Origin of the sequence: Corallococcus sp. AB038B (assembly GCF_003668955.1) — a bacterium.
GTDB classification, from domain to species: Bacteria; Myxococcota; Myxococcia; order Myxococcales; family Myxococcaceae; genus Corallococcus; species Corallococcus exiguus.
This window is the reverse complement of sequence record NZ_RAWO01000007.1, coordinates 336,641-392,745: the sequence shown is the minus strand read 5'-3', so window position 1 is coordinate 392,745 and position 56,105 is coordinate 336,641. Positions and strand designations below refer to the sequence as shown.

General features: G+C 69.6%; 51 protein-coding genes (2 of these 51 running past the window's edge). 32 read left to right on the top strand and 19 right to left on the bottom strand.

Annotation, left to right across the window (positions count from 1 at the left end; translation table 11 throughout):
* A protein-coding gene (locus tag D7Y04_RS27100; protein ID WP_121761138.1) for a molybdopterin-dependent oxidoreductase crosses the window boundary here: on the bottom strand, positions 1-149 show its start. It extends 547 nt beyond the left edge of the window; 149 of the gene's 696 nt are visible here — the first part of the coding sequence; the start codon lies at positions 147-149; its stop codon lies beyond the left edge, outside the window.
* Positions 142-801 (bottom strand): cytochrome b/b6 domain-containing protein, encoded by a 660-nt coding sequence (locus D7Y04_RS27095; protein ID WP_121761137.1) that lies wholly within the window; start codon positions 799-801, stop codon positions 142-144. The genes D7Y04_RS27100 and D7Y04_RS27095 overlap by 8 nt, the downstream gene beginning before the upstream one ends.
* Before the next feature lie 103 nt (positions 802-904).
* Between D7Y04_RS27095 and D7Y04_RS27090 the strand changes: the two genes are divergently transcribed.
* The 5 genes from D7Y04_RS27090 (at position 905) to D7Y04_RS27070 (ending at position 8,236) form a co-directional block, all read left to right on the top strand.
* Positions 905-1,246 (top strand): hypothetical protein, encoded by a 342-nt coding sequence (locus tag D7Y04_RS27090; protein WP_121761136.1) that lies wholly within the window; start codon positions 905-907, stop codon positions 1,244-1,246.
* Positions 1,247-1,384: 138 nt separating this feature from the next.
* Positions 1,385-4,036: a right-handed parallel beta-helix repeat-containing protein gene (locus D7Y04_RS27085; RefSeq protein WP_121761135.1), complete on the top strand. Its 2,652-nt coding sequence runs from the start codon at positions 1,385-1,387 to the stop codon at positions 4,034-4,036.
* 102 nt (positions 4,037-4,138) lie between these two features.
* Positions 4,139-6,067: a penicillin-binding transpeptidase domain-containing protein gene (locus D7Y04_RS27080; protein ID WP_121761134.1), complete on the top strand. Its 1,929-nt coding sequence runs from the start codon at positions 4,139-4,141 to the stop codon at positions 6,065-6,067.
* 21 nt (positions 6,068-6,088) lie between these two features.
* Positions 6,089-7,576 carry a serine hydrolase gene (locus D7Y04_RS27075; RefSeq protein ID WP_121761133.1) on the top strand — a complete coding sequence of 496 codons (1,488 nt, stop codon included), beginning with the start codon at positions 6,089-6,091 and terminating at the stop codon, positions 7,574-7,576.
* Between the two features lie 87 nt (positions 7,577-7,663).
* On the top strand, positions 7,664-8,236 hold the full coding sequence (locus tag D7Y04_RS27070) for a glutathione S-transferase family protein (protein ID WP_120579405.1): 573 nt from the start codon (positions 7,664-7,666) through the stop codon (positions 8,234-8,236).
* Between the two features lie 12 nt (positions 8,237-8,248).
* On the opposite strand, the gene D7Y04_RS27065 is transcribed toward D7Y04_RS27070, so the two are convergent.
* Positions 8,249-9,139, bottom strand: a complete 891-nt coding sequence (locus tag D7Y04_RS27065) for a LysR family transcriptional regulator (RefSeq protein WP_121761132.1) — start codon at positions 9,137-9,139, stop codon at positions 8,249-8,251.
* 122 nt (positions 9,140-9,261) lie between these two features.
* On the opposite strand from D7Y04_RS27065, the gene D7Y04_RS27060 reads away from it, so the two are divergent.
* The 9 genes from D7Y04_RS27060 (at position 9,262) to D7Y04_RS27020 (ending at position 20,113) form a co-directional block, all read left to right on the top strand.
* Positions 9,262-10,005, top strand: coding sequence for an SDR family oxidoreductase (locus D7Y04_RS27060; protein ID WP_121761131.1), 744 nt, complete (start codon positions 9,262-9,264; stop codon positions 10,003-10,005).
* Positions 10,006-10,114: 109 nt separating this feature from the next.
* Positions 10,115-11,356, top strand: coding sequence for a GAF domain-containing sensor histidine kinase (locus D7Y04_RS27055; protein WP_121761130.1), 1,242 nt, complete (start codon positions 10,115-10,117; stop codon positions 11,354-11,356).
* A gap of 120 nt (positions 11,357-11,476) precedes the next feature.
* Complete coding sequence (locus D7Y04_RS27050) at positions 11,477-13,399, top strand: M23 family metallopeptidase (RefSeq protein ID WP_121761129.1); 1,923 nt, start codon at positions 11,477-11,479, stop codon at positions 13,397-13,399.
* A gap of 125 nt (positions 13,400-13,524) precedes the next feature.
* Complete coding sequence (locus tag D7Y04_RS27045) at positions 13,525-14,070, top strand: RNA polymerase sigma factor (protein WP_121761128.1); 546 nt, start codon at positions 13,525-13,527, stop codon at positions 14,068-14,070.
* Positions 14,067-14,798, top strand: coding sequence for a hypothetical protein (locus tag D7Y04_RS27040; RefSeq protein ID WP_121761127.1), 732 nt, complete (start codon positions 14,067-14,069; stop codon positions 14,796-14,798). The genes D7Y04_RS27045 and D7Y04_RS27040 overlap by 4 nt, the downstream gene beginning before the upstream one ends.
* Positions 14,799-14,882: 84 nt before the next feature.
* On the top strand, positions 14,883-15,365 hold the full coding sequence (locus D7Y04_RS27035; protein ID WP_121761126.1) for a hypothetical protein: 483 nt from the start codon (positions 14,883-14,885) through the stop codon (positions 15,363-15,365).
* 4 nt (positions 15,366-15,369) lie between these two features.
* Positions 15,370-18,240 carry a CHAT domain-containing protein gene (locus D7Y04_RS27030; RefSeq protein WP_233601595.1) on the top strand — a complete coding sequence of 957 codons (2,871 nt, stop codon included), beginning with the start codon at positions 15,370-15,372 and terminating at the stop codon, positions 18,238-18,240.
* A 44-nt stretch (positions 18,241-18,284) separates the two neighbouring features.
* A complete protein-coding gene (locus D7Y04_RS27025; protein ID WP_120581540.1) occupies positions 18,285-19,082 on the top strand; it encodes an ABC transporter ATP-binding protein in 798 nt (265 codons plus the stop codon).
* Between the two features lie 65 nt (positions 19,083-19,147).
* The gene (locus D7Y04_RS27020; RefSeq protein ID WP_121761125.1) at positions 19,148-20,113 is read left to right on the top strand and encodes a hypothetical protein; all 966 of its coding nucleotides are present in this window, start codon (positions 19,148-19,150) and stop codon (positions 20,111-20,113) included.
* Between the two features lie 27 nt (positions 20,114-20,140).
* On the opposite strand, the gene D7Y04_RS27015 is transcribed toward D7Y04_RS27020, so the two are convergent.
* The 3 genes from D7Y04_RS27015 to D7Y04_RS27005 form a co-directional block, all read right to left on the bottom strand.
* On the bottom strand, positions 20,141-21,055 hold the full coding sequence (locus tag D7Y04_RS27015; RefSeq protein WP_233601594.1) for a CPBP family intramembrane glutamic endopeptidase: 915 nt from the start codon (positions 21,053-21,055) through the stop codon (positions 20,141-20,143).
* Between the two features lie 155 nt (positions 21,056-21,210).
* Positions 21,211-21,855 carry a M23 family metallopeptidase gene (locus tag D7Y04_RS27010; RefSeq protein ID WP_120580842.1) on the bottom strand — a complete coding sequence of 215 codons (645 nt, stop codon included), beginning with the start codon at positions 21,853-21,855 and terminating at the stop codon, positions 21,211-21,213.
* Positions 21,855-22,721 carry a PD40 domain-containing protein gene (locus tag D7Y04_RS27005; RefSeq protein WP_120599282.1) on the bottom strand — a complete coding sequence of 289 codons (867 nt, stop codon included), beginning with the start codon at positions 22,719-22,721 and terminating at the stop codon, positions 21,855-21,857. Before D7Y04_RS27005 ends, D7Y04_RS27010 begins: the two co-directional genes overlap by 1 nt.
* Before the next feature lie 161 nt (positions 22,722-22,882).
* Between D7Y04_RS27005 and hflX the strand changes: the two genes are divergently transcribed.
* On the top strand, positions 22,883-24,352 hold the full coding sequence (gene hflX / locus D7Y04_RS27000) for a GTPase HflX (RefSeq protein WP_121761124.1): 1,470 nt from the start codon (positions 22,883-22,885) through the stop codon (positions 24,350-24,352).
* A gap of 3 nt (positions 24,353-24,355) precedes the next feature.
* On the opposite strand, the gene D7Y04_RS26995 is transcribed toward hflX, so the two are convergent.
* Both D7Y04_RS26995 and D7Y04_RS26990 read right to left on the bottom strand, forming a co-directional pair.
* Entirely contained in the window at positions 24,356-25,171 is an 816-nt protein-coding gene (locus tag D7Y04_RS26995; RefSeq protein WP_233601593.1) for a hypothetical protein, read from the bottom strand.
* Between the two features lie 540 nt (positions 25,172-25,711).
* Positions 25,712-27,415, bottom strand: coding sequence for a R3H domain-containing nucleic acid-binding protein (locus D7Y04_RS26990; RefSeq protein ID WP_121761122.1), 1,704 nt, complete (start codon positions 27,413-27,415; stop codon positions 25,712-25,714).
* A 344-nt stretch (positions 27,416-27,759) separates the two neighbouring features.
* Here D7Y04_RS26990 and D7Y04_RS26985 point away from each other — a divergent pair, with 344 nt between their 5' ends.
* On the top strand, positions 27,760-28,242 hold the full coding sequence (locus D7Y04_RS26985; RefSeq protein ID WP_120599279.1) for a response regulator: 483 nt from the start codon (positions 27,760-27,762) through the stop codon (positions 28,240-28,242).
* On the opposite strand, the gene D7Y04_RS26980 is transcribed toward D7Y04_RS26985, so the two are convergent.
* From D7Y04_RS26980 to D7Y04_RS26965, 4 genes are all read right to left on the bottom strand, one after another.
* Positions 28,176-28,754 (bottom strand): GNAT family N-acetyltransferase, encoded by a 579-nt coding sequence (locus D7Y04_RS26980; RefSeq protein WP_121761121.1) that lies wholly within the window; start codon positions 28,752-28,754, stop codon positions 28,176-28,178. The two genes, D7Y04_RS26985 and D7Y04_RS26980, sit on opposite strands and share 67 nt — an antisense overlap.
* Positions 28,755-28,791: 37 nt before the next feature.
* Positions 28,792-28,983, bottom strand: coding sequence for a hypothetical protein (locus D7Y04_RS26975; RefSeq protein WP_120599277.1), 192 nt, complete (start codon positions 28,981-28,983; stop codon positions 28,792-28,794).
* Between the two features lie 106 nt (positions 28,984-29,089).
* Positions 29,090-32,098 carry a CHAT domain-containing protein gene (locus D7Y04_RS26970; RefSeq protein ID WP_121761120.1) on the bottom strand — a complete coding sequence of 1,003 codons (3,009 nt, stop codon included), beginning with the start codon at positions 32,096-32,098 and terminating at the stop codon, positions 29,090-29,092.
* Complete coding sequence (locus D7Y04_RS26965; RefSeq protein WP_211487125.1) at positions 32,098-32,625, bottom strand: RNA polymerase sigma factor; 528 nt, start codon at positions 32,623-32,625, stop codon at positions 32,098-32,100. Before D7Y04_RS26965 ends, D7Y04_RS26970 begins: the two co-directional genes overlap by 1 nt.
* 239 nt (positions 32,626-32,864) lie before the next feature.
* On the opposite strand from D7Y04_RS26965, the gene D7Y04_RS26960 reads away from it, so the two are divergent.
* Positions 32,865-34,172 carry a DUF2185 domain-containing protein gene (locus tag D7Y04_RS26960; protein ID WP_121761119.1) on the top strand — a complete coding sequence of 436 codons (1,308 nt, stop codon included), beginning with the start codon at positions 32,865-32,867 and terminating at the stop codon, positions 34,170-34,172.
* 3 nt (positions 34,173-34,175) lie between these two features.
* On the opposite strand, the gene D7Y04_RS26955 is transcribed toward D7Y04_RS26960, so the two are convergent.
* Positions 34,176-35,519: a sigma 54-interacting transcriptional regulator gene (locus D7Y04_RS26955; RefSeq protein ID WP_233601592.1), complete on the bottom strand. Its 1,344-nt coding sequence runs from the start codon at positions 35,517-35,519 to the stop codon at positions 34,176-34,178.
* A 385-nt stretch (positions 35,520-35,904) separates the two neighbouring features.
* Between D7Y04_RS26955 and D7Y04_RS44575 the strand changes: the two genes are divergently transcribed.
* The 6 genes from D7Y04_RS44575 to D7Y04_RS26930 all read left to right on the top strand — a co-directional run bounded on the left by D7Y04_RS44575 (position 35,905) and on the right by D7Y04_RS26930 (position 40,280).
* Positions 35,905-36,072 (top strand): hypothetical protein, encoded by a 168-nt coding sequence (locus D7Y04_RS44575; RefSeq protein ID WP_158627591.1) that lies wholly within the window; start codon positions 35,905-35,907, stop codon positions 36,070-36,072.
* 102 nt (positions 36,073-36,174) lie between these two features.
* Positions 36,175-36,747 (top strand): FHA domain-containing protein, encoded by a 573-nt coding sequence (locus D7Y04_RS26950; protein WP_368666427.1) that lies wholly within the window; start codon positions 36,175-36,177, stop codon positions 36,745-36,747.
* Between the two features lie 852 nt (positions 36,748-37,599).
* Positions 37,600-38,310 (top strand): methyltransferase, encoded by a 711-nt coding sequence (locus D7Y04_RS26945; RefSeq protein ID WP_121761117.1) that lies wholly within the window; start codon positions 37,600-37,602, stop codon positions 38,308-38,310.
* Between the two features lie 45 nt (positions 38,311-38,355).
* A complete protein-coding gene (locus D7Y04_RS26940; RefSeq protein ID WP_121761116.1) occupies positions 38,356-39,279 on the top strand; it encodes a DUF2381 family protein in 924 nt (307 codons plus the stop codon).
* A 10-nt stretch (positions 39,280-39,289) separates the two neighbouring features.
* Complete coding sequence (locus D7Y04_RS26935; protein ID WP_121761115.1) at positions 39,290-39,787, top strand: hypothetical protein; 498 nt, start codon at positions 39,290-39,292, stop codon at positions 39,785-39,787.
* Positions 39,788-39,926: 139 nt separating this feature from the next.
* Complete coding sequence (locus tag D7Y04_RS26930; RefSeq protein WP_120594985.1) at positions 39,927-40,280, top strand: hypothetical protein; 354 nt, start codon at positions 39,927-39,929, stop codon at positions 40,278-40,280.
* A gap of 12 nt (positions 40,281-40,292) precedes the next feature.
* On the opposite strand, the gene D7Y04_RS26925 is transcribed toward D7Y04_RS26930, so the two are convergent.
* Positions 40,293-41,132 (bottom strand): Fic family protein, encoded by an 840-nt coding sequence (locus D7Y04_RS26925; protein ID WP_120594986.1) that lies wholly within the window; start codon positions 41,130-41,132, stop codon positions 40,293-40,295.
* Between the two features lie 178 nt (positions 41,133-41,310).
* Between D7Y04_RS26925 and kdpF the strand changes: the two genes are divergently transcribed.
* From kdpF to D7Y04_RS26895, 6 genes are read left to right on the top strand one after another with little or no spacing between them, the layout of a single operon-like run.
* A complete protein-coding gene (gene kdpF, locus D7Y04_RS26920; protein WP_120576322.1) occupies positions 41,311-41,400 on the top strand; it encodes a K(+)-transporting ATPase subunit F in 90 nt (29 codons plus the stop codon).
* Between the two features lie 9 nt (positions 41,401-41,409).
* On the top strand, positions 41,410-43,128 hold the full coding sequence (kdpA, locus tag D7Y04_RS26915) for a potassium-transporting ATPase subunit KdpA (RefSeq protein WP_121761114.1): 1,719 nt from the start codon (positions 41,410-41,412) through the stop codon (positions 43,126-43,128).
* Between the two features lie 2 nt (positions 43,129-43,130).
* The gene (gene kdpB, locus D7Y04_RS26910; protein WP_120594988.1) at positions 43,131-45,191 is read left to right on the top strand and encodes a potassium-transporting ATPase subunit KdpB; all 2,061 of its coding nucleotides are present in this window, start codon (positions 43,131-43,133) and stop codon (positions 45,189-45,191) included.
* A 21-nt stretch (positions 45,192-45,212) separates the two neighbouring features.
* Positions 45,213-45,812, top strand: coding sequence for a potassium-transporting ATPase subunit KdpC (gene kdpC / locus D7Y04_RS26905; protein WP_120594989.1), 600 nt, complete (start codon positions 45,213-45,215; stop codon positions 45,810-45,812).
* 13 nt (positions 45,813-45,825) lie between these two features.
* A complete protein-coding gene (locus D7Y04_RS26900) occupies positions 45,826-46,989 on the top strand; it encodes a sensor protein KdpD (RefSeq protein WP_120594990.1) in 1,164 nt (387 codons plus the stop codon).
* Positions 46,986-48,821, top strand: coding sequence for an ATP-binding protein (locus D7Y04_RS26895; protein WP_121761113.1), 1,836 nt, complete (start codon positions 46,986-46,988; stop codon positions 48,819-48,821). Before D7Y04_RS26900 ends, D7Y04_RS26895 begins: the two co-directional genes overlap by 4 nt.
* A gap of 9 nt (positions 48,822-48,830) precedes the next feature.
* Here D7Y04_RS26895 and D7Y04_RS26890 read toward each other — a convergent pair whose 3' ends face one another.
* Positions 48,831-49,292 (bottom strand): hemerythrin domain-containing protein, encoded by a 462-nt coding sequence (locus tag D7Y04_RS26890; RefSeq protein ID WP_121761112.1) that lies wholly within the window; start codon positions 49,290-49,292, stop codon positions 48,831-48,833.
* Between the two features lie 118 nt (positions 49,293-49,410).
* The gene (locus D7Y04_RS26885) at positions 49,411-50,748 is read right to left on the bottom strand and encodes a sigma-54 dependent transcriptional regulator (protein WP_121761111.1); all 1,338 of its coding nucleotides are present in this window, start codon (positions 50,746-50,748) and stop codon (positions 49,411-49,413) included.
* 228 nt (positions 50,749-50,976) lie between these two features.
* Here D7Y04_RS26885 and D7Y04_RS26880 point away from each other — a divergent pair, with 228 nt between their 5' ends.
* The gene (locus D7Y04_RS26880) at positions 50,977-51,351 is read left to right on the top strand and encodes a hypothetical protein (protein WP_120595014.1); all 375 of its coding nucleotides are present in this window, start codon (positions 50,977-50,979) and stop codon (positions 51,349-51,351) included.
* A gap of 409 nt (positions 51,352-51,760) precedes the next feature.
* Positions 51,761-53,353: a methyl-accepting chemotaxis protein gene (locus tag D7Y04_RS26875; RefSeq protein ID WP_121761110.1), complete on the top strand. Its 1,593-nt coding sequence runs from the start codon at positions 51,761-51,763 to the stop codon at positions 53,351-53,353.
* Positions 53,354-53,420: 67 nt separating this feature from the next.
* On the opposite strand, the gene D7Y04_RS26870 is transcribed toward D7Y04_RS26875, so the two are convergent.
* The 3 genes from D7Y04_RS26870 to D7Y04_RS26860 form a co-directional block, all read right to left on the bottom strand.
* Positions 53,421-53,726 (bottom strand): helix-turn-helix domain-containing protein, encoded by a 306-nt coding sequence (locus D7Y04_RS26870; protein WP_233601591.1) that lies wholly within the window; start codon positions 53,724-53,726, stop codon positions 53,421-53,423.
* Positions 53,723-54,106, bottom strand: a complete 384-nt coding sequence (locus tag D7Y04_RS26865; protein ID WP_199749736.1) for a type II toxin-antitoxin system RelE/ParE family toxin — start codon at positions 54,104-54,106, stop codon at positions 53,723-53,725. The genes D7Y04_RS26870 and D7Y04_RS26865 overlap by 4 nt, the downstream gene beginning before the upstream one ends.
* Before the next feature lie 135 nt (positions 54,107-54,241).
* The gene (locus tag D7Y04_RS26860) at positions 54,242-55,894 is read right to left on the bottom strand and encodes a formate--tetrahydrofolate ligase (RefSeq protein WP_121761108.1); all 1,653 of its coding nucleotides are present in this window, start codon (positions 55,892-55,894) and stop codon (positions 54,242-54,244) included.
* A gap of 177 nt (positions 55,895-56,071) precedes the next feature.
* Here D7Y04_RS26860 and D7Y04_RS26855 point away from each other — a divergent pair, with 177 nt between their 5' ends.
* Positions 56,072-56,105: the start of a hypothetical protein gene (locus D7Y04_RS26855; RefSeq protein WP_147454488.1), read on the top strand. 746 nt of this gene lie beyond the right edge of the window; 34 of the gene's 780 nt are visible here — the first part of the coding sequence; the start codon lies at positions 56,072-56,074; its stop codon lies beyond the right edge, outside the window.

The window sequence follows — 56,105 nt, the reverse complement described above, 5'->3', positions numbered from 1 at the left end:
GGGTGGAAGAGGGCGGATTGGGCGCGCTCGTTGAAGCGGTCCATCACGCCGAGGAAGCCCGCGCGCGGACGTTGGGAGTCGCACGCGCTGGTGGCGAGCGCGGCGGCGCCCAGGAGGACGCGGCGGCGGGTGAGGACGCGCTCAGGCATCGGGCTTCCTCCCGCCGGTGATCATCTCCCCGAAGGTGCGCGGGTGCAGGGCGACGAGGACGACGTGGCCCACGGTGAAGAACGCGAACAGCGCGAGCAGCAGCAGGTGCACGAAGCGCGCGGGGTCGTAGCCCCCGAAGAGGGCCGTGAGCCACCGGAGTTGCACGGGCTTGTAGATGGCGAGTCCGGACAGGACGGACAGCGCGCCCATGAGCAGCGTGGCGGTGTACGCCAGCCGCTGGAGCCCGTTGTAGAGGCCTGTCTGCGCGGGGGCGGGGCGGAGCCGCAGGTAGTACGCGAGCGTGGCCACGGCATCGCGCGTGTCGCGGCGCGGGAGGAACAGGCGGCGGCGCCACTCGCCGCTGATGGCGAGGTAGAGCACGTACACGAAGCCGTTGAGGGCCAGGAACCAACCGAACGCGAAGTGCCAGCTGCGCGCCCCCGCGAGCCAGTCCCCCAGGCGCAGCCACGATGGCGGCACGGCATCCTGGAAGGGGTAGAGCGCGATGGGCCGCCCGCGAGTTCCCATGCGCGGATACGCGGCGAGGATCTGCAACCCGCTGGCCGCGAGGATGGCGAGCAGCGGCACGTTGGCCCAGTGTGCGAGCCGGATGGGCCAGGGCTGGGGACGGCGGGGCTCGGGCGGGTGCACGCGGCGGAACCCAACACCGCGACACTGCGCGAGACCATGCGGCGGGAGGGTGGCGTGAACGCTCGGGAGAGGACTTCATCGTCGAGGGGATTAGACTTCCCGGATGGGTTCCATCCCTCGTCCCACGCACCTGCTGGCCTGGATGCGTCTCTGGTGTGAGCGGCCCCGCATGTTCCTGGTGGGAGCGCCCGACTACCAGTCGATCAACGTGTCGTATCTGCGCATGTGCATCTTCGCCTACGACTGGGCGCGAGAGGACCTGGGCCATCCGCCGGAGCATTCGGCCTTCCGGGAGTGGGTCTTCGCGCAGCGTCCGGACCTGCGGAATCACCCGCTCTGGTACGGCGAGGCCCTCCTGCCGGAGCTGGACCATGACCACGAGCGGGTGATTGCGCGGATCGCGCAATGGGTCGATCAGTACAGCGCCGAGCAAGGATTGCCGTAGCACCGGCCCTCGGGTCGCGGGGGACTGGCAGGCATTGGACGGCGGGCCGGGCGCACACGGCCCGTGCTCCCCGTGGATTGGACGTGTGGGAATCACCCGGTATCGTTCTCACTCCCGTCCGCCTTCCCCGAGGATGCCGTGACCCTGAAGCCCGCCCGTGCGTTGCACCTCGTGGGGTTGTTGCTGCTGACCACGTTCGGTTGCGTGGAGGAGGAGCCCGCCGTCACGGCGCCGCTGGCCGGTGGTGCGCGGCTCGTGGTCGCGCCGCCCCGGTCATCCGCGGTCGCCGCGGTGACGGCCTCGGTGACGCACGCGTCGGGCGCCACGGAGTCGAAGGCGCTGACGTCCGCGACGGATCCGGATGGCGGCATCGCGTGGACGGCCGTCGTGAAGCCGGAGTCCCCCGAGGAGCAGATCCAGCTGTCCGTGGCCGCCGAGGACTCCGCGAAGGAGGTGGTGGCCTCCGTGAAATCGGACGCCGGGGTGAAGCTGCCGCTGTATGGGGAGTCGCTCGTGGTCCTGGTTCCCCTGCCGGAGTCTGTCGCGCCAGGACTGGCCAACCACGCACCGCGCATCCACGAGGTGCGGGCGCAAAGCGCCATCGTGGCGCCAGGCGAATCCGTCACGTTGAGCGCGCAGGCGAGTGACGAGGAAGAGGGTGAGCTGGACTACGAATGGACCGCCTCCGGCGGGCTGCTCGGCTGTGCGAAAGCGACCTGTGAATGGACAGCCGCACGCACGCCGGTCCCCGATGCTGGCACCGAGGGCGATGCTGGCACCGACTACGACCCGACCCTCAAGGATGACGTGTTGATCAGCCTGCGTGTCACGGACGCACAGGGCGCGGTGTCCACGCTCCAGTTCCACATGGGCGTGGGCACCGTGCGCGGGCCCGCGTCGTTGAGGAAGACGTGGTTCAACCGAGCGCCCGTGGCGTCCGTGGCCGGAGAGCAACAGCAGGTGATGTTGGGCAGTACCTTCCAGGTCCCGACGACGGCGGCGGTGACGGACGAGGACGGAGACGTGCTGACGTACTCCTGGAGCGCGATGTGCCAGGGCGACTTCGATAACGCCACCCTGGCCAGGCCCGTCTTCACTCCGAAGGAGGCGCCCACGGGCTGTGGCTGCGAGCTGAAGGGCGCCGTGAAGGACGGCTTCGGTGGAAGCACGGAGCAGGTCGTGAACCTGTGCGTGCGCGCGGAGGCGCCGCCGGTCCTGGAGACCACGTCACAGTCCGCCACGAGCGCGCTCGCGGGTGAACGCGTGACGTTCACGGTGGACGTGACGGATCCCCGCGGCGAGGCGATGACGTTCGCCTGGACGTCGAACGTGGGCGCGCTCGGTACGCCGGTGGGCAATGGCGCGACGAGCACGGTGGACTGGACGGAGCTCTCCTGCCTGTCGGCGGACGTGACGCCCACCGTGGACCTGGTGGTGACGAACGCCTCGGGTGCGAGCACGCGGCACTCCTTCTCCGTGACGTGGACGGGCCGGCGCTGCGGCCCGGGTGAGACCGCCTGCGCCATCACCCTGTCGCCGGGGCAGGTGACGTTGCGTGAGGACTGCGTGGTGCAGAGCGCGGTGTTCATCCCGGACGGTTTCACGTTCGACGGGGCCGGGCACACGGTGACCGCGTCCGAGGACGGCGCGGGGGACCACTACAAGGGCGCGGTGCTGCGCAACCGGGGCACGGTGGCGAACGTGCGGTTCGTCACGGTGACGGCGCGCAATCTGTCGGACGTGTGTGACGCGGGCGTGGACCGGCTGCGCGGCATCCTGCTGGAGGACGCGAGCGGCACCATCGAGAACACGGTCGTGGAGGACTTGAACCAGGGCACCATCAGCGGCTGCCAGGAGGGCTTCGCCATCGACGTGCGCAGCAGCGCGGTGGGAGGCGCGCCGGTGCCGGTGGTCATCCGGGGCAACCGGCTGACGGGCTACCAGAAGGTGGGCGTGGTGGTGCAGGGGCGGGTGGCGGTGACGCTGGAGGACAACACCCTCGACGGCTTGGGGCCTACCAGCCGCATCTCGCGCACTGGAATCCAGCTCGCGTATGGCGCTTCCGGGCAGGTGGTGGGCAACGAGGTGCAGGGCAACGCGTTCCTGTTCGAGGACCTGCGGTCCGCGGACTACGGCTCCGGCATCCTGGTGGTGGGTGGCTCGTCCTACGGCGTGGGGCGGGAGCTGTGCCACGACCTGCTCATCCAGGACAACGAACTGGTGGGGAACGACGTCGGCGTCAACCTGATCCAGGCGGAAGGAAGCGACTATGACCCGCCCGCCGCGCCCCAGAACATCCAGGTGCTCGGCAACGAGCTGAGCAAGGAGGACCTGACGAACCAGGTCTACCAGGCCGCCATCTCGGACAACGGAACCGCGAACCTCATCAGCCGCAACCGGATCAGCGGTGACGGGTACAACGGCGAGCTGTACGAGACCGCCATCGGCGTGGACGTGGTGACGCAGGGCGAGGACCGCCAGGTGGGCTTCGCCACTCCGGCGCGGACGGTGGACGTGGACACGTGCTCGGATGCGCTGGTGGTGCAGGGCTGGGACCTGGTCGGCAATCTGGCCTCATTGTCCGTGCCGGAGGTGGCTCTGGCCGCGTCGGATCCGGGCGCGACCTTCCACCTGCTGCCGGACTGCTCGGATGCGCCCGTGGCGGTGGTGAGCCTGAAGAACCCGCAGCGCGAAGGCATCTTCTACCTCCGCGCCGCGGCCGCCGGTCCGCTGACCCTCACGGCGACGGGCGACGGCGCGAGCAAGACCCAGGAGCAGACGGTCCGCTGATCCACGCCGTGCGTGCGCGCGGTGGACCGACAGCCGGTCCAGGTGGAGACGACGACCGCCGGATGTTCGCTTCGGCGAAGAGGGCGCGGTAGAGGGGGGCGCGTGTACGGACGGGCGTTCATTTCCTGGGCGGGGCTCTGCCTCCTGTTGCTGCTTCCCGCGTGCGCGCCGCGAGCCACGAAGCCCGCCGCGCCCGCCACGCCCGCCGTGGTGCGCGGAGGCGCCGAGGACCTGGCCTTGCGGTACCTGGACGCCTGGGCGCGCAACGACGCGGCCGCGCAGCGCCAGGGGCTCGTGGACGCGCCCCAGGACTTCGACGCGCAGCACGCGCGCTGGAGGCAGGACCTGGGCGTCATCGCCTCGCGCTTCGACCAGGTGGTGCTCGAGTCCCAGGACGCCACCACGGCGGTGGTGAGGTTCCACGGCGTGCACACGCTGCGCGGACTGGGTGACTGGGAGGTCGAGTCCCGTCTGCGCTTCGTGCTTCGGAGCAAGCGCTGGAGCCTGCGCTGGACGCCGGAGGTGTTCCATCCCGACGCGCGGCCCGGAGACCGCTTCGGCCGCACGCGGAGCTGGGGCCCTCGCGCCGGGTTGCTCGATGCGAATGGGGATCCGCTCACCCTGCCGGGAGAGGTGATTCGCATTGGTGTGATGCCGGGCCGGGTGAAGGACCGCGCGGCCGTGGCCAACGTGCTCCAGTCGCAGCTCGGCGTGGACCCCGCGAAGGTGCTCGCCGCGCTGAACGCCGCGAGCGCGCAACCCGAGCAGTTCATCGCGTTCATCGACGTGCGCCAGGAGCGCTACCAGCAGATTCGCTCCGTGCTCGCGCCGGTGCCCGGCATCTTCTTCCGCAAGAGGTCCGCGCGCCTCACCCCCGCGGAGGGCTTCGCCGCGCACACGCTGGGCCGGGTCGGGGACATCACGGCGGAGGCGCTCCAGTCGCTGGGCCAGCCCTACCAGCCGGGCGACGTGGTGGGACTGTCCGGCCTGGAGCGCGCGCAGGAACGGACGCTGGCGGGACGTCCCTCCGGCGAGGTGCGGCTCCAGCGCCGTTCTGGCGGCAGCGAGCTGCTGTACCGCTTCGACGGAGAGCCGGGACGCGATGTCCGCACCACGTTGCGAATGGACGTGCAGTCGGCGGCGGAGGCGGCGCTCGTGGACGTCACCCAGCCCGCCGCGCTGGTCGCGGTGGACACGGCCACGGGCAAGGTGCTGGCGGTGGCCAGCCGGCCGTTGGGAGAAGGGTGGCACCGCGCGCTGATGGGGCGCTATCCCCCGGCCTCCACGTTCAAGCTGGTGACGGCCACGGCGCTGCTCGAAAGCGGCCTGAAGCCGGACTCGCGCGTCGACTGTCCCCTGGAGGTGACGGTGGGCCGCAAGCGCTTCCGCAACTTCGAATCCGAGGTGCTGGGCGTCACCACGTTGCGACGGACGTTCGCGCTGTCGTGCAACACGACGTTCATCCAACTCTCCGCGAAGCTGGACCCGCGCGCGCTGGAGGACACGGCCCGGCGCTTCGGCTTCGGGGTGAACTACGACGTGGGACTGCCGTCACCGGGCGCCACCCTCCCTCCGCCGAAAGACGACGCCGAGCGCGCGGCGGACGCCATGGGCCAGGGGCGCGTCCTGGTCACGCCGCTGCACATGGCCACCGTCGCGGCGGCGGCGGCCACCGGCGTCTGGCATGCGCCGCGCCTGCTCGCGGACGCGGAACCCGGCCCGGAGTCGCGGCTGAATCCGGGCACGACGGCCATGCTCCGCGACCTGATGCGCGCGGTGGTGACGGACGGCACGGCGAAGTCCGCCGCCAGCATCCCGGGCCTCATGGGCAAGACGGGCACGGCGGAGTTCGGCACGTCCGTGCCGCCTGAAACCCATGCGTGGTTCGTCGGCGTGCGCGACGGCATCGGCTTCGCGGTGTTCGTGGAGGGCGGCGGCGTGGGAGGCCGTGTCGCGCTGCCGCTCGCGATCCGCTTCCTCCAGTCCATGGACTCGCCGGGTGCAATCGCTCCGCCAACCGGGCGTATGTAGGCTCATGGTGGGAGAGAACCAATGATCTGGAACCCGTTGCGCCTGCTGAGCGTGCTGGCCGTGGCCCTGCTGTTCATCCCTGTCGCCGCCGGTGCCGCGACGCGGCAGCAGGAGCTGGACAAGTTGCTGACGCAGTACCACCAGCTGCGCCAGTTCAACGGCGTGGCGCTCGTCGCCAACGAGAAGGGCATCGTCCTGAAGAAGGCCTACGGGCAGGCCAACTTCGAATGGAACGTGCCCAACACGCCGGACACGAAGTTCCGCATCGCGTCCGTGACCAAGCAGTTCACGGCGATGGTCATCCTCCAGCTGGTCTCGGAGGGGAAGCTGAAGCTCGACGACACGCTGGTGTCGGCCCTGCCGGACTACCGCAAGGACACGGGCTCGCGCGTCACCCTCACCCACCTGCTCAACCACACGTCCGGCATCCCCAGCTACACGAACGCGCCGGACTTCTTCGCCAAGGTGTCGCGCAACCCCTACGCCGTCGCGGACTTCGTGAAGCAGTTCGCCAGCGGGGACCTGGAGTTCGAACCCGGCTCGAAATTCTCCTACAACAACTCCGGCTACTTCCTGCTGGGCGCCATCATCGAGCGCGTCACCGGCAAGACGTACGCGCAGGCGGTGCAGGAGCGCATCTTCACGCCGCTGGGCATGAAGGACTCCGGCTACGACGTCTACGCCACGGTGCTGCCCAAGCGGGCCAGCGGCTATGAGCTCGCGCCGGACGGCTACGTGAACGCCACCTATCTGGACATGTCCCTGCCGTATGCCGCCGGGTCGCTGTACTCGACGGTGGACGACCTCTACCGCTGGGACCGCGCGCTCTACGAGAACAAGCTGCTGCCGGAGGCCCTGAAGCAGAAGATGTTCACGCCCGGCCTGGAGAACTACGGCTTTGGCCTGAGCATGGACCCGCTGCCGCTGAACGATGGCAAGACGGTGCTCGCCACCATCGGCCACAGCGGCGGCATCAACGGATTCAGCTCGCGCATCTACCGCGTGCCGGTGGGTAGGGAGGTGGTCATCCTCCTGGACAACACGTCGCGCGGCGACAAGCTCAAGGAGCTGTCCGCGGGCCTCTTGAGCGTGCTCCACGGCATCCCGCCCAAGGCGCCCCGGGTGGGCATCCGGGAGCTGCTGAGCCAGACGCTCGACAAGGAGCCCGTCGCGAAGACCGTCGCGCACTACCGCGAGCTGAAGGCCTCGAAGCCGGATGCGTATGACTACTCCGAAGGGGAGCTCAACAGCCTGGGCTACCAGTTGCTCCGGATGAAGCGCGCGGCGGACGCCGTCGAAATCTTCAAGCTCAACGTGGAGATGTTCCCGAAGGTGGGCAACGTCTACGACAGCCTGGGGGAGGCGTACCTCGCCGTCGGCGACAAGGAGCAGGCGCGCGCGAACTACCGCAAGGCCGTGGAGCTGGACCCGAAGAACACCAACGCGGCGGACGCGCTCCAGAAGCTGGGCGCGCCGTCCGGTCCTCCCGCGACGAAGGCCGTGCCCTAGACGCACCAGATGTGAGCGAATGCGGCCCGCGCCCCGGGCGTTGTGCCCGGGGGGCGGTCCAACGTGGTGCTCACGAAAGGTGCCTGCATGAAGCTCTATTTCAATCCGCGCAGCCGGGCGGTCATTGGCAAGTGGATGCTCGACGAGGCGGGGGTCGAGTACGAAATCGTGCCCATCGACCTGGAGAAGCGGGAGCAGAAGTCGCCGGAGTTCCTCCAGGTGAACCCCGCCGGCAAGCTGCCCGCGCTGGTGGACGGAGATGCGCGCGTGTTCGAGAACGCCGCCCTCTGTCTCTACATCGCGGACAAGTACCCGCAGGCGAAGCTGGCGCCCAAGGTGGATGCGCCCGAGCGCGGCCGGTACCTGTCGCTGATGGTGTACTCGACGTCGCAGCTGGAGCCGTCCATGGGCGACCACATGGCCCAGGCCCCCACGCCGCCGCAGCGCGGGTGGACGGAGTACCCGCAGGCGCTGGACGCCGTGGAGCGCGAGCTGGGAGACGGCCCCTACCTGTTCGGCGACTGGTTCACCGCCGCGGACGTGATGATCGGCTCCATGTTCATCTACCAGCGCATGCTGGGCGGTTCGACGGGGCGGCCGAAGCTGGAGGCCTACGTGGACCGGCTGCAGGCACGTCCCAAGGGCTTGAAGCTGCGCTGAGGCGCCCTCGCTTCACGGCGCGGTGAAACCCCGCGTCAGCCAGTCGATGAAGACGCGCACGCGCGGGGACAGCTGCCGGTTGCGCGGGTACATCAGGGACACGGGCGTGGGCGTCGGCGGGTGCTGGGGCAGCACGGGCACCAGCGTGCCTCGCCCGAAGTCCTCTTCCAGGCGGTAGCGCGGCGCCTGGATGAGGCCCAGCCCCAACCGCGCGGCGGCGACGAAGGTCTCCGCGCCGTTCACGGACATCGTGGTGGGCAGCACGACGTGGCGCACCTCGCCGCCCACCGTGAACTCCAGCGGGATCAGGCTCCCCGTCAGCGACGAGCGGAAGCCCACCATGCGGTGACCACGCTGGAGCGCTTCGACACTCTCCGGCACGCCGTGCCGCGCCAGGTAGGCCGGGGACGCGCACGTCACCTCCTCCAGCAGCGCCACCCTGCGGGCTACCATGTCGCTGTCCTTGGGCTCACCCGCGCGCAGCACGCAGTCCACGCCCTCGCGCACCAGGTCCACCAGCCGGTCGCCTTCGCTCATGTAGAGCTCGATGCCCGGGTAGCGCTCCAGGAACTCTGGCAGCCGTGGCAGCACGACCTTGCGCGCCAGCGTCCCCTGCACGTCCACGCGCACCAGCCCCTTCGGCTGTCCGCCCACGAACGCCGCGTCCGCCTCCTCCAGGTCCGCCAGCAGGGACACGCAGCGCTGGTAGTACGCCTCGCCATCCAGCGTGGGGCTCACGTGCCGCGTGGTGCGCTGGAGCAGGCGCACGCCCAGCCGCTCCTCCAACTGCTTCACCGCGTCCGTCACCGACGAGCGCGGCAGCCCCAGGTCCTTCGCGGCCTGCGTGAAGCTCCGGCGCTCCACGATGCGCGTGAAGGCCTTCATGGCGTCGAACCGGTCCATTGTCCGCCCTGTCGAACAGTGATGCCGGAACAAAGCCGATTATCCGTGGCTCGGAAAGGTCCATCTTGTCCTCACCTGGCGCCCCAGCTCGGACGACGGCGCTCCCAGAGGAGAAGACCCCCATGACGACCCAGACCCAGAAGAAGACGGCCCTTGTGACGGGCGGCTCGCGCGGCATCGGCGCTGCGGTGGCGGAGCGGCTCGCTCGCGACGGCTTCAACGTCATCGTCAACTACGCGGGCAACCGCGACGCGGCGGAGGACGTGGTGCGCAGGATTGAAGCGGCGGGAGGCCGGGCCCTGCGCTTCCAGGCGGATGTCGCCGACCCCACCGCCTTTCCCCGGATGTTCGACGCGGCGAACGAAGCGTTCGGCGGGGTGGATGTGCTGGTGAACAACGCCGGCATCGGGAAGTTCGTGCGCTTCGCGGACTTCGACGACGCGCTGTTTGATCAGCACGTGGCCGTCAACATCAAGGGCACCTTCAACGGCCTGCGTGAAGCCGCGCGCCGCCTGCGCGACGGGGGGTGCGTCATCAACTTCTCCACCAGCGTCATTGGCCTGCGGATGGAGAACTACGGCGTCTACTCGGCCACCAAGGCCGCCGTGGAGGCGATGACCGCCGTCCTCTCCAAGGAGCTGCGCGGCCGGAACATCACCGTCAACTGCGTGGCGCCCGGGCCCACCGCCACCGAGCTGTTCCTGGACGGCAAGTCCCCGGAACTGGTGGACCGCATGGCGAAGCTGAACCCCCTGGAGCGGCTGGGCACGCCGGAGGACATCGCCGCGTCCGTGGCCTTCCTCGCGGGTCCGGAGGGCGGGTGGATCAACGGGCAGGTCCTCCGCGCCAACGGCGGCATGGTCTGAACGCCTGACGTGTGGGCAGGGGGCCGGGCGGCCCATGGGGCGCGCGCTCCGGAGGTGATGCTCACGTCGGCGGGTGGCTCCAGGCGGCGGGCGTCCCCACCGTTGCCTCGTGAGCGACACGAAATCAGAGACAGACAGTGGATGGGAGGACTCCCGGCTGCGGGCGCTGGAGCAGTTGCTGGCCCTCCCCGTGGCCGAGCTGCGTCCCACGCTGGACAGGGCGGGCCAGCTCGTTTCGGAGTTGCTGAACGCCGACAAGGTGGACGTCTTCCTCTTCGAGCAGAGCAGCCAGAGCCTCGTCGCGGTGGGCACGAGCCAGACGCCCATGGCCCTCCTGCAGAAATCGTTGGGCTTGGACCGGATGCCGCTGGCCAATGGCGGGCGCGCGGTCCAGGTGTACGAGACGGAGACCCCCTTCATGACCGGCCGCGCGGAGGAGGATCCGAACGAGCTCCCCGGCATCAAGCACCGGCTGGGGGTGCGCTCCTCCCTGATGGTGCCGCTGCCCATCGGCATGGAGACGCGGGGCGTCCTCGCCGTGACGTCGGCCCAGAGTGACTTCTTCACCCCCCATGACCTGCGCTTCCTGCAGGCCGTGGCGCGCTGGGTGGGCATGGTGGCCCACCGCGTGGAGCTGGTGCAGGAGCTGACGAAGCTGGCGGTGAAGCAGGCCCGCCGCAAGGCGGCCGAGGAACTCATCACCGTGCTCGCGCACGACATGGCCAACCACCTGCTGCCGCTCCAGGCCCGCATCCAGCTCATCCAGCGTCGCGCCGCGCGAAATCAAGCGCCGGAGGACCTGCGGGACGCGACGGGCGCGGCCGCGTCGCTGCGCTCCCTCACCCGGCTCATCAACGACCTGATGGACGTGGGACGCCTGGACCAGGGCCTCTTCAGCCTGCGTCCCCAGCCGGTGGACCTGACGGGGCTGGTGCGGGAGTTGGTCGCGACTGCGAGCACGCCCGAGCGCCCGGTGCACTTCGAGGGACCCGAGGAGCTGGTGACGGTCGCGGATCCAGACCGCGTACGGCAGGTGCTGGAGAACCTGGTGGCGAACGCGCTCAAGCACTCGCCACCGGGACAGCCCGTGGACATAGGCCTGGAGGCGCAGCCGCGTCCGGAAGGGCCGTGGGTGCGCGTGACGGTGCGCGACCAGGGGACGGGCATTCCGTCCGAACAACTGCCCACGCTCTTCGAGCGCTTCACCCGGGGGCCCGGCTCCAAGGGGCTGGGCATCGGCCTGTACCTCGCGCGGCGCATCGCGGAGGCGCATGGCGGCACGTTGGAGGTGGTCTCGACAGCACACACGGGCACGTGCTTCGGACTGTCGCTGCCGGTGGTGGCCGGGTAGGCGGAGAGGAATCTCGCGGCGGGGGTGAGGGGAAAAAAGGGGCATTTCCGTTGGGTGGGGGCAGGCGCGAAACCGGAGGGCCATCACGGCCGTCGGGCGCCACCCATCAGGAGCAACCCCATGTCACCGTCCCCACGCCTTCGTTCCGTGGCCCGGCTCACCGCCGTGGCCTTCACCACGCTGGGCGTCAGCGCGTCCGCGCAGACGTATGCCTTTCCAGGCAGCAGCGCGGACCTGCCCGAGGGCAGCCACTGGTGGATCTCCAGCGACCACAGCGGCACGCACAACCGCGACCTGAGCGCCGTGCGCTTCGACGACGACGAGAAGCGCTTCACCCGCGTGAAGATTCCCTTCGCGGACTACGCGGCCAACCCGAAGAACTCCGACTGGGTCATCTACGGGCTGCCCGTCTCCGCCATCGCGGATGGCGAGGTGCTCACCTGTTGGCGCAACGCCCCGGAGGGCCTCAAGCCGGCGGTGTACGGCGGTGACGACGTGCCCCACCCGGGCCGCACCTCCAACCCGCTGCGCATCCCGCGCTCGGGCAACCACGTGAACATCCGCACGGACGACGGGAAGATCATCCTCTACGCGCACCTGCAGCCCGGGAGCGTCCCGGAGGAGCTCTGTCCCTTCAACGCCACCTACGTGGCGGACGCGGAGGACCGCGTGGGGGACCTGCCCCGGGAAGTGATTGTCCCCGCGGCGCAGCGGGTGCGCGTGAAGCGCGGACAGTTCGTGGGCCGCGTGGGCAGCTCCGGCGCTTCGTCGAATCCCCACCTGCACGTGCACCTTCAGCCCATGACGGGCGCGACGACGGTGGGCACGTCCCTGCCTCTGCCCTACTCGCAGGCGTGGCAGAAGGACGGCGCGGTGAACTACGACTCGTCGCTCGACTTCGTCCCGCTCCAGAACGAGGCGCTCGACCTGTTCCCCCAGGCCATCCACCCGGATCCGCTGCTGCGCCGGGGCGACATCACCGGGGACCCGGTGCTGGAGGTGGCGACGGCGGCCTCGGGCGGCATGGTGGTGACGGCCACCCGGGACGTGACGGGTCGGCTGGCGCTGGGCTCGTGGCAGCTGGCGGGGGACGGCACCTTCACGAAGCTGCATGACGCCTCCGCGGGCGCGGCCAGCTCCATCGCCATGGCCCACCCCCACAGCAGCACCACCCGCGACGTGGTGACGGCGCTGCGTGACGGGGATGGGAAGCTCAAGATCATCGCCTGGCGGGTCGCGGCGAACGGCTCCATCGAGCGCAAGGGAGATGCCGGCGGCGACGCGGACGCGACGGAGATCAACCTCGCCACCTTCCCGCAGGGGCTGGGCGTGGTGAGCGCCATCCGCGACTCCACGGGCCACCTCAAGGTCAGCACCTGGGAGACGTCCGCGACGCTGGACACGGTGACCCGCCGGGGCAACGGCTTCGGCGAGGAGGCGACGAAGGTGGCCATGACGCCCATCCTCAACGGCCGCGTCGCCGGGGATGTGGGCCGCTTCACCGGCGTCGTCACGGCGGTGCGCACGCCCGAGGGCAACCTGAGCCTGACGGCGTGGGAAATCACCCCGCAGAACCTCGTCTTCCAGCGGGGTTCCTATCTGGCGGGCGCGGTGACGGACGTGGCCATGAGCACCGTCACGATTGGCAACAGCGTGCGCGACATGGTGGTGGCCAGCACGCGCCTGACCAACGGCGTGCTGCGCAACATCTCCTTCGACGTCACGGCAGCCGGACAGTTGGTGCGGCGTGACCACGAGGACGGCGAGGCCATCCTCGACTTGAGCGCGGCGCGCGTGAAGGGAGCGCACGTGGTCACCCCGGTGCGGGACACCACGGGCAACCTGCGCGTCTACACCTGGGACGTGGACGCGGACGGCAAGGTGCACCGCACCGGCAAGGAGCGCGCGGGCGCCATCGTGTCGGGCCTGGCCACCACCGCCACCTCCGTGGGCGCTCGCTTCGTCATCACCGCCGTGCGCCTGACGACGGGCACGGGGGGCGGGGACCTGCGTCTGATTGCCTGGGACGCGAATCTCCAGTAGCGCGCGAATGTCTTCCCCGGGGCCTCTGGGCTCCGGGGGAATTTTCGCGGATTGCCCGGCTTCTCCTTGCCGCCGATGATGCGTTCGAATGACGCTCGGCACCCGTTCTCGCGAGGGGAGGCATCTTGGAGTTGCGACACGGCCCATGGGCGGGTGCATCCCCGGATGCCGGGTTGGAGACGCTGCGACGTGACCTGGGCCGGGCGCTCGCGAGCGTCTGTCCCGCGTCGCTCGCGGACCGGCGGGAGGACCTGTTGCAGGTCGCGATGATGAAGGTGGTGGAGCTGCGCGGGCGCACCCAGGGCCAGGCGGAGCTGACCCCTGCGTACCTGTACCGGGTGGCGTACACGACGCTCATCGACGAGCTTCGCCGGATGGGGGCGCGCAAGGAGGTGGCGTTGGAGGAGGTGGAGCAGGGGCCCGCCCAGCCGGTGGCGCCGGGAGACCCGGAGCGAGCGGCCGGGGCCTCGCAGATTGCGCGGGCCGTGCGTGATTGTCTTCAGGCGCTGGTGCAGGACCGCCGCCTCGCCGTGACGCTACACCTGCAAGGACACACCGTCCCGGAGGCCGCGGAGTTGCTGGGGTGGGAGGCCAAGCGGACGGAGAACCTCATCTACCGGGGGCTGAGCGCGCTGCGAGCCTGTCTCTCCATGAAGGGAATCCAGCCGTGAGCGAACGCCGTCCCGAGGATGACACGCTGGATGCCGAGGGCGTGGAGCGGCTGCGCACGGCGCTGCGCGAGGATGACGCGGCAGGGGAGCCGGTGGACGCGGACCTCGTCTGGCGCGCGGTGAGGCAGGAGCTGCCGGTGGAGGAGCGCCGGGCGGTCATCGAGCGCGTCGCGGCGGATCCCGCGTGGGCACAGGCGTGGCGGTTGGCGAAGGCGATGTCGCAGGCGGCGGCGGAGGCGGAGCGGGGGGCTCCGGCGGTGGTGCCCGCGACAGGCGTGGAGGCTCCCGCGAAGGTGGTGTCCCTGACCGCCCGGCGCTTCTGGCAGGGGCGGCAGGCGATGGCGGCGATGGCCGCGACGGTGGTGGTCCTGGTGGGCGCGGTCGTGGTGGTGCGGCAGCAGCAGGCTCAAGTGGATCCGACGCGGATCCGCGGTGGGGCGGCGGAGGCCATCACCTCGCAGGTGCCGGACGCCACCGCGCTTCCCCGCGAGCAGTTCGTGCTCCGCTGGAGCGGAGTGCCCCAGGCTGTGTCCTGGAACGTGCAGGTGTCGTCGGAGGATTTGAAGGTGTTCCATCGCGCGGAGCGGCTGGAGTCGCGCGAATACACGGTGCCGGTGGACGTGCTCGCGGAGTTGCCCTCCGGCGCGCGCGTCCTGTGGCAGGTGGAAGCGCGGCTTCCGGATGGAAGCGTCCAGCGCGGCAGTACGTTCGTGAACCTGTTGCGGTGAGTGCCGCGACGCTTGGGCCAGGCCGGTGGCTCAATGACAAGCAGAGGGGGACGTATGAAGGCAATCAATGTTGGCAGGGGATGGGTGCGTGCGCTGTCCATGATGGCGATGCTGTGGGGAGTCTCGGCGGCCGCGCAGCCCGCGCTCCCGTCGTACACGATGATCATCACCACGGAGCCGCTGACAGGTGCCGCGAACGACACGGTGGTGGCCTCCGTGGTGGACGCGGGCATCCTGGGGCCGTCGTCCTCGGTGCCCATGACCCTGCGCATCCTGGATGACGCCGGGGCCGTGCTCGCGACCGTCACGGGCACCGTGAGCACGACGGTGCCGCTGCGGGTGAGCGTGCTGGCACCTTCGTCCGGCGGAGTCCGCGCGCAGCTCACCCTGCCGCCCGGTGCCGGGAAGATGTCCGCCGGCATCCTGGTCATCGAGCGGTTGGGGCAGGGCGACCCGCCGCCTCCTCCCACGCGGGATGTCTGTGAGATTCCGGTCAGCAGGGATCCCGGAACGGGCGGAGATCCTGTCACTCTCTGGGGATGCAGGGTGGAAACCCAGAGGACCTGAGGTGATGGGGGTGCGGCGGCTGCGCGTGGGGCGGTGGGGCGGCTTCACCCTTTCGGTGGGGTTGGCTCTGTGCGCCCCCACGCTGGCCGCCGCGGAGTCCTCCGCGCTCGCCCGGTGCGAGGAGGACTTCGACGCCCACCCGGAGGGCTCCGACGCGGCGATGTGCTTCTTCCGGAACGCCCAGGGGCAGGAGGCGCGCGACGAGGCCCGGCGCAGGCTCCAGGGCCTCATCGCGCGGCACCCGGAGCGCCCCTGGCTCACGCTGGTGCTCGGCCACATGGAGCTGCACTCCGAGCCCGTCCTGGCGGAGGCGTCCTATCGCCGCGCGGCCCTCGCCTTCCGGAGTCAGGGGGACGCCGAGGGCGAGGTGATGGCCGGCATCAACCTGCGCGCCGCGCTGGGCCTGCGCGGCCAGACGGTGGAGGCGCACCAGTGGGTGCTGCGCGTGGGCGAAGTGGCCCGGGCCTCCGGGAACCCCTGGCTGGAGGTGCGCGCGCTCATCCTGGAGGCGGCCGAACTCTCCGACCTGGGTCAGGACCTGGGACGTGCCTGGCGTCTGCTCAAGCGCGCGGAAGGGCTCGCCTTTCCGGACGGGACCGACGGCCTGAAGAAGCAGCTGCTGGTCCCACTGGCGACGGTGAGCGTGAACCTGGGGCGCTTCGACGAGGCGCTGGACGTGTACGGGCGGCTCGCGGAGCTGGCGGAGCGCACGAAGGACGCGAACACGGAGGCGCGCGTCCGCTTCGCGCTCGCGAACCTCGCCTGGCGGCGGCTGGACGAACGTCCCAACGCGAAAGGCCGGTCGGCGCTGCTGCGGCTCGGACGTGAGGCGCTCATGGCGTCCGAGCGCGCGGGCAGCAAGGTCCTCGAGACGATGTCGCTGCGCCTCGTGGCGGAGCTGCTGGGCGACGGGCCTGAAGAGCGGAGCGAAGCGGAGGACGCCCTCGGCCGCTGCATCGACATCGCCCGGGAGACGGGGATGACCGAGCGGCGCATCACCTGTCTGTGGACGCGCGCCGAACGCCGCGCGGCGGTGGACTCGGCCGCCGCGTGGCGTGACGTGGACGAGGGCCTGGCGCTGGCCGCCGAGCACGACAACCCGCTCTACCTCGCCTCGGTGTGGCGCACGCGGGCGACGGTGGCGTTCCGCACGCGACCGCTGCCGGAGGCCCTGGGACACGCGGAGCGCGCGCTCGACGCGGTGGAGGTGCTGCGCCAGTGGCAGCGGGACGCCTCCAGCCAGGCCGAGCTCTTCTCCAACTGGGCCAGCGACTACCACCGGCTCGCGGGCCGCACCCTGGAGGCCGGAGAGACCTCCGCCGTGCCGCCCCGCGAGGCCCTGGAGCGAGCCTTCGCGGTGAGTGAGCGCCTGCGCGCGAGGACGTTGTTCGAGGCCCTGGTGGCCTCCCGCGCGCTCCCGGCGCAAGAGGAGCCACCAGAGCAACGGGAGGCGAGGGACGGCGTGCTGCGGAGCCTGTCCGTCATTCAGCGGGGGCTGCTGGACCCCGCGCTTTCCGCGTCCGAGCGAACGCGGCTGCTGGGTGAACTCCAGGAGTTGGAGCGTCGGGAGCGCGAGCTGCGACCCGCGACCCAGCGCACGGAGCTGTCATTCGCGTCGCTCGCCGCGACCGAGCAGCGCCTGGGCGAGGAGGAGGCCCTGCTCGTCTTCCTCGCGGGCACGGACCATGACCTCCAGGGTGAGCGCGCGGGCGGCGCGTGGATGCTGGCGGTGACCCGAGAGGGCACGCACGCGTACCGCATCCCGGAGCGAGCACGGCTGCGCCCCGCGGTGGCGCTCCTGTCGGGCCTCATCGAGCGCCGCGATGGTTCGGAGGCAGGTGCCGCCGCGGCGCTCTACGCACAGCTGCTCGCCCCCGCCTTGCGTGAGTTGCCACCGAAGGTGTCGCGCCTGCTGCTCGTGCCGGATGGTCCGTTGCACGACCTGCCGTTCGCCGCGCTGCGGGAGCACGCGGACGGCCCACCGTTGATGGCCCGGTACGAACTGGCGCGGGTGCCCTCCGCGAGCCTGCTCCACTACTGGCGCGAGCAGCCCGCGAAGCCTCCCGAGGGTGAGGCCCTGGTCCTGGCGGATCCCGACCGGGGCGGCACCCTTCAAGGCACGCAAGTGGCCTCCGCGAGGGGCGGCGTGTTCCTGGAGACGGCGAACCTGGGCGCGCTTCCGGAGGCGCGCCGCGAGGGCCGCACCGTGAGCGAGGCCCTGGAGGACACGGCCGTGAAGCCCCGGTTGCTCGTGGGAGCGGAGGCGTCCGAGCATGCCCTCAAGGAGTCCCGTTGGGACGCGGTGCGCATCCTCCACGTGGCCGCGCACGCGGTCGTGGACGTCGAGTCCCCCGAGCGCTCCGCCCTGGTGCTGGCCCCGGGCGCGGCGGGAGAGGACGGCCTGCTCCAGCCCCGGGAGATCGCGGAGCTGCGGCTGCGGGACGCGCTGGTGGTGCTCTCCAGTTGCAGGGGAGCCTCTGGCGCGCTGCTCGCGGGAGAAGGCGTGCTGAGCCTCGCGCGGGCCTTCTTCGAGTCGGGAGCGCGAGCCGTGGTGGCCAGCCTGTGGCCCATGCGCGACGCCGAGGCCGCGGAGTTGCTGGAGCGCTACTACCGGCACCTGGCGGAGGGACAGAGCGCGGCGTCGGCGCTGAGAGAAGCCCAGCGCGAGGCCTGGGAGGACGGCGAGCCCGCGGCGATGTGGGCCGGGCTGGGGGTGATGGGGGACGCGGCGCTGGTGCCGGTGAGGCCCGCCGCCGGGGGCCTGGGGCGGAGTGTCCTCGTTGGGGGGGCCGTGGGTACGGGCCTGCTGGCGCTGGGGCTGTGGGGCCTGGGGATGCGCCATGCGCGCCGGAAGCGGGGGAGCGGGCAAGCGTGAATCCAGAGCGGCCGGCAGGGCGTGCGCGGTAGGGTTCCGGGGCGATGAGTGACGCGAGCCGTGAGCCGGCGCCGAAGCTGACCCTCGAGGTGCGGGACCTGCACAAGTCGTTTGGCGGGCAGCCCGCGCTCCGGGGCGTGGACCTGGTGGTGCCGGAGGGCACGACCTGCGTGCTGATGGGCGTGTCCGGTTCGGGCAAGACGGTGCTGATGAAGCACATCATGGGCCTGATCCGTCCGGACCGGGGCGTGGTGTTGGTGGAGGGCGAGGAGGTGGCGAAGATGGACGAGCCCAAGCTCAACCAGATGCGCCGCAAGCTGGGCATCCTCTTCCAGGCGAACGCGCTGTTCGACTCGCTGAACGTCTTCGACAACGTGGCGTTCCCGCTGCGCGAGCGCACGAAGATGTCCGAGCCGGACATCACCAAGACCGTGAACGAGACGCTGGGGAAGGTGGGCCTGTCGCACGCGGCCACGCGCTTCCCGGGAGAGCTGTCCGGCGGCATGCAGAAGCGCGTGGGCTTCGCGCGCGCGACCATCCTCCAGCCGAAGATTCTCCTCTACGACGACCCCACGGCGGGTCTGGATCCGCTCACCACGGCGGCGGTGAATGAGATCATCACCACGGGCAAGCAGCAGCTGGGCGCCACGTCGCTGGTGATTACGCCGGACGTGGCCTCTGCCTTCGGCACGGCGGACAACCTGGCGCTGATGCACGAGGGCCAGGTGGTGGAGTACGGCCCGCCGGACCACTTCCGTCAGTCGCAGCACCCGGAGGTGAAGGCCTTCCTGCGCAACTGGCTGCGGCGGCGCTCCGCGCAGACCCAGACACCGCAGGCCTGACAAGGATTCAAGTATGCTGCGGGAGCCCGAGGGCCGGCGGGTTCGTGATGGAAGCAGGAGTCCGCATGTCCCGCGGCAAGTTGCGTCCCGTATTCAAGCGTCTGTGGTTGCTCGCGCCCGTCGCCACGTTGGGGTTGGGGTGCTCCTCGACGTGGGGCTGTGATTCGGATGAGAACTGGGAGCAGCAGACCTTCCCACTTCCCGCCACCCTGCGTGACGGGAGCGTCCCCACGCAGGACACCTCCTGTGAGGAGTTGTGCGAGGCGCTCGGGGCCAGGACGCCCTGTGCTCGCGTCCAGGGGACCGAGGTGGGGGAGGACGGCGGCGTCATCGAACAGGTGAGCTGCGAGGCCCACTTTCTCTGCGAGGGCCGGAGGCCGGAAGGACTGTGCAGCGACGGCGCGGTGGCTTCGGAGACGCCCGCGCTGGGAGCGCTTTTCGCGAGGATGGCGCACCTGGAGGCCGCGTCCGTGCCGGCCTTCGAAAGGCTCGCGGACGAGCTGGCCGTGCACGGGGCCCCGGAGCACCTGGTGCGGGCCGCCAGGCGTTCAGCGAAGGACGAGGTCCGTCACGCGGAAGCGATGGAGTCGCTGGCCCGCCGTCACGGAGCCCCGATGCCGGAGCTGAAGGTGGCGCCGTTCCAGGCGCGGTCACTGGAAGCGCTCGCCATCGAGAACGCGGTGGAGGGCTGCGTGCGGGAGACCTACGGCGCGCTGCTGGCGGGTTGGCAGGCGAGGAGCGCGGAGGACGCGCAGGTGCGCGAGTCCCTGGGCACCATCGCCCCGGACGAACTGAGGCACGCGGAGCTGTCGTGGGCCATCGACGCGTGGGCGCTGGAACAGCTGTCCCCGGACGCCCGCGAGCGAGTGAATACGGCCCGCCGTGAAGCCTGGCGCGAACTGGAGCAGGACGCGGCCTCCAGCCACCTACCGGACGAAGTGGCCCGCCACTCAGGGCTGCCCTCCGCGGAAGTGGCCAGAGAGCTCGTAAGGGAGCTGGCTTCCGAGCTGATGCCCGGAGCGCTGGCGTAATCAATTGCACATGCGCCGCTCCTCTCATCAGAGGGGCGGCAGCTTCTCCAGGAACCCCGAGCGCGACAGCCACAGCATCAGCGCGAAGCTGATGGTGTTGAAGGCCGCGTGCGCCACGATGAGCGGCAGCAGCCGTCCCCGGTACCAGAGGACGAAGCCGAACCAGGCGCCCATCACGAACGTCTGGAAGACGGCCAGCGTGCCCTCGTAGAAGTGCCCCACGGAGAAGAGCACCGCGGCCCCCAGGATGGCCGGCACCCAGCCTCCCAGCACCACCTTCAGCCGAGGCACCAGGAAGCCTCGGAAGACGAACTCCTCGAAGCCCGTCACCACCACCATGATGGCCGCGAACGCCGGGATGCCCAGCCCCGTGTCCAAGAGCGCCGCCGCCACGCCCTTGCGCGCCGCCAGTTCCTCGCCCGCCAGCTTCAACGCCACCGCGACCGCCGCCAGCGGCACCGACGCCGCCAGGTGCACCACGTACGTGCCCACCAGCACCCCCCCGCCCAGCAGCAGCTCCCGCGCCCAGCCCTCGCGCACCAGCCCCACCTGCGCGGGTCCCTGACCGTCACGCCACAACAGCACCGCCACCAGCAGGCACATGCCCAGCGCCCGGATGACCAGCGGCGCCATGGACAGCGAAAAGCCCTTCGTCATCTCCGCGTCCGACGCCACCCACGCGCCCGCGCCCGCGCCGCCCAGCGCCACCACCAGGCCCAGCACGCCCCACCACGCGCCACGGCGCGAGGACTCCCAGGGACGCAGGAGCATCAGCCCCCACGCCAGCAGCGCCAGCTCCACCGCCACGGCGGCCCCTCGGCCCAGCCGGGCCACCGAGGAGGGCCCCAGCACCGCGAAGAACACGAACGCGGCCTCCGCCAGCGCCTGGCGCTTCGCAGGGGCGTTCTCCAGCAGGACGGCGACATCACCACGAAGCACCACGGGCAATTCCTTCCGGCGCCACGGGGGAGAGGCCCGCGGGTTCCCGGACACGCTAACGACTTCGCCCCGGCGCTCCCGCTTTTTCATCCGCGCGACGCCCGGTTCAGGACGGGAGGGCCTTCCCTGGCCTCTCCCGTCCCGACAGGCCCCGCGGCCTACTGGCAGGTGATGCCGGGAAGCCCCCGGTACGCGCCCTGCGAGGTCCAGCGCGTGTAGGGCGTGCCGCAGGAGCCCGCGTAGGGGTCATCCGTGCCGTAGCCCGGCACGTAGTACTCGAAGTGCAGGTGCGGTCCCGTGGAAGCGCCGGACGAGCCCACGCGCGCAATCCAGTTGCCGCAGGCGAGCGTGGTCCCCCGCGCGAACTGCTGCGTGTATGCCTTCAGGTGCCAGTACCAGGTCTGCGTGTTGTCCGGGTGCCGCATGATGATGTAGTTCGCCGTGTAGAGGCCGCACGCGGCATAGGGATTGGACTGGTTCCAGTAGTTGCACCGGTCGTAGTACCCGTCCACCGACGCCTCGACGTAGCCCCGGGCGGCGTTCATCGCCCAGACGCCGTAGTCCATCTTCGAGAACCCGCCCACCAGCGCGTAGTCCGTGCCCGTGTGGCCGCTGTAGCGCACGCCACCGCAGGCGTAGTCCCGGCCGCCGTAGTCCTTGTACGCGCTCACCGTGCAGCCGCCGTTGCCGCACTGATCCGCGAGCTGCGACGCGGGGAAGCGGAACATCGTCTGCGCGGAGGAGACCGCCGGAAGCGAAAGCAGCGCGAACGCCGCCACCACCATGAGCCGCTGAAGGCGCATCACTTCGCACCTCCCACGTCCGCGGCCGCGTGGCCGGTGCGCACGTTGAGCGTCCAGAACACGCCGCCGCCCGCGTTGTAGCGGAGCACGTCCTCGCTCACCCACTCCATGTGGTGGCTGGAGACGGGCGGGGGCACGAACTCCTTCGGCGGGCCGCCGAACAGCATCCAGTTCTCCAGGCCCACGTTGGTGAGCTGCCGGGGCTCCGCGCCTTCCACCGTCGTGACGAAGAACGACGCCACGCTCGTCCGGCCCGACACGAACACCACCGTCTTGCCGTCCGGGGAGATGCTCGGCGTCGCGTCCACGCCCGGGCCGTCCGCCAGCACCTTCACGCGCCCCTTCATGTCGATGATGCCCACCGCCGTCTCATGCGGGCCCGGGGCGCCCGTCTTCAGCGTGGCCACCAGCGCGTCCCCCTTCGCCGTGGGGAACAGGTCGCCGCCCACCTGCTCGGCGAGCAGCCGCTCGCGGCCGTTCGCGTCGCGCAGCCGCAGGGTGCCCTCGCCGTCCAGCAGCGCCACCTCCTGACCCACGATGCGCGCCTCGCGGTACTTGAACTCCGGGGCCACCACGCGCACCGCGCCGGTGTCCTCGGCGTACCGGACGATGGCCAGCAGCGGGAGGTCATCCGTCCCCAGCGGCTCCACGGGGATCTCCGCGACGATGCCCGCCAGCATCTCCCGGCCCTGGCCGAAGAGCTGGACGAAGCGAGCCTTGGGCCCGAAGGCCTTCTCCACGGCGGGGACCAGGCTCTCGCGCGCCTTCGTCACGCGGCGCAGGTCCGCCGGGTTCGGAGGCGCTTCCGCGAAGGCGGAGCCGCCCACCAGCGTCATCACGGTGAGTGTGAGGAATCGATTCTTCATTTCACTCCGGGGGATGGGGAAGACCGCGACGGGAGCGCGGTGACGAGGTTGTCTCAATGTCTGGGATTGAGTTGCTTTTAAACTGGTTATTCAAGAATAAGCAGAAAATTGAATGAGCGATGCAGAGGCACGGCCGGGCCCGGCGTGTTACGAGCCCATGCATGGCGAAAACCCTTCCCGAGCGCCCACGCGCCGTCCTCGTCGGTGTCCAGCTTCCCGGGGTGACGGATGAAGCGCATGCCGCGGACCTGGCGGAGCTGAAGCGGCTGGTGCACACGCTGGGCTTCGACGCGGTGGCGACCGTGTCCCAGCGTAGGCAGCGGCTGGCCACCGGCACGGTGCTCGGCTCCGGCAAGCTCAAGGAGCTGTCCGAGCTCACCGGTGGCACGGGCGTCATCCCGTCCGGCGCGCAGGGCAAGACGTCGAAGGCGCGGGAGAAGTGGGAGGCCGAAGCCGACGCGGAGCCCGAGGACCCGGACGCCCCGGTGGCTCCCGGCGACGCGGACCCGAACGGATCCGGAGCCGAGCCGCCCGACGAGGACGACGACGCCTTCCCGGACACGGACGCGGAATCAGACGCGGATGCGGAGGCCACCGCCGTCGAACCGGGCCCCAGGCCCACCGTGGTGGTCGTGGACCACGAGCTGTCCCCCGGCCAGCTGCGCAACCTGGAGCGCGCCACGGGCGTGCAGGTGCTGGACCGCGCGGGCGTCATCGTGGACATCTTCCACCGGCACGCCAAGAGCCACGAGGCACGCATGCAGGTGGAGATCGCCCGGCTCAACTACCTGGCCCCGCGCCTTCGTGAATCCTCCGGAGGCAGTGAGCGCCAGCAGGGCCGCGGCTCGGGTGACTCGGCGGTGGAGCTGGACCGCCGCAAGATTCGCGACCGGCTGGCGGAGCTGCGCGAGGGCCTGGCCGCCATCCAGAAGGACCAGGACCACCGCCGCTACGCGCGCCGGGACCAGCTGCGCGTGGCGCTGGTGGGCTACACGAACGCGGGCAAGTCGTCGTTGATGCGCGCGCTCACGGGCAGCACGGTGCTGGTGGCGGATCAGCTTTTCGCCACGCTCGACACGACGGTGCGCGCGATGCAGCCGGAGACCCGGCCGCGCATCCTCGTCTCCGACACGGTGGGCTTCATCCAGAAGCTGCCGCACGACCTGGTGGCGTCCTTCCGCTCCACGCTGGACGAGGCGCTGGAGGCGTCGCTGCTGCTCTACGTGGTGGACGCGTCCGACCCCACGTGGGCCGCGCAGTTGGAGGTCACCCGCACGGTGCTGCGGGAAATTGGCGCGGACGTGGTGCCGGGCAAGCTGCTCTTCAACAAGGTGGACCGGCTGGACGCGGCGGCCCAGGAAGCGCTCCGGGCCGAGCACCCCGAAGCCATCTTCCTGTCCGCGCACCGGCCGGAGGACGTGGCCATGCTTCGCCGGGAGGTCATCGCCTTCTTCGAGGCCTCCATGGTGGAGGCGGACCTGGTGATTCCCTACGCACGGCAGGCCCGCATTGGCGAGGTGTACGAGCACACCACCGTGGTGTCCCAGGCCTACGACGAGACGGGCAGCCGGCTGCGCGTGAGGGGTTTGCCGGGCGCCATCGCCCGGCTCACCCGGTCGTTCCAGGAGTAGACCTCAGCGCACGACAGGCACGGTCACCGGGTCCTTCTCGTCCACGGTGACCTCCACCTTGCCCACGCGCCACAGCACCGGCTGGAACGCGAAGTTCAGGCGGTGCCCGTCCGCGGTCTCCACCAGGGCCGTGCCCTCCTTGGGCAGGTAGTTGCCGACTTCATATTCGAGCGACGTGAGCGTGATGCGGTCCGTCCCGTTCGGCCCCGTCAGCTCGCCCGGACCGTCGAACACCAGCGACGTGCCGCCGATGATGGGCAGCCCGTCGCGCTTCCCCACGGTGCTGTTGATGGAGAAGCTGTGACCCTGGCGGCCGGGTACCTGGCCTTCGACTTCCGCGAACAGGCGCGTCTCGTCCGCGCACGTGCCGTAGCCGACCTTGGCCTGGAGCGTCTGGCCATCCACGGCCAGCTCGCGCAGGTCCGCCTTCATCTCCATCAGGTCCTCGCCGCCGCGGTACTCCAGCACCGCGCGTCCGGTGAAGCGCAGGCCGTGCACGTCACAGGCGGACGGGAAGGACACGACAACGGAGTCGGTGACGGCGTCCACGGCCTGCACCCGGAAGGTCGCGCAGGTCACCGAGGCGGACAGCCCCTCCACGGCGCGGTTCAGGAAGGAGCGCCGGGGCTCGCCGCACGTGTACACGGGCATCAGGCCCAGCATCTCGAACGCGCCCCGCACCTGGTGCGTGGAGGCCGCCAGTCGCTCCACGCGGGCCTTCGCGTCGTCTATCTCCTCCTGGGTAGGCAGGTTGTCCCCACAGGCGGTGGTGGCGAGGGCGGCGAGGGCGGCGAGGGCAGCGAAGGCAATGCGGCGCATGAAGGTCTCCGGAAAGACGGTGCGGCTCCCCCCGCGCCATCGCGGGGGACCGTACCCCGAGCCTTCAGCAACGGTCATGCCCCCCTCAACCCCGCGAATCTCCAGGGAAAGGGGCTCCCCTGACCCCATGCAGCGTGTGCAGTGAGCTGCGCAACCAGGGGCGGCCCTGTCCGGGCCCGCCCGGTCCAAACCTGTCCGACAGTCGGACAAGTTCGCGAGGTCCGCCCCCCTGCCGGCCCCGGTTCAAAACCTGTCCGACAGTCGGACAAGTTCGCGCGGTCCGCCCCCCGCCGGCCCCGGTTCAAAACCTGTCCGACAGTCGGACAAGTTCGCGAGGTCCGCCCCCCCCGCCGGCCCCGGTTCAAAACCTGTCCGACAGTCGGACAAGTTCGCGAGGTCCGCCCCCCCGCCGGCCCCGGTTCAAAACCTGTCCGACAGTCGGACAAGTTCGCGAGGTCCGCCCCCCCGCCGGCCCCGGTTCAAAACCTGTCCGACAGTCGGACAGCTTTCCGCGGGTCGCCGCCGGAGGGGCTGCAGCGCTCAGGTCCGAGGGGGTTCGGAGATGCCTTCGTCCGAAGGAGAGGCTTCCGAGTCCTCGTCATCCCCGGTCTCTTCGTCCGCGGCCAAGGTGTCGTCGTCCTCCAGGTCGTCATCCGGCTCCGGCGCGTCCACGTCCTCCGGCTCGGTGTCGGACGCTTCCGTCAGGACGGTGCCCAGCGGGTAGAGGACCAGGTGGCGCATGGGTTCGCTGCCCACGCTCACGGCCTCCAGGTGATTCTTCACCACCAGGGTGTGCTGCAACTTCCGCAGGCGCGAAGGGCGCGGCGCGAGCGGCAGGCTGATTCCCTCCGCGAGCACGCGCTGGATGGCCTCCTCCGCGTCCGTGACCGCGGCGTGCACGTCCGCGGGGTCCACGCCCTCCAGCAGATGGAACTCCGTGCGCAGCGCGCGGCGGATCTCCGTGGCGCTGTTGCGCTTGATGGCCAGCACCCGCGCTCCCACGCGCTCGGCCGCGCGGCGCAACCGAGGCGAATTCGCGCGGCTTCGCAGCGTGAGCACCACCTCCGCGTTCTCCGGACGGCCCACCACCACGGCCTCCACCGGCAGGTCGCGCAGCACGCGCTCCAGCAATTCGCGGCTCACCGCGTGCGCGGCGATGCGCGTGGGCCCGGGCCGGGGCGCTCCCAGCGCGGGTGTCCCCTTCGGCACGCGTCCTCCCGGCGGCGTGGCCTCCACCACCTGCGGCGCGGCCTCCACGTGCACGGCGCCGTCCTGCTGCCGCCGCTTCTCGCCGCCCACCTCCGTGCCCGTGAGCAGCCGATCCACCGCGCCGCCCGTGTCGCGGTGCACGCGCACCTCGTCGCGGTTCACCATCTCCACCACGATGTCGAACGTGGGCGTGCTCTTGCGCTCCGTGACGGTCTTCTGCGTGCCCCGGCGCCGCGCCTCGTCGTCGCTCAGCGTGACGGTCTGCACGCCGCCCACCAGGTCGGACAGCGTGGGGTTCAGCACCAGGTTCTCCAGCGTGTTGCCGTGCGCTGTCGCCACCAGTTGCACGCCGCGCTCCGCGATGGTGCGCGCGGCGGCGGCCTCCGCGGCGGTGCCAATCTCATCCACCACGATGGCCTCGGGCATGTGGTTCTCCACCGCCTCGATCATCACGTCGTGCTGACGGTCCGGCCGGCTCACCTGCATGCGCCGAGCACCGCCGATGCCGGGGTGCGGGATGTCCCCATCGCCGCCAATCTCATTGGACGTGTCCACCACCATCACGCGCTTGCCCAGCGCGTCCGCGAGCACTCGCGCCACCTCGCGCAGCTTCGTCGTCTTGCCCACGCCCGGCCGCCCGAGCAGCAACAGGTTGCGCCCGGACTCCACCAGGTCGCGCAGCATGTCGATGGTGCCCTGGATGGCGCGCCCCACGCGCAGCGTGAGCCCCACCACGCGGCCCTGGCGGTTGCGGATGGCCGACACGCGGTGGAGCGTGCGCTCGATGCCCGCGCGGTTGTCGCCGCCCACCTCGCCCACGTGGGCGAGCACCGCCTGGAGCGCTTCCTGATCCACGGGCGCTTCCGACAGCCGCGCCACCCCGTGCACCAGCCGCGCCTCCGGAGGCCGCCCCAGGTCCATCACCACTTCCAACAGCTCCGCTTCAGGCAGCTGCCGCACCGCCTCCTGGAGCGACGGCGGAAGGACCGCCACCAGCAGGGCGAAGTCATTGTTGGCGGGAGTTCCAGAAGCCATCCCCCAAAGCTGCCTCGCCTCGCCTGACCGCGCACGGCTTTGCGTGAAGGGTGAAACGAGGCGCCGGCCGGGCGCTGGAGTGTCCGGTTTCCCACCCTGCCCGCTCGCTCGCTTTTCACTCACGGTGATATGTCGAGGTCAGGGTCACCCCTGCGGCATAGGGCCCTTTTTCCCCACCTCCGCGCGACATTGAGACCCGGAATTCGTACTCAAAGTACGGGCCTCCCAGGTCTTCAGGCCTAGGGGCATTGTGCATGAATACAGGTATGGCGTATATTGCACAGCATACCTGGACGTAATGCACTTCAGACCTTTCCCCCGAGGTCTTGAAAGGCGGAGACGCGATGGCGGAAGGCAAGTTGAAGGCGCTTGTGGTGGATGATGACCCACTCGTGCTGGAGCTGGTGGAGCGCTCCATCAGCCGCTACGGCTTCGAAGTCGTCACCACGCGCGCGGCGCTGGGCGTGGCCAACCTGCTGCGGACCGAGCAGCCGGACATCGTGCTCCTGGACGTGAACATCCCGGCGCTGAGCGGCGACCGCATCCTGGGCGTGGTGCGCCAGTTCGCGGGTCCGGACACGCTCTTCATCCTGTACTCGTCCATGGACGAGTCGCGGCTGCGCGAGCTGGTGCGCGCGTCCGGCGCGGACGGCTACATCCCCAAGGGTGTCACCGGTCCGGAGCTGGCGCTGAAGCTGTCCGGCATGCACCACAAGCGGATGGCGAACCGTCCCACGCCGGTGCGCGTGGATCCGGTGCTTCAGCGCGACGTGTCCGCGCCCCAGTCCCAGAGCACCACGGCCCAGGTGTCGATGGCGTCGCGGTAGGTGTGGACGGTCTCGAACCCGACCCGCGCGTGCGCGCGCAGGGAGCGGGTGTTGCGCACCGAGACCTCGGTTACGACGCAGTCGAAGCGCGAGCGAAGCTGTTCGCGGTGCTGGTGGTAGAGCGCGTCGAAGAGGCCCGTCCCCCGGTGGGCCTTGTCCACGCACACCTGCCCCATCACATAGAAGCGCTGGTCCTTCAGCGGCCGGCCCCGGTGCTCGAGCCCTTCGAGGAGCGCGAACATCGGGTCCAGGACGGGGACCAGCGCGCGGCACTCGCGGGGCATCACCAGCGCGTACGCCACGACGTCTGAGTCCTGCACGGCGATGATGCTGGGCACGAGCGCGTGCATGCACTCCAGCGTGGCCAGGTCATGCTGGACGGTGACGAAGCCCTGGGCGTGCTGCTCCTCTGGAGACAGCGCGGGAGTCAGGTTGCGGCGCTGCAGGGACAGCACCTGCTCCAGCTCTTCTGGAGACTGCACGGCCCTCACGACATACGGATGCGACGGCATGGCGCGGGAGCATAGGCCCGCGCCACGCCCGCGAGCGTCAGCGATCGAATCCTGCCGGCCCCGGCGGAGGCTTGTCCGGCAGGTCGCTGTGGAACTCTTCGCGCTGTTCCCCCGGCGCCACGGGTGACGCGTCCACGCCAGCGGGTCCCGGGGGCGGCTTGTCCGGGAGATCGTTCTGGGGCTTGTCCTTCCCGGGGGCCTGACCAGCACTGTTCCGACAGTTCTTCATGTCCGTCCTCCTGAAGGGCCGCCGCGGGATGGGCGCTTCCGGCTTGCGTGCGGCTCCTTCTTGAAAACGTGCTGGGTCCGGTTCTTTTAAATGACCTTACGGATCGTCATTCGAACAGGAGCACGTCGTGCACCCAGCGGTCACCGGGGGAGGCCTGGAGCCAGGCTTGCCGCTCGTCGCGCAGGGCCACGCTGGGCAAGGCGCCCGCGTGGATGCGCTCGCGCACGTCGTTGAAGAAGCGGCCCGCGGTGTCCGGGATGTCCACCGTGGCGGCCAGCACCGCGCGCGCCCCGGCGTCGAGGAAGGCCACCGGCAGGCTGAAGGACTCGTGCGGGAAGGGCGCGGTGCGCGCGGCGCCGCATGCGGCCAGGAACACCAACGGTGCCTTGGAGAGCCCGTGAGCGCGCACCTGGTTGGCGGTGAGCGCGTACCGGCCATCCTGCTCCGGGGCCAGCATGAGGAGCGAGGCGTCCGACAGCTCCGGGCTGAACACGCCGTGCGTGTGGATCTCCACCTCGGTGGCGGTGGCCATCGCCTCCAGCACGCGCGATGGCGTGGCTCGCGCGCCCTCCAGCATCACGCGCCGGGCGTCTTCCCCAGGGGGATGCGACATCGGAGGCAGACGCGGAAGGCCCAGGGCCGCGGGCGTGTCCACGTTGGAGACAACCAGGTGCTCGCCGCTGTCCACCGGCGGAAGAGGGCCCACGGTCGCGTGGCCTACCCGGTAGCTCCAGGCGATGTCCGGCGGGAGCAGCCGGGGCAGGCCATTCACGGGAGGCGGGGCCAGCACCTGCACCTGCTCACACCCGCGCAGCGCTTCCTGTAACGCGGGCGGTACCAGCCCGGAGGCGTCCTGGCCGAGCGGCGCCGTGCGCGTTTGGGTGAAGTCCCCGTGCACCGCGCCCGAAGGGCCACGCGCCACCGCGAGCGTGCGCTCGTGCTGCACCGACACCGCGAGCACGCAGCGCTCCGGCACCTCGGTCACCTGGAACTGGCGGCCCGCGAGGGCGAGCGCCTCCACGAACGCGCCCGTGCGTCCGGCGTCGGAGATGAGCGCGGCGGAGGCGCGGGCCTGGGCGCGGCGGGCGTACACGTCGCCGGGCCACTGCTCCGCCTGCGTGAGGACGCTCCGCAGCAGGGCGCGTCCAGCGGTGGGGTCGCGCTCCAGCTCGAACTCGCCCTGGATGGAGTCCAGCAACGCGCGTTCACCGGGGCGAGCCTGGCCCTGCCTCAGTCCGGAGAGGGCACGGGACAGCGCGTCCGCCGCACCGGGCATGGGGCCGAAGCGGGCCAGGTCCGCGAGCACGCCCGCGCCATTCAGTCCCAGCGGCACGCCGGACTCCATCGCCTGCTCCAGGTGCCGCCGGGCCTCGTCCACGCGGAAGTCCATCCACGCCAGGGTGGCCAGGTTGCGGTGCACGTAGCTCAGCTGCGCGGGGTCGTCCGGCACGCGCGCCAGCGACTCCCTGAAGTACGCGCTCGCGGTGGGGGCGACGTGGTGGAAGCGCGCCACCTGCGCCAGCTCCTGGAGGAACAGCCGCTCCTGCTGCCATTCTCCCTGCTTCTTCGCCAGCCGCCAGCCGCGCAGCGCGTGTGCGTGGGCCTCGGCGGGGCGGTGCAGCTCGCCCAGGTACATGTCCGTGAGCCACGCGTGCAGGTCGGCGCAGCGGTAGTCCAGCCGCTCCGCCGCGCACGTGCGCAGCGCCTCCCGCACGCGCGCCTCCGCCTTCCACCACTGGCCGTCGCGCACATCCTGGTTGGCGCGCTCGCGTTCGGCGATGAGGTGGAACCACGGGTCGCCCAGTCCGTCCGCGGCGCGAGCGAACACCGCCACGTCCACGGGCCGTCCCGCCGTGAGCTCGTACCCGAGCGCGCCCACGTACAGGTCGTCCTCGCCGGAGCGCCGCAGTGTCTCCAGGAAGGCCGGAGGGAAGGGCGTCCTGCCGCGCACGGACCGCGCGTAGTCCCGGGCGAGCGGTTCTCGCTTCTGGAAGTCCCGCGCGGCCACGCGGGTGACGGTCGCGTGCAGCACCGTGCCGCCGCCATAGGCCCGGTCCAGGGTGTCCGCCAACGGCAGCAGCCGCAGCGCCGCGTCCTTCGAGGGAGCCGCGCGGACCGCGTCGTAGAAGGCCAGCCGGACGATGCCCGGAAGGTTCGCGGCCTCCTTCAAAGGCAGCGGCGCGTTGGAGTCCGCCATCAGGTCTTGCGTCGCCGCGAAGGCCTGCTTCCAGGCGCGGCCCCGGGCCAGCGTCTGTTCCCGCAAGAGGCCCGCATGGGTCCGCGCCTCCGCGCTCCAGCCGGGCTCGCCCAGCTTCGCCACGGCGTCGAAGGCATCCGCCGCGAGCAGGGGCAGGTCCAGGTTCCGCAGGACCAGCGCGTGGTTCCACAGGGCCTGTGGATGGTCTGGCTGCTTGCGGAGCACGTCCTCCAGCACGGCCAGGGCCTCGTCGAGCGCCGCCTGTTCGGAGGCCCCGGCATGGGCCAGCGCCAGCGCGACCGCGCGGTCGGAGTCCACGTCCGGGGAGGCGGCCGCGTTGCCCAGGTAGTTCAGGGCCTGCCGCGCGTCGCCCGCAAGCAGGTACGCGGAGGCGATGCCCCGCCAGTCCTGCCGGTCCTCCATCCGGGCCAGCTCCCGCAGCGGTAGCGGCGCCGCCGCGGGAACCCCTCCGCGCATGGGCACGTAGGGGCGGTGTCCATCCAGGGGGACGGAGGTCAGCCGGGCCTCCAGGGGCCGGGTGGGCTCCGGCGCGGACCACGGCGAGGGGGGCTCTCGCGTGACACGCGTCGACCAGATGCTCACGGCGGCCAGGGCCAGGGCGAACGCCCCCAGGTGACTCCAGTGGGGGCGCTGGCGGCGCGGATGCGGCGGCGGTGCCATGACCTCGGCGGGCTCGGATGGGGGGAGGGGCCACGGGGCTGGGGGAATCCCCGTGGCCTCGGGAGTCGGCGGCGCCTTCGTGTGCGCCAGCCGTCCGAGGATGTCCGCCTGCAGCAGGTCATGGAGCCGCACGCCGCACGCCTCGCAGGAGGCCAGGTGCGCGCGGAAGTCCTCGTGGTGTTCGATGGGCAGCTCCCCGTCCACGAAGGCGGGGAGGTGGGGGCAGTGGACGTTCATCAGCTCCCCAGCTTCCGACGGGCCTCGGCCATGTCGCGAAGCTGGTCACGCAGCTTCAACCGCGCGTGGTAGAGCCACGTGCCCACCGTGCCCACGGGCGCCCCGAGCCGGCGGCCGATCTCCGCGTGGCGCAGCCCCTCCGAGTGCAGCTCGAAGGTGCGGCGCAGGTTGAAGGGCAGCGCCGAGACGGCCTTGAGCAGCTCCGGCTCGGTGATGAACTCCCACAGCTCCTGGTCCCGTGACTCCGGCTCCTCGAAGAGCTTGTGCACGTTGCCCAGGTTGATGGCGGTGGTGGCTTCCGTGCGCGAGCGGCGGCACTGGTCGAGGAAGCGATTGTGCAGCACCCGCACCAGCCACGCGCGGCGCGCCGGCTCCGCCCAGCCGCGCAAGGTGTCCCACTTCAGCAAGGCCCGCAGCAGGACGTCCTGGAGCAGGTCGTCGCAAACAGTGGCATTCCCCCCGCAGATGTTCCGGGCGACCGCCATCAGGATGGGCTGATGACGGACCGCGAAATCGGCGTACTCCATGTCGGAAGTGTCGAGTTCTTCTCTCACGTGCAGCCCCCAGTGCCGGTACTTAAAAGAAAACGTGATAGGTTTGATTCCTTTAAAACCTTGTTAAAGCCTTACGGATGGGGGGAGTTGGCTGACAACTCTTGTGTCCCGGAGGGGTTTTTCTGGATTGCACCGCGCGTGTGGGTGTGGGGGATGAAAGCCATTCCGTTTGTCTGGGGTGCATTTGACTGTGTGGCGTAGGGTCCGGAGCCATGGCGCGACCCGCGAAGACACCGAAGCCCGTGGAGCTGGGAGACATCGACCTGCCAGAGGGGGTGTTGCTCATCCTGGACCCGGGCCTGGGGCGCTTCTGGCGGCATGACGCGGAGCCGGTGTCGCCCCGGAAGAAGGCGCCGCCGGAGCACGACCTGCTCATCACCGGGCCGGACGCGGACGCGGCGGGCCAGGCCTACGACCGTGAATTCGACCCGCGCTTTCTCTTCGACAGGAAGGACCCGGCGGACGCCGCGGCGCACTTCGAGGGGTTCGCCCGGGAGCAAGGCTTTGATGCGCGCGCGGAGGTGTTGTCAGCGCGGATTCCCCACACGGAGCGGGCCCGGCTGGCGTTGGAGCATGGAAAGGGATTGGGGGTTGTGAAGTACAACGGCCTTTGGGCTGTGGTCGTGGGAGACCTGCCCTCAAGTCGTGGGTTGAAAGTGATTGGAATGCCCATGCCGCCGGGAGAGTTCGGCGGGCGTTGGCGGTCCATCGATGTCGTGGTGGATGAGAAAGTGGAAGGGGTTCGGTCAGAAGCGGTGGCTGGGGTGATGGTGGACCACGGCCAATTGCTGTTCGCCGGGTTGGGCCCGATGGGACGGTTCCGCATGTGGGAGCCGGAGGACGGGCTGGCGGACTATGTGTTTCACGGCAGGGACGCGCCGAAGCTCGCGAAGGAGCTGGGCGCGAGTGACCTGGGCGGTGGGGTGTATGGGTGGAAGGACCTGCCCATGGACCGGGTGGGGGAGAAGGCCACGCCGCTGCAGGAGCGCCTCGAGAAGGAAGGGCTCGCGGTGGGGGTGGACTACCGGCCGCACTGCAACCTGGAGAAGCTGAACGCCGGGCTGCGTGAGAGCGAGGAGGACACTGCCTCGCTGGTGTTGGACGGAGCGCGAGTCGTGGGGTGTGGGAACCGCTGGGGAGACGGCATCTTCACGGTGAGCCGGCACCTGGACGCGAAGGGGCGGACGGTGCGCGTCCGGGTGGAGCTGGGCACGGAGGAGCGGCAGAAGTTGCTGCGAGGCATCCGGCTGCGTCAGCGCAAGGCGCTCGTCACGCGCTTCATCACGGAGAATGGGGAACCCATCCGCTTCGCGGAGCGCTCGGAGCCCGCGGCGGAAGAGGACAGCGGCTGGCTCTTCACCTCGGGCCTGGAGACCGAGGAGTACATGGAGGAGAGCGGCAACGCGGTCATCGTCCCGCTGCGCTCGTTGCTGGGCCGGGACAAGGAATTGGACGCCATCCTGGACGCGCCAGTCGGCGCGGTGTTCCGGCGCGAGGGGAACGGGTTCGTTCCGGAGTAGCGCTCATTGATCAAGGCCCAGCGCACGCATGCGGGCCTTGAGCGTATTGATTGCGATTCCAAGCTCCGCGGCTGCGCGGGTCTTGTTGCCCTGGGTGCGGTGCAGCGCCTCGGTGATGTCCTGTTCGGTCAGGTCGCTGGGGCGCTTGCGTGGCGGCGGAGCGGGGATTGCACTGAGTGACGTATGTGTCCGTGCCCTCGCGGGCTTGCTGGGGGCACCGAAGCCCTGCTCGCGCTTCGCAAGGTATGCCTTGACCGCGTCCAGGGTGATCAGCATCTTCGTCGCGCCCACTCCATCCATGTCGCGGATCGCCGCTGTAACTGAGACGACAGTCTTGATGGTGGCTTCGAGCTCTCGAATCTGTCCCGGCCACTCCGCCTTTTGTAGGTAGTCCAGCGCATCGCTCGTGAGTGCGGCGTCGTACTGCCGCTCGACGGAAAGCTGATGCAGAAAGCTATCGGCCAGCATCGGGATGTCCTCGCGGCGCTCTTCCAGGGCGGGAAGGACGATGACATCACCCGCGGCAAGACGCTGGGCCAGGTCATGACGGAGTTCGGTCTCCTGCAAGGGCGACTTTGATGCGGAGATGAGCCTGAAGCGGGGTGGGGGTTCCCGGTAGTCAGGAGGTGCACCCAGCGGTGCGAAGCTACCGGAGCCTTCCAGGACATCGATGAGGAAGTCCTGAGCGATCTGCGGCAGGCACTCCACCTCATCCAGGAAGAGCGTGCCCCCGTTGGCACTGAAGAACTTGCCCACCCGAGGCATGACCGCCCCTGTGAAGGCGCCTTTGACGTGCCCAAGCAACTCACTGCTGAGGGAGTTGCTGTCCGTTGGCAAGCGACCGCAGTTCAAGATCACGAAGTTTCCGGTGGCTTGGCTCCGGGTGTGGATCTCTCGAGCAATGAAGGTCTTTCCCGTGCCCGACCGTCCAAGGATGAAGGTGGGCAGTTGATGGCGGGACGCGATGTTGACAGCGAGTTCAAGCTGCTTCGCCGCAGGAGAAAGGGTCTTCTTGGGAGGACGCCCGGCAAGAAGTCCATGGGGTACTTCTGCAAGGAGTGTGATGCGACTTCTCCTGTTCCCGAGCAAGATGGTGTGGTCGGCCTCCACCACATGGTCCTGGGCGGAAGAGATGATCACCGCGGACTCTCTCTCGTCGCCTTGCTCCTCTTTCCCCTCTTCGAGCAGGTAGCTTCGGTTCCTGGAGTTCAGGTCCCTGTAGACCCAGCGGTCATCTTCGCGGAAGGAAAGTCGCCCATGCTGACGCGACACAGCGTCATGGGGAAAGACGACCGTGGATGCTTGGTCGCGTCCGAAGACGTATGAGCGGTCCGGGTACAGAGGCACGAGAAGGTCCTCGAGCCCCTCTCGTTCAACACGGAGTGCCTTGGGTTCGCGGTAGGTAGGGGCTCCGTCGGAAGCGCGACCCCTTTCAGCCGTGGTGCGGGCCTGCCCTTCTCGATTCGGGCGGAAGTTGTGTGTGGGTTCCCGGCGGGTCATGGAGTGGCTCAAGTCAAGGGGAGCTGCAACCCAACTGCTTCGTCCCCGGGCCGTGGAATGGGGACACCCAGGGCCGTTCCAGGTTCCAACGGCGCGGTATCTCCGCTGGCCGAACCACCCCCCGTCAGGGCCCCGTCAATATTGATAGCAGCTTTGATCGTCGGCGCGACGTGACGGGCGGAAAGGTGGGCAGGGGCCTTGTAACTGCCTGGAACTATTGAGTCCGCGTGCGATGCGCGTGTCGGCACAGCGCGTGCTTAGGGAGCAGTCAGGCGGTGCTCAAGCGGCGCCGCCTCACTGCACATCGGAAGAGGACACCATGAAGATCAATCCCAAGCTCGTGATCAAGCTGGTGAAGCTCGCGGTTCAGGTCGCCGAAGTGATCATCAACAAGAAGTAGAGGCAGGGCCTGCATGCGTTGAGGGGCGCTTTGAACGCGAAGCCGTGCGTTTGGTGCCAAAGCAAGGTGAACGATTGGTTGGGGCATTCCTAGAGGGAAACAATGCTTGAAATTGTCGTGGGACAGCGTGGAGTCACTCGGTCCAAGCGCGGAACGTTCGAGACCCGGGAGATCTTCGTGGGTCGTAGCGATGCGTGTGAGCTGCACCTTGGCGATGGGACCGTTTCAGGGGTGCATTGCCGGTTGGTGGCGATTGCTGGGGCCACGGTCGTCATGGATGAAGGATCAACCAATGGGACGTGGCTCAACGGGGTGCGGATCACTCATCCGGTTGTGGTGACGTTCGTCGATGAACTCCGCGTTGGCCCGTATGTGCTGAGGATCCAGTCGCTTGCTGGTGGTAGCGCTCGGGTTTCGGCAGCACAGCGAGAGAGGCCGTCGTCCACGACTTCTCCGACGGATTCCTACGCAGTGGTAGGGCCCAGATATTGGGAGGTCCTGTCCATCGGAGTCAGTTCCTCGCTACAGGATGCCCGAGCCGCATATCACCGCTTGATCGCCCAGTATCATCCGGACAAGGTCGCTCATCTTGGGGACGAGCTGCGGGAACTGGCGGCCAGGAAGTGCCGTGAGATCAATGCTGCTTGGGAGCAGGCGAATCAGGCATGTCGGTGATGAAGCTTTCCGGCGCCCAAAGCCCCGAGTCCCGCTGTCGTGGGACCGGGGCTGGAAATGTCCCGTGCCTCGCCAGGTAGGTGGTGCAAAGGCAGCCCCGTCCGGTGGACGTCGCAGCGGCACGCGGAAGACCGCGTTTGCTACAGTAGGAGTTCGTGACTCGGTGGAAGGCCCATAGGACCCGAATCCCTCGGTTCCGAAGCTCGTTTCGAGCGCCAAAGGCGTACAGGCCCCCCAAGCTTCCAAAGGTCCCGGCCTTTCGCCCTGTTCGCCTCCCAGCAATCCCCAGAGGCCCTCTCCGCCCGCTGAATGAATGCTCAGCGTGTACCTATACTTGGTACCCCAGAGGCAAGGACCTGTCAGCGGTCTGTCCTCGATGTAAGAGCAGCGCGGTCTTCATCCGGCCACCACCCCCCTTCAATTGGGTCGCATTCCTGGTGACATGCGCGTTGTCGCTACTGCCCTGTGGGGTACTGCTTGCTCCAACGTGCCAATCGAGCAGGCAGGAGGCACGAAGGCGCGCGGCCCCAGTGGAGGAGGCACCTCCTCCGGCTTTTGGCGATCGCCCGGTGCGGCGGGTTCATGTCATTCGACGCTGCACCGTCTGGAGAGAGGTGGGAGGCAACTCTGTTGTTGTCCGGAAGCTGGTCGCCGGGGAGGTCCTCGACCTCGTGGGGGATGAGGAGTCTGTCTGGAGGATTCACGAGGAAGGAGGCGACGCGTACTTCAACAAGCGATGCGCGGTGCTTGTGGAATGAGTTCTGCTTGGTCGAGCATGGAATCGAAAGATCCGCTGATTCCGTCTGAATCCCCGCTCTGCCATTCCGAGCGGGGCGGGCGCATCTTGCGGTCATGACCCACGAACATTCCGCACATGCGCCGGTCCATGGCTTTGGAGCCGACCGCGCGGCCCATTACGACGCCCAGGCGGCGGTCAGCCTCGCTGGCTACCAGGCGGCATACGAGCTGGGCGTCAGCGCCCTGGCTGCCCGATTGGACGGACAGGAGACGGCGTCACTGCTCCACGTGGGCCTGGGCACGGGCGCGGAGCTGGTGCCCTATCTCCGCTTCAACGTGCCGGGCTGGCGCTTCACGGGCGTGGAGCCCTCCGGCCCGATGCTGGAGGTCGCACGCAAGCGCCTGGAGGCGGAGGGGCTGCTTTCGCGCACGCACCTGCACGAAGGCGAGCTGCGGACGTTGCCGCAAGGTCCCCCGTTCGACGGCGTGCAGTTGATGGGCGTGCTGCACCACGTGGAGGGAGAGGATGCCCGCGTCGAGTTGCTGCGAGAGGTGACGCGGAGGCTCAAGCCGGGAGCGCCGCTGGTGTTGGGCTGCCGCATCGGCCAGGACCCCGAGCTGACGAACGTCGAGTTCCGGCGGCTGCGGACGTACGGAGTGCCGCTGGAGAAGCTGGAGGCCCGGCGTCAGGCCATGGCGAAGATGCAGCCCATCGAGTCCGATGCGGCGCTGTTCGCGATGTTCGCGCAGGCGGGACTGGTGGCGCCGAAGACGCTCTTCGTCTCGCTCCAGTACAAGGTCTTCCTGGCGCGCTTCGAGCCCTGAGCGCGGCTTGGACCCCCGAGAGGCCGATGCTATGTCCCAGGTTGTATGCGAATCGCTCTACCTGGGACGTGGGCGCTGCTCGGGACGCTGCTCGCCGGGGCCGCTGTGGCGGAGGAGCACGAGCACGCCGTCATCCGGACGCTCGTCCTCCCCGAGCAGCCCGAGGCCGCGCCCCAGCGCATCTACGTGAAGGGGCAGGTCGTGACGGTCCTCCGCTTCGAGCAGGACCTCGCGCCGCTCCGGGCACGGCTGGTGGGCGGAGAGGGGCGGTTCGAACCGGTGGGCGTCGTGGGCCGGAAGGTGGTGCTGGAGCCCCGGCGCGACCTGGCACCGGAGGAAGGCTTCTCCCTGCTCGTCACGTTGTCGGATGCGCGAGAGGTCCCCTTCCTCCTCCGTCCTCCGGGACGGCGCGAGCATGGAAGCGCGGACCAGCAGCTCAACGTCTACAAGGACCGGGATGGCTACGAGGCCATGGCTTCGGCGCTGGTGGACTCGGAGAAGGAGAACAAGACCCTCCGCGCGGAGAACGAGCGGCTCCGCAAGGAGGAGTCCTCCGAGGACCATGCGCTGGCGGCGCTGCTGACCACGGGCGCGGTGGCTCAGACCCCCTTCGGCGTCGCGGATCATTTCTCCGGCACGGATGGCGACACGACACTGGATGGCACGGTCTACCGGGGCACGGGCAAGGCCGCGGTCGTGTTCAAGGTGAAGAACCTGAGTGCTCAGCGTCCGTGGAGCATGAGCTCCGTGCGGCTCGTGGGCAGGTCGGACTCGCGCGAGCGGCCGCTGGCGGTCCGGTCATCCTCCGCGGTGATTGAGCCTGGGACCTCGGGTGTCATCGGGCTCGTGGTGGACGGGAGCGCGTTCGTGGACAGCGGGACCCTGACCTCCCTGTTCCTGGAGCTGTACCGGCACGATGGGCTGTGGCAGGCGGTTGTCGAGTTGAGCCCGAGCTTGCTCGGGAAGTAGGAACAGCCGCATGACCTCGCGTCGATACATGCTCGTGGCCTGGATGGGCCTGCTGGCCCTTCATCCGGGTTGTGCGACGACCCTGGGCGACGTCCGCCTTCATGCGGATGGAACGCCCATGTCGGAGAAGTGCCCGGAGAAGTCGCTGGAAGTGATGCGGTACCTGCAGCTCTATGTGGGCGAAGCCGTGTGGGTCCAACTGGATGCGAACCAGAGCCGGGCGGAGCACATCACGCTTCACGACGGGCCCATCGAGAGCGTGTTGGACGAGGACATCGGAACGTTGGAGGCGCCCATGCGCCTCTACGGGCGCGTCTGGACGGGCGGAGAACAGCCGGTCATCCGGTACTACGAAGCCCAGTTCCTGAAGGGAAAGGACCGCGTGCCCATCTGCGCGGTAGCGAGGCTCGGCTTCGGACAATTGCGCAAGCGACCCGAGTCCAAACCAGGAACGGCGATCCTCAACTCCCCGCGCGCGGGCGTGTACATCGTGGACGAGTTCCGCTGAGTCCCAAGCCGCCAGGGATTCGAGGCAGCATCAGATTTCCGAGGCCGTCTCCGCTCGCCAAGCGCGCGGAATCCCTGCGATGCCCTCCTGGTCCATGGCTTGCTCAGGGCAGGAGGCTTCACGACTCCAAGGAGCCTCGATGCGCTGGATGCGGATGCTGGGCGGTTGTCTGACGGTGATGGCCCTCGCGGCCTGTGGGTCGGACGGCGAGGGAGGGCAGGGGAAGCTGAAGCTGCGCGAGGGGCAGTCGCTGGACTTGGCGCAGGAGTGCGGAGTGGACCTGCCCCAGTGTCCCCAGGGCCTGTCCTGCCTCGCGCTCAAGCTGGACGGCGTGTCCAAGGCGCGCTGCGTGGATGATTCAAAGGTCTGCACCGAGCTCGTGTCCTGCACGGGAGGCACCCAGTGCGCCATCCTGGACTCGTACCCTGGCCAAGTCGCCTGCTCCGGCAAGTGCACTTCGGACTGTGATTCGTCCGTGTCCAATTCGCCGTAACGGGATCGCGAGTCACGGAGACAAGAGTCGGGGCCTGATTTCGTATGTCCCGAACTCTGTCGCATCTGTCACAGGCTCACGGACCTCAGGCATCTCATGGGCGGCCTGCTCGTGCTCCACGAAGCTCTGGTCCAATCGGTCGAGCGTGAGTTCTACGATTGCGGTGATGTCGCCATCGTGGGACGCATCCAGTGCCGTGTAGTACCGCGTCCGGTCCTCGACGAGCAGCGCGATGGCTGGATAGTGCTCCAGCATCAGCAGCATGTTGGCGAGCAGCCTCCCTGTCCGACCGTTCCCGTCTACGAAGGGATGGATCGTCTCGAACCACGCATGCGCGATGGCGGAGACAATCACCGGGTGATCGTTCTTGGCCCCCGCCAGCCACTCACCGAACGCTCGCATCTCCTCGGGCACCCGGACTGCTTCTGGAGGCAGATGCTTTGTGCCGCCGATCCGTACGTTGATGCTCCGATAGGCGCCGGCGTTCTCGGGATCGATTGCGCGCAGGACAATGCCGTGTATCCCGCGCACGTCCCGCTCACCCAGCACAGTCTCCTTGCTGGCCAGCCCTTCAACGAAGTCGAGCGCGTGCGCGAGGTTGACCGCCTCGAAGTGATCCTTCAGCGACTTGCCCGCGATGGTGATGCCGTCCTCCACCACCGCGCGAGTCTCCGGAAGGGTCAGCCGGTTCCCCTCAATCGCGTTTGAATTGTACGTGTGGTGGATCCGGAACCAATGCCGCAGGCTCTGCACCGCGGCAGGCGGCATCCGGGTGGCACGCAACCGGCGCATGCGCTCGGTCGCCTGCTGAAGCCTGGGTTCGATGCTCTCGCTCCACCGATACCGATGCACGCCAACCACCTCCGCTCCCCACTGTAACGCCGCCGCCCCATTTCACCTCGCAGGGGTGCACGGAGCCGGTTCGTGCACATTGCAACCCGGCCAGGAGGACAGCTCCCGCAACCCCTCGGAACGCCTGGGCCTGACGGAGGCCCGCTCCGGTACGGCGGATGCTCATGCTCCTGGGGCCATGAGCTTCGAATACGCCGCAGGGACCGCGCTCGCGGTCCTCCTCTCCGTCTACCTCGTCTACGCCCTGCTCCGGCCCGAGCGCTTCTAGGAGCCCGCCATGACCCTCATTGGCTGGCTCCAGACCCTGCTGTTCTTCGCGCTCGTCCTCGCGCTGACGAAGCCCGTGGGCCTCTACCTCTTCCGCGTCTTCGAGGCCGACACCCAACCCCTGCCCCGAGTGCTAGGTCCCATCGAACGCGCCCTGCTGCGCCTGTGCGGCGTGAAGCGCGAACACGAGCAGACGTGGGTCCAGTACACCGTCGCCCTGCTCGCCTTCAGCGCCGTGGGCCTCGTCGTTCTCTATGCGCTCCAGCGGCTCCAGCACGTGCTCCCGCTCAACCCGCAGGGCCTGCCCGCCGTGGGCTCGGCGCTCGCCTTCAACACCGCCGCCAGCTTCGTGGCCAACACCAACTGGCAGTCGTACGCCGGTGAATCCACGATGAGCTACGCCACCCAGATGCTGGGGCTGACGTGGCAGAACTTCGTCTCCGCCGCCACGGGCCTGGGAGTCGCGCTCGCCCTCGCGCGAGGTCTCACCCGCCGCCCCGGCCCCGAAGGCCGCAAGACCCTGGGCAACTTCTGGGTCGACCTGGTTCGCGGCACGCTTTACGTGCTCCTGCCCCTGAGCTTCCTCGCGGCCCTGTTCTTCGTGTCGCAGGGCGTGCTCCAGAACCTCGCGCCGTACCCCGAGCACACCACCGTGGAAGGCGTGAAGCAGACGCTCGCCTTCGGGCCAGTGGCCTCGCAGGAGGCCATCAAGATGCTGGGCACCAACGGCGGCGGCTTCTTCAACGCCAACAGCGCCCACCCCTTCGAAAACCCCACGCCGCTCACCAACCTGGTCCAATTGCTGCTCATCTTCGTGCTGCCCGCGGGCCTCACGTACACCTACGGAAAGATGACCGGCGACACGAAGCAGGGCTGGGTCCTCTTCGCGGCCATGTCCGTCCTCTTCCTCGTGGGCGCCACCGCCAGCTACGCCGCCGAATCCCAGCCCAACCCCGCGCTCGCCTCCGCCAACGTCCTCCAGGCCGGGAACCTGGAGGGCAAGGAGACGCGCTTCGGCGTCGCGGCCTCCACGCTGTTCGCCACCGTCACCACCGACGCGTCCTGCGGCGCGGTCAATTCCATGCATGACAGCTTCACGCCGCTGGGCGGGCTGGTGCCCATGGTCAACATGCAGCTGGGCGAGGTCATCTTCGGAGGCGTCGGCGCGGGCCTCTACGGCATCCTCGTGATGGCGGTGCTCGCGGTCTTCATCGCGGGCCTGATGGTGGGCCGTACGCCGGAGTTCCTCGGCAAGAAGATCGAAGCGCGCGAGATGACGCTCGCGATGCTGTACGTGCTCGTCTTCCCGCTGGTCATCCTGGGCCTGTCCGCCGTGGGCGCGGTGCTCCCGCAGGGCACGTCGTCCCTCAACAATGCGGGGCCGCACGGGCTCTCCGAAATCCTCTACGCGTTCACCAGCGGCGTGGCCAACAACGGCAGCGCCTTCGCGGGCCTCAACGCCAACACGCCGTTCTGGAACATCAGCCTGGGCATGTCGATGCTCGCGGGTCGCTTCCTGATGATGGTGCCGGTGCTGGCGTTGGCGGGCTCGCTCGTGGGCAAGAAGGCCGTGGCCCCCGGGCCCGGCACCTTCCCCACGGATGGAGTCCTCTTCACCGGCCTGCTCGTGAGCGTCGTCGTCGTCGTGGGCGCGCTGACGTTCTTCCCCGCGCTGTCCCTGGGCCCCATCGTCGAGCACTTCCTCGGCGCGGCCGGAAAGGTGTTCTGACCATGGCCCCCGCAAGCAAACAGGCATCGCTGTTGGACCCCGCGCTGCTCAAGCCCGCCGTGTGGGAGAGCCTCAAGAAGCTCCACCCGCGCGACGTGGCCCGCAACCCGGTGATGTTCGTGGTGTGGGCCGGAAGCCTGCTCACCACGGTGTTCGTCCTCAAGGACCTGACGGTCTCTGGGGAACCCACCGCGCCCATGTGGTTCACCGTGTCCGTGATGCTGTGGCTGTGGTTCACGGTCCTCTTCGCCAACTTCGCCGAAGCCGTGGCGGAGGGCCGAGGCAAGGCCCAGGCGAGCGCCCTGCGCCGCATGCGTCAGGACACCCAGGCTCGCCGCCTCACCCACGACGGCCGGGAGGAGCGCGTCGGAGCCCCCGCCCTGCGCAAGGGCGACCGCGTGGTGTGCGAAGCCGGAGACGTCATCCCCGGCGACGGCGAGGTGCTGGAGGGCATCGCCAGCGTGGACGAGTCCGCCGTCACCGGCGAGTCCGCCCCCGTCATCCGCGAGTCCGGAGGCGACCGTTCCGCCGTCACCGGAGGCACGAAGGTGCTGTCCGACCGCATCGTCATCCGCATCAGCGTGGATCCGGGAGAGTCGTTCCTCGACCGGATGATCGGCCTGGTGGAGGGCGCGGCCCGCAAGAAGACGCCCAATGAAATCGCGCTGCACATCCTGCTGGTGGGCCTCACGCTGGTGTTCCTGATGGCGTGCGTGACGCTGGTGCCGCTGGCGCTCTACTCGGGAGTGCCGCTGTCCGGAACGGCGGTGGTGGCGCTGCTGGTGTGCCTCATCCCCACGACCATCGGCGGCCTCCTGAGCGCCATCGGCATCGCCGGCATGGACCGGCTCCTGCGCAAGAACGTGCTCGCGCTCAGCGGGCGAGCGGTGGAGGCGGCGGGGGACGTGGACACGTTGCTGCTCGACAAGACGGGCACCATCACCCTGGGCAACCGCATGGCCACGGAGCTGCTGCCCATGCCGGGCGTGCGCGCGGAGGAACTGGCGGAGGCCGCGCAGCTCGCGAGCCTCGCGGACGAGACCCCGGAAGGACGCTCCGTCGTCACACTGGTCAAGGACACATACAAGATGCGCCCGCGCGAGCTGCGAGCGCACCAGGCCACCTTCGTCCCCTTCACCGCGCAGACGCGCATGAGCGGCTGTGACCTGGTGGATCCGCACCCGCGCAGCATCCGCAAGGGCGCGGTGGACGCCATCGTCCGCTACACGCAGGCGCAGGGCGGCACCGTGCCAGAGGAGCTGACCCAGGTCTCGGGTCGCATCGGTGACGCAGGAGGCACACCGCTCGCGGTGGCGGACGGAGCGCGGGTGCTGGGCATCATCCACCTGAAGGACGTGGTGAAGGGCGGCATCAAGGAGCGCTTCGACCGCTTCCGCGCCATGGGCATCCGCACGGTGATGATCACCGGCGACAACCCGCGCACCGCGGCGGCCATCGCGCGAGAGGCCGGCGTGGACGACTTCCTGGCGGAGGCGACCCCGGAGGCGAAGCTCGCGCTCATCCGCGCGGAGCAGGGCAAGGGCAAGCTCGTGGCGATGACGGGCGACGGCACCAACGACGCGCCCGCGCTGGCCCAGGCGGACGTGGGCGTGGCGATGAACACCGGCACCCAGGCCGCCAAGGAGGCCGGCAACATGGTGGACCTGGACTCCAACCCCACCAAGCTCCTGGAGGTGGTGGAGGTGGGCAAGCAGTTACTGATGACGCGAGGCACGCTGACCACGTTCTCCATCGCCAACGACGTCGCGAAGTACTTCGCCATCCTCCCGGCGCTGTTCATGGGCGTCTTCCCGCAGATTGCCCCGCTCAACGTGATGGGGCTGACGTCGCCGTTCAGCGCCATCCTGTCCGCCGTCATCTTCAACGCACTCATCATCGTGGCGCTCATCCCGCTGGCGCTGAAGGGCGTGCGCTACCGCCCGCTGGGCGCGGCGGCCCTCCTGCGCCGCAGCCTGCTCCTCTACGGCGTGGGCGGAGTCATCGTCCCGTTCGTGGGCATCAAGGTCATCGACGTGCTGCTCACCACCGTGGGCCTGGCCTGAGCACACAAGAAAGGAACATCCATGGTCTCCGCGCTCCTCACCGCCCTGCGCGTCAGCGCCGTCACGCTGGCCCTCACGGGCGTGCTGTACCCCCTGACCGTCACAGGCGTGGCGCAGGTGTTGTTTCCGAATGAAGCCAACGGGTCGTTGGTGAAGGACGACCGCGGCCGAGTGGTGGGCAGCGCTCTCATCGCCCAGGGCTTCACTCAAGCCGACTACTTCCAGCCGCGTCCCTCCGCCGCCGGCACGGGCTGGGACGCGACGGCCTCCAGCGGCAGCAACCTGGGCCCCACGTCCCAGAAGCTCCGCGACCGAGCAGTGGCGGAGGCGGACCGGCTGCGCCGAGAGAACCCCGAGGCGGAAGGCCCCGTGCCCGGCGAGCTGGTGACAGCGTCCGCGTCCGGGTTGGATCCGCAGGTGTCGCCGGAGGCGGCGCTGTGGCAGGTTCCCCGCGTGGCGCGAGCGCGAGGCGTGGACCCGGCGCGCGTGCGTGCGTTGGTGATGTCCCGGGTGGAAGGACGGACGTTCGGCGTGCTGGGAGAACCCCGGGTGAACGTGCTCACGTTGAACCTCGCGATGGACCGTCAGTTCGGCGGGCCCGCGCCCACGGCCTCCCGTTGAGGAGAAGGCAGTCATGACGACGCGGCGTCCTCGCGCGGAGGACTTCCTGGAGCTGGTGGAGCGCGGTCGGCGCGGCCGGCTGAAGCTCTACATCGGCTTCGCGGCGGGCGTGGGCAAGACGTTCCGCATGCTGGAGGAAGCACACGCGCTGAAGGCGCGTGGCGTGGACGTGGTGCTGGGCTTCGTCGAGACCCACGGTCGTCCTGAGACGGAGGCACTGGTCGAGGGCCTGGAGGTCGTGCCGCGCCAGCGCATCACGTACCGGGACGTCACCGTGGAGGAGCTGGACCTGGAAGCCATCCTCGCGCGCAAGCCGCAGGTGGCCATCGTGGACGAGCTGGCCCACACCAACGCCCCCGTGTGCCGTCACCGCAAGCGCTACCAGGACGTGCAGGAGTTGCTGGCCGCGGGCATCAACGTCATTGGTGCCTTCAACGTGCAGCACCTGGAGAGCCTCAACGACCTGGTGGAGCGCAACACCGGAGTCACTGTGCGGGAGACGCTGCCGGACAGCTTCCTCAAGACGGCGGACCAGGTGGTGAACCTGGACCTCGCGGTGGAGGACCTGCACGAACGGCTCAAGGCGGGGAAGATCTACGCGCCGGACAAGGTGCCGCACGCGCTGGAGCGCTTCTTCACCGGAGACAACCTCTCCACCCTTCGAGAGCTGGCCCTGCGCGAAGTGGCGGAGAGCCTGGACCGAGCCACCACCGGCAGGCAGGCCCGGGCAGGCGAGGATCCGTCCCAGAAGGGCGGCGCGTGGGGCCGGGTGCTGGTGGCCCTCTCCAGCCATCCGCCGCGCGCGGCGACACTGCTGCGCCGGGGTTCACGCATGGCGGGCCGGCTCAACACGGACTGGTTCGTGGTGTACGTGGAGACGCCGCGCGAGGCCCCAAACCTCATCGACGCGGAGGCGCAGCGGCACCTGCTGACGAACATCGAGAAGGCGAAGGAGCTGGGCGCGGAGGTGGTGCGCCTGCGCTCCAGCGACCCGGTGGCGGCGCTGCTGGACTTCGCCCGTTCGCACGGCGTGGGGCACATCATCATCGGCCGTTCGAACCAGGCGAAGTGGCGCCAGCGGTTGGGGATGACCGCGGACGCGCGCCTCTTGCGCGAAGGGGAGGGCTTCGACATCCACGTCGTGTCCTTCGAATCGCACGAGGAGAAGCGCCCATGACGCTGCGCTCGCGTCTGCTGCTGGCCCAGGTGCCATTGGTGCTGGCGTTGCTCTTCCTGGGAGCCACGGCCGTCATCACCCTGGCGCGCGTGGGCCGCTCCGGCCAGCAGGTGCTGGAGGACAACTACCGCAGCGTGCTCGCCACCCAGCGCATCACGGAGCAGTTGGAGCGCATGGACAGCGCGGCGCTGTTCATTATCGCGGGCGAGCGCGAGCGGGGCGTGACCCAGCAGGCCTCGCAGCGCCCACCGCTGGAGCTGGAGCTGGGCATCCAGCAGGGCAACATCACCGAACCCGGCGAGGCGGAGGCCACGCAGCGGCTGCGCACCGCGTGGACGAAGTACCGCGAGGAGTTCGACGTCTTCCTCCAGGCACGTGGCACGGAGGCCGCGCGCACGAGCTACTTCGAATCGCTCTCACCGGCCTTCCAGGAGGCGAAGGCCGCGGCGGCGTCCGTCCTCGCGCTGAATCAGGACGCGATGGTGCGCAAGAACGACCGCCTGCGCCAGCAGAGCGAGCGGGTGAACACGCTGATGGTGTTCGCGGTGGTGGCGGCGCTGGGCTTCGGCCTGTTCTTCACCACGTCGCTGGTGCAGCGAGCGCTCCGTCCGGTGTCCGTGCTGTCGCAAGCGGTGCGCCGCCTGGGGCAGGGCGACGTGGAGGCGCGAGCGGTGGTGGAGGGACGGGACGAAATCGCCGGGCTCGCGCGGGACTTCAACACCATGGCGGAGCGGCTGGCGCAGTACCGCAAGAGCAGCCTGGGCGAACTGCTCCAGGCGCAGGCGGTGTCGCAAGCGGCCATCGACAGCCTGCCCGACCCCGTGCTGGTGCTGGGCGCGGAAGGCGGGCTGCTCAACGTGAACGCCGCAGCGGAGGACGTGCTCCGCCTGCGACTGGACGAGGGCGGAGACGCGCTGGGCCGCGTGGAGCCAGAGGTGCGCGCCGTGCTGGAGCGAGTGCGAGCGCATGTCGTGGGAGGAAGGGGCGCGTACCAGCCCAGGGGCTACGAAGAGGCGGTGCGAGTGGAGTCGTCGCCAGAGGGCGTCCGGTGGCTCCTGCCGCGAGGCAGCCCGGTGCACGGAGAGACCGGGGAAGTGGTGGGAGCCACGCTCATCCTCCAGGACGTGACGCGGCTGCGGCGCTTCGACGAACTGAAGAACGACCTGGTGGCCACGGTGGCGCACGAGTTCCGCACGCCGCTCACGTCGCTGCGCATGGCCATCCACCTGGTGGCCGAAGGTGTCGTGGGGCAGGTGACGGAGAAGCAGGCGGACCTGCTCTTCGCGGCGCGCGAGGACTGCGAGCGATTGCAGGGCATCGTGGACGACCTGCTGGACCTGTCGCGCATCCAGTCCGGTCAGCTCCAACTGGACGTGCGGGAGGTGCCCACGGAGGAGTTGGTGGAGCAGGCGCTGGCCGCGCAGCGAGCGCTGGCGGAGGACCGGGGCGTGCGCCTGTCGCAATCCCTGTCACCGGACGTGGAGACGGTGCGAGTGGATCCGGACCGGCTGCACCTGGTGCTGGGAAACCTGGTGGGCAACGGCGTGAAGCACACGCCGCACGACGGCGAGGTGTCCGTGCACGTGTCGCGTGAAGGCCCCCACGTGCGCTTCGAAGTGAAGGACACCGGCGAAGGCATCCCCGCCCAGGAGCAGGCGCGCATCTTCGAGAAGTTCTATCGCGCCCCGGGCGCACCGGCGGGAGGCGCGGGGCTGGGGCTGTCCATCGCCCGCGACATCGTCCAGGCCCACGGCGGCGAGCTGGGCGTGGTGAGCACGCCGGGGCAGGGCAGCACCTTCTGGTTCACGCTGCCGCAGCCCGAGCAGGCCTGAAGCCCGCGGTCACATCGGCGTGGACATCTCCAGCTGGCGCATCGCTTCCTTCCGCGCGTCGGACGCGGAGCGGACGATTTCAGCGCTCGACTGGCCGAACGCGTCCGCGTCCATCTTGCGCAGTCGGGGCACCACCTCGCGCTCCTCCTCCGCCATGTGTTGCGCGGCCACCGCCTCCAGTTGCCGCACCGTGGCTTCGCGGCGGCGCGGGTCGTGGCGGACGCGCAACAGTTCGGAGATCAGCTGGGTCATCTCCCCGTGCTCCTCCACCGCGAAGTCGATGCGCGGCCCTTCGACGACGGTCCGCGCGACGGGATACACCCAGCGCTCCTCGAGGGTGCTGTGCAGGGTGAGCGTTTCGGCCAGGCGCAGGCTCAGCTCCGGCTTCTCTTCGTCCGGCGCATGGTGCCAGGCCTCGAAGAGGGCCTCTGCGTCGCGGTGCTGCTGGATGAGCACGTCGATGAGGTTCATGACGGGCCAGGGTTCGCATGCGCGCTCAAGGGCGCAATCCACTCAGAAGGACGAGCGCCCCTGCACGCCCCGGCCGCCAGTGCCGGGCCTGCATGCACTGGCGCACAGGCCGCCTGCGTCACGTCTCCGATTCGTACTTCTTGCGCTTGCGCCACAGCGTCGAAGAGTCAATGCCGAGCAGCCGGGCTGCTTCATCCAGCGTCGGCACGGAGGCCATCACCCGCAGGATGTGTTCGCGCTCCACCGCTTCCAACGTGTGCGGCCCGCCCAGCGTCACCCCAGGCCCCACCGTGTTCGCGATGCGCTCCGGGAACGCCTGCGGCTCCACTACGCCTGACGCACCCACGATGAGCGCCCGCTCCAGCGCGTTGCGCAGCTCACGCACGTTGCCCGGCCAGGGGTAGGCCCGCAGCATCGTCTCCGTCGCGGGCGACAGCTCCGGGGCAGGACGCTGCGCGGCCTTCGCGAAGAAGGCGATGAAGCGGCGGGCCAGCGGGAGCAGGTCCTCCGGCCGTTCACGCAGCGAAGGGAGCTTCACCTCCAGGACGTTCAACCGGTACATCAGGTCCTCGCGGAAGCGTCCCTCCGCCACGTCCTTCTCCAGGTCGCGGTGCGTGGCCGCCACCACGCGCACGTCCGCCTTGCGCGTACGTCCCTCGCCCAGCCGCTCGAACTGCTTCTCCTGAAGGAAGCGCAACAGCTGCGCCTGGAGCGCGGGGCTCATCTCCGCAACTTCATCCAGGAAGAGCGTGCCCCCTTCCGCCTGCTCCACGCGCCCCGGCTGGTCCTTCACCGCGCCCGTGAAGGCGCCGCGCGCGTGGCCGAACAGCTCGCTCGCCAGCAGTTGTTCGGACAGGGTGGGGCAGTTGATGGTGACGAAGGGCCGCTTGCGCCGGGCACTCATCGAATGCAGCGCTCGCGCGAGCACCCCCTTGCCCGTGCCGCTCTCCCCGCGCAGCAGCACCGAGGCATCGGACGTGGCCGCGCGCTGGATGAAGCCGATGGCCGCGTGCATGGCCGGCGACGCCGTCTCCAGCGTGGCCTCCGGCACCGCCTGCGCCAGCTGCCCCTCCAGGTCCCCCAGGTGCGAAGTCAGCTCACGCTGCGCCTTCGCGCGCTCCAGGACGTGGCGGATCTGCGCGGGGGTGAACGGCTTGGGCAGGTAGTCGCGCGCGCCGCGCTTTACCGCCTCCACGGCCGTGTCGAACGTCGCGTAGGCGGTGATGAGGATGACGTCCAGCGCGGGGGATTCGGCGAGCAGGCGGGGCAGCAGCTCCAGTCCGGACGCGTTGCCCAGCCGCAGGTCCACGAACGCCAGGTCCGCCGGGCCTTGAGCGAGCGCCGCGAGCGCGGCCTCTGGCGTGGCGGCCTCGCGCACCTCGCAGCCCAGGCCTTCCAGGCACACCCGCAGGGTGTGGCGGATGTTTCGCTCGTCGTCCACCACGAGCACCCGCATGGGGCGCTCCGTCGCCTCGGTACTGGCACGCACTTCCATGGGCACAGTCTAAGAGCACGCCGTGTGCCGGGCCCGTCTGTCGGATGCCGGGCGGCGCAAGCCCCGGGGGTGCACTGCATCCGGCACGATGTGCCCCGGATGGCGGTTGCAAGGTGCAACGCGGAACGGGCTGGTGTCTGCTGCGCCATGGCCGTGCGGCTGGCACGCGCCATGGATGGAAGGGAGCCCATGAGCAACGAAGGGACGCCTCCGGACGAGGGGGGCGAGGAGAAGAACATCTTCGCGAAGGAGCTGGTCCCACCGCCCAGCATCTGGCTGCGCAAGGGCACCTGGCTGGCCCTCGTCTTCATATCGATGGTGGGCGTCTTCATCTGGCTCCAGGGTGGGGAGGACCGCGCGCTGGACGCCATGTCCCCCTCGCAGCGCGAGGCCCTCTTCTCGGACACCCGCGACGAGTTCCGCCTGCTCTGCCTGGTGGATGGCGGCGCCTCGCGCTGGCCCAAGAAGTGCGCGAATCACGCGGCGTTCCTCGTCCGCTTCTCCGAGTGTGACGACACCTGCCGCCGCGAGGTGGAGCCCTTCCTCCCTCGGCCCACCCGCTGAGCACCGCCGAGCGACCGGGCCAGGGCCTGTGTGGACGCACCCAGGCCACCGTCACCGGCAGTGAAGCCCATGCCGGACGGCTGGAATGATCGCGCCAGGGTGCCTTCTGGGCCCCCTTTGTAGACGTGAGGCGTCCTCCACCGAGTGTCCCACCTGATAGGATGAAGTGTCCCGCATGACCCTGCGGGGCAATGCAGACCCGTTTGCAGGATATTTCAAGGGACGCGGGCTTGAGTCGGGGGGAGAGGTGTTGTCTATCCTACGAGTCCTGACGGAGCCCCGGTCCTCGGGGGGAGCCCGCTGGGGCCGCGGAAGGATGAGCGACAATGAGCTGGCGCAGCAGGCCCGGCGCGGGAGTACGGCCGCGCTTCATCGGGATGGGTGACATGGGCCCGCGAGGGGGTGCGTGATGGCGATGAGGCTCAAGCAGAAGATGATGGTGCTGCCGACGGTGGCGGCGGCGTTCCTGATGGCCATCGTGGCGGTGACGGTGGTGCTGGGCGCGCGCACGCGGAGCGCCTCGGAGCGCCTCGGTTCCAGCCTGGCGCCGTCGGTGAGCCAGGCGCAGACGTCCCGCGCCGTTTTCGCCGCGTTGCACCAGGACGTGGGCGACGCGGTGGCGCTGCACGCGGTGAAGCAGGAGACGCTGGACGCGCAGGTGACGGAGCTCCAGAAGGGGCTCACGGCGCTGCGAGCGTTTCCGGACGTGGATGGCCCGAAGGTGGAGGCGCTGCAGGGGGCCTTCACGCGCTACTGGCAGGAGGCGTCGCAGGTGGTGGCGCTGGCGGCGCGCAATGACACGGCCGCGGAAGCCGCGCTCGCGAAGCTGGAGCCCGCGTACCGGACGATGCACGCCGGCCTGGAGTCCGTGACGGCGCAGCAGGAGGCGTCGCAGCGAGAGACCTTCATGGAGGTGTCGTCGCTGCACGGCATGACGCTGACGTGGGTGCTGGTGCTGGCGGTGACGTGCATCTTGGTGCTCGCGGTGGCCACGGTGTGGCTGCTGCGCGAGGTGACGACGCCCCTGGCTCGGCTGACGGCGACGGCGACGCGCATCGTGCGGGAAGGCGACCTGTCGCTGGCCATCGACACGAGCGCGCAGGATGAAGTGGGTGAGCTGGCGCGCAGCATCCAGACGCTGATGACGCGGCTGGGTTCGGTGCCCAACACGCTGCGCGCGGTGGTGACGGATCTGACGGCGGCGGCGTCGCGGCTGAACGCGGCGAGCCACGAGCAGCTCAACTTCCTGACCAGCCAGTCGCGCAGCCTCACGGAGGCCAGCTCCACCATCGCGGAGATCGCCCAGACGTCCGGCATGGCGGCCAGCCGCGCGGAGATGGTGTTGAAGGTGGCGGCGCAGGCGGACGCGTACAGCGCCTCCGGACAGGTGTCCATCGAGCGCAGCGCGGAGGGGTTGCAGCAGATCCGCGCGCGGGTGGGAGCGCTGGTGGGGAGCATCGGCGTGCTGTCCGAGCAGGCGGTGCACGCGGGTGAAATCATCGGCAGCGTGAAGGACCTGGCGGACCAGTCGAACGTGCTCGCGTTGAACGCGGCCATCGAGGCGGCGCGGGCCGGCGAGGAAGGCCGTGGCTTCGCGGTGGTGGCCAAGGAGATGCGGGCGCTGAGCAGCCAGTCGCTGCAGAGCACGCAGCGCATCGGGAAGATCCTCCTGGAGATCAACCAGGCCATCCGCGAGACGGTGGGCATCGCGGAGGAGGACAGCCAGAAGATGGAGGAGGGCATCGAGCAGGTGCTCTCGTCCGCCACGACGCTGAAGGACATCACCCAGGTGGTGCAGGAGAGCAGCCAGGCGGCGCGGCAGATCGTCGCCTCGGTGACGCAGCAGAACGCGGGCATCACGCAGATGACGGAAGTGGTGACGCAGCTGTCGGAGATGATGAGCGACGTGGTGATGGCCACGAGCAACGCCGAGCAGGCGGTGGGGCAGATCAACACCTCCCTGAGCAAGCTCCAGGAGCTGTCCACCACCTTCCGCGTCTAGCCGTCCAGGACAGCGTCAAGCAGGGCCCACGGGCCGCTCCGGAAACACCGGGGCGGCCTGTTGTGCGTCAGACGCCCTTGAGGATGATCCGCTTGTCGCCGAAGACAGCGGAGACTTCGATTTCTCCGCCCATGGCCTCCACGGCGCGCCGGAGCGTGGAGAGCCGGTGGTCATCCCGGGCTTCGGTCTGGGAGAGCTGACCCTGGGAGATGCCCATCCGTTCGGCGAGCTGCGTCTGCGTCATCCCCGCGAACTCGCGCACCTCCCGCAGACTCATCTCCAGGAGTTCCTTCTGGACGCGCTCATCCTGTTCCTTGAGTTGCGCTGGCGTGAACTTCTCCCGGCGCATCCCCTTCCAGCTGTGGAGCTTCATGACTCCGTCTCCTCACGCTCGTTCTTCGAATCGTCATGAAGTCCGGCGGCCCTTTCCCAGAGGTAGCGCAGCCAGATCTTCTCCGCCTGGGGGATCATTCTCTCGTAGAAGCGCTTGTCTCCGGTCTTGTCGCCCCCCAGGAGCAGGACCCCGTTGCGCTCAGGATCGAACGCGTAGAAGACCCGGAGGGGATGCCCTCCGGACTGGATGCGGAGCTCCCGGAGCGGTTGGGAAGAGCCCTTGACCTGGCTGCAGTATGGGAACCCAAGTGTGACCCCCTTCGCGGCCAGAAGCTCCACCCCGTGGTCCACGGACCGTGCCGTCTCTTCGTCGAGAGCAAGGAACCAGTCCCGAAACTCATCGGTTCCGAAGACTTCAATCCCATGAGACGGAATATCATTCCTGGATGATATTCCGTCAAGATGATGGGGGGACGGCTTTGTGCGCTTGGAATGGGGCAGGGGTGAGTGCTCCCGTCGAGTGAAGACGGGAGACGCTAGGCCCTACCCCTGACGTCACTCGCCCTGCATCAGGCCCGTGATGCTGCCGTCCGGATGGACCGTGACACGTCGGGCGGCGGGCTCACGTGGCAGGCCCGGCATCGTGAGCAGCTCTCCAGTCAGCGCCACCAGGAAGCCCGCTCCCGCGGACAGGCGCACCTCTCGCACCGTCAACGTGAAGCCCCGGGGCCGGCCTGTCTTCGCCGGGTCGTCCGACAGGGACAGGTGCGTCTTCGCCATGCACACCGGCAGCCCCGCGCCTCCCAGCGCCCGCGCCGTCTCCAAGTCCTTGCGTGCCCCTGGCGTGAAGGCCACGTCGTCCGCGCCGTACACCGTGCGCGCGATGGCGCGGATCTTCTCTTCCGGCGTCTGCTCCAACTCGTAGAGGAAGCGCGGCTTCGGCGGCGCCGCATCCGTCGCGTCCAGCATCGCCAGCACCGTGTCCGCCAGCTCCAGCGAACCCTCGCCGCCCTTGCCGAACCCGTCGCATACGGCAATGCCCACGCCTCTCGCCTTCGCGAACGCGCGCACTTCGTCCAGCTCGGCTTCCGTGTCCTGCGGGAACCGGTTCACGCACAACACCGCCGGCAGGCCGAACGCCGTCACCGACTCCAGGTGCTTCTCCAGGTGTCCGAAGCCCTTCAAGAGCGCCTCGCGGTCCGGCTCCGCCACCTTCGCCGCCGCCGCGCCGCCGTGGTGCTTCAGCGCCCGCAGCGTCACCACCAGCATCACGCCCCGAGGCCACACGCCCGCGCTCCGGCACTTGATGTCCAGGAACTTCTCCGCGCCCAGGTCGAAGCCGAAGCCCGCCTCCGTCACCACCTCGTCCGCGTACGCGAGCGCCAGCCGCGTGCCCACCACCGATGAACACCCGTGCGCGATGTTGCCAAACGGCCCCGCGTGCACGATGGCCGGCCCGCCCTCGCGCGTCTGGGCCAGGTTCGGCATCAGCGCGTCCTTCAGCAGTGCCACCATGGACGCCGCCGCGTTCACGTCGTTCGCGCGCACCGGCGAGCCGTCCGGCGCCTGCCCCACCACGATGCGCCCCAGCCGCGCCTCCAGGTCCTTCAGGTTCTCCGCCAGCGCCAGGATGGCCATCACCTCGCTGGCGGCCGTGATGTCGAAGGACGTCTCGCGCGGCACGCCGTGCGCCTTGCCGCCCAGTCCCACGATGACGTTGCGCAGGAACCGGTCGTTCATGTCCATCGCGCGGCGCCAGCGCACCCGCGTGCCTTCCAGCACCACCGGGTGGCCGTAGTACACGGCGTTGTCCACCAGCGCGGACAGCAGGTTGTGCGCGCTGGTGATGGCGTGCAGGTCGCCCGTGAAGTGCAGGTTGATGTCCGCCGCCGGCTCCAGGCTCGCCTGCCCGCCGCCGGTGCCGCCGCCCTTCACGCCGAAGACAGGCCCCAGGGACGGCTCGCGCAGTGCCGCCACCGCCTTGCGACCCCGCTTGCGCAGGCCCATGGCCAGCGCCACCGACATGGTCGTCTTGCCCTCGCCCGGAGGCGTGGGGTTGATGGCCGACACCAGCACCATGCGGCCCTGGCGCGAACCGCGGCCCAGGGCGTCCAGCGACACCTTGGCGCGGTCGCGGCCCCAGGGGAGGACGTCTTCCGGCGCGAGACCCAGCTCGGCGCCGACTTCAGTGATGGGACGGAGCGTCATGGCGGGGGACTCTCCGCGTCCCGTCGGAGGAGGTCAACGCTCGCGACACGGAGGGCAGGCAGGCGCGCCTCGCAGGACGGTTCCCCGGGAGGCAGGCGGGTGGGAGGATGCAGGCGCAGGGCGGAGCTCGGGGGCGCGATGGAATACGCGGCCGGGAGTTCCGTCAGGGAGAGCATCATGAACCGCATTCTCGGCATCGCATCGGTGGGGA

Bases quoted from the DNA above. Each gene is read 5' to 3' on its own strand.
- D7Y04_RS27090 (WP_121761136.1), top strand. From the start codon at position 905: ATGGGTTCCATCCCTCGTCCCACGCACCTGCTGGCCTGGATGCGTCTC.
- D7Y04_RS27075 (WP_121761133.1), top strand. From the start codon at position 6,089: ATGATCTGGAACCCGTTGCGCCTGCTGAGCGTGCTGGCCGTGGCCCTG.
- D7Y04_RS27070 (WP_120579405.1), top strand. From the start codon at position 7,664: ATGAAGCTCTATTTCAATCCGCGCAGCCGGGCGGTCATTGGCAAGTGG.
- D7Y04_RS27065 (WP_121761132.1), bottom strand. From the start codon at position 9,139: ATGGACCGGTTCGACGCCATGAAGGCCTTCACGCGCATCGTGGAGCGC.
- D7Y04_RS27060 (WP_121761131.1), top strand. From the start codon at position 9,262: ATGACGACCCAGACCCAGAAGAAGACGGCCCTTGTGACGGGCGGCTCG.
- D7Y04_RS27050 (WP_121761129.1), top strand. From the start codon at position 11,477: ATGTCACCGTCCCCACGCCTTCGTTCCGTGGCCCGGCTCACCGCCGTG.
- D7Y04_RS27030 (WP_233601595.1), top strand. From the start codon at position 15,370: ATGGGGGTGCGGCGGCTGCGCGTGGGGCGGTGGGGCGGCTTCACCCTT.
- D7Y04_RS27025 (WP_120581540.1), top strand. From the start codon at position 18,285: ATGAGTGACGCGAGCCGTGAGCCGGCGCCGAAGCTGACCCTCGAGGTG.
- D7Y04_RS27020 (WP_121761125.1), top strand. From the start codon at position 19,148: ATGTCCCGCGGCAAGTTGCGTCCCGTATTCAAGCGTCTGTGGTTGCTC.
- D7Y04_RS27010 (WP_120580842.1), bottom strand. From the start codon at position 21,855: ATGCGCCTTCAGCGGCTCATGGTGGTGGCGGCGTTCGCGCTGCTTTCG.
- D7Y04_RS27005 (WP_120599282.1), bottom strand. From the start codon at position 22,721: ATGAAGAATCGATTCCTCACACTCACCGTGATGACGCTGGTGGGCGGC.
- hflX (WP_121761124.1), top strand. From the start codon at position 22,883: ATGGCGAAAACCCTTCCCGAGCGCCCACGCGCCGTCCTCGTCGGTGTC.
- D7Y04_RS26995 (WP_233601593.1), bottom strand. From the start codon at position 25,171: ATGCGCCGCATTGCCTTCGCTGCCCTCGCCGCCCTCGCCGCCCTCGCC.
- D7Y04_RS26990 (WP_121761122.1), bottom strand. From the start codon at position 27,415: ATGGCTTCTGGAACTCCCGCCAACAATGACTTCGCCCTGCTGGTGGCG.
- D7Y04_RS26985 (WP_120599279.1), top strand. From the start codon at position 27,760: ATGGCGGAAGGCAAGTTGAAGGCGCTTGTGGTGGATGATGACCCACTC.
- D7Y04_RS26980 (WP_121761121.1), bottom strand. From the start codon at position 28,754: ATGCCGTCGCATCCGTATGTCGTGAGGGCCGTGCAGTCTCCAGAAGAG.
- D7Y04_RS26975 (WP_120599277.1), bottom strand. From the start codon at position 28,983: ATGAAGAACTGTCGGAACAGTGCTGGTCAGGCCCCCGGGAAGGACAAG.
- D7Y04_RS26970 (WP_121761120.1), bottom strand. From the start codon at position 32,098: ATGAACGTCCACTGCCCCCACCTCCCCGCCTTCGTGGACGGGGAGCTG.
- D7Y04_RS26965 (WP_211487125.1), bottom strand. From the start codon at position 32,625: ATGGAGTACGCCGATTTCGCGGTCCGTCATCAGCCCATCCTGATGGCG.
- D7Y04_RS26960 (WP_121761119.1), top strand. From the start codon at position 32,865: ATGGCGCGACCCGCGAAGACACCGAAGCCCGTGGAGCTGGGAGACATC.
- D7Y04_RS44575 (WP_158627591.1), top strand. From the start codon at position 35,905: ATGCGCGTGTCGGCACAGCGCGTGCTTAGGGAGCAGTCAGGCGGTGCT.
- D7Y04_RS26950 (WP_368666427.1), top strand. From the start codon at position 36,175: ATGCTTGAAATTGTCGTGGGACAGCGTGGAGTCACTCGGTCCAAGCGC.
- D7Y04_RS26945 (WP_121761117.1), top strand. From the start codon at position 37,600: ATGACCCACGAACATTCCGCACATGCGCCGGTCCATGGCTTTGGAGCC.
- D7Y04_RS26940 (WP_121761116.1), top strand. From the start codon at position 38,356: ATGCGAATCGCTCTACCTGGGACGTGGGCGCTGCTCGGGACGCTGCTC.
- D7Y04_RS26935 (WP_121761115.1), top strand. From the start codon at position 39,290: ATGACCTCGCGTCGATACATGCTCGTGGCCTGGATGGGCCTGCTGGCC.
- D7Y04_RS26930 (WP_120594985.1), top strand. From the start codon at position 39,927: ATGCGCTGGATGCGGATGCTGGGCGGTTGTCTGACGGTGATGGCCCTC.
- kdpF (WP_120576322.1), top strand. From the start codon at position 41,311: ATGAGCTTCGAATACGCCGCAGGGACCGCGCTCGCGGTCCTCCTCTCC.
- kdpA (WP_121761114.1), top strand. From the start codon at position 41,410: ATGACCCTCATTGGCTGGCTCCAGACCCTGCTGTTCTTCGCGCTCGTC.
- kdpB (WP_120594988.1), top strand. From the start codon at position 43,131: ATGGCCCCCGCAAGCAAACAGGCATCGCTGTTGGACCCCGCGCTGCTC.
- kdpC (WP_120594989.1), top strand. From the start codon at position 45,213: ATGGTCTCCGCGCTCCTCACCGCCCTGCGCGTCAGCGCCGTCACGCTG.
- D7Y04_RS26900 (WP_120594990.1), top strand. From the start codon at position 45,826: ATGACGACGCGGCGTCCTCGCGCGGAGGACTTCCTGGAGCTGGTGGAG.
- D7Y04_RS26895 (WP_121761113.1), top strand. From the start codon at position 46,986: ATGACGCTGCGCTCGCGTCTGCTGCTGGCCCAGGTGCCATTGGTGCTG.
- D7Y04_RS26890 (WP_121761112.1), bottom strand. From the start codon at position 49,292: ATGAACCTCATCGACGTGCTCATCCAGCAGCACCGCGACGCAGAGGCC.
- D7Y04_RS26885 (WP_121761111.1), bottom strand. From the start codon at position 50,748: ATGCGGGTGCTCGTGGTGGACGACGAGCGAAACATCCGCCACACCCTG.
- D7Y04_RS26880 (WP_120595014.1), top strand. From the start codon at position 50,977: ATGAGCAACGAAGGGACGCCTCCGGACGAGGGGGGCGAGGAGAAGAAC.
- D7Y04_RS26875 (WP_121761110.1), top strand. From the start codon at position 51,761: ATGGCGATGAGGCTCAAGCAGAAGATGATGGTGCTGCCGACGGTGGCG.
- D7Y04_RS26870 (WP_233601591.1), bottom strand. From the start codon at position 53,726: ATGAAGCTCCACAGCTGGAAGGGGATGCGCCGGGAGAAGTTCACGCCA.
- D7Y04_RS26860 (WP_121761108.1), bottom strand. From the start codon at position 55,894: ATGACGCTCCGTCCCATCACTGAAGTCGGCGCCGAGCTGGGTCTCGCG.